Below are 57,671 nucleotides of genomic sequence, written 5' to 3'. Positions count from 1 at the left end.
CGGGAAAAAGAATGAAGCTGTCTATTGCTCCAGTAAATTCGCAGTCAGGGGCTTCACCGAAAGCCTTCAGAAAGAGTATGAAGGAACTGGTACCCGATTCGTCGCCGCCTATATGGGCGGTATGAATACGCCATTCTGGGATGATAGCGAGCATGTGGCAGATCCATCAAGACTTCGGTCAGCTGCAGAGGTGGCCCAAATCATTGTGAACAACCTTGACCAACCAGAGATTGTGATAGAATCTAAAAAATCATGACAAGTGTCATGATTTTTTAGTCTTCATTTTCTTTTTCCATGATGAATTCATCAATTAAATCCATGGGAAATCCTTTACGATACAAGGCCATCTTCAGCTTCTGACGGTATTCACGCTCCGGGAGTTTACTATATTTATTATGGAGCTTTTCACCTTGAACCCTTAGTGCATCCATTTCAGCATCGGCTTCTTTCTCTACTTCTGTTTCATCCAATGCAGCACGGATGATGGGAAAAGAATATCCTTTGCGTTTGAGCATCTGCTCAATTTTCTGCTTTAAAATCCTTGAAGAGTCCTTCTTATTTTTCAAAGCATATTTTTCACTCAGCTTGATCGCCTTTTCCAGCTGTTCATCGAATGAAACCTCTTCAATGGCTTTTGTGATTAAATCTGGCGCAATCCCTTTCTCCTTCAACTCTAGTTTGATGACATCTGCACCTTTATCCGTCGTATTCAGTTTGGTCTGGACAAATGCCTTGGCAAATTCCTCATCATTCAGGAACTTTAACTCATATAATTTATGGATTGCTTCTTTGATGACAGAATCCGATATTTCTTTCTTTTTCAGGTGTTCACGGACCTCTGATTCTGACCGCATGCGGTGTGAAAGATAGTTGATTGCCGTATTATAGGCTTTCCGGATGTCGTCCTGGAACAGCATTTCCGTGACAGCGAAGTCATCCAGCTCCATCCCTTTTTTCAGATTATATTTGATTAACACATCCTCATCGACGCTGAAGGCATACTCTTCTCCCCTTCCGCTGTCGGTAAAAATGCTGTATCTGTCTTTATTGTGTTTTTGGACGGAAATCTTTGCAATGACTGGCATCTTATTTCACCTCTATAGAAACTTTAACACATTCAAAGAAGGTTTATCATGTTAAAAGCAGTACTATATAGTCAAGAGTATAGTTAGGAGGATGACCATGAAAATAGCCATCACAGGCGGAACAGGACTTGTCGGCAAAGCATTATCCAATGAGCTGGTCCGCAATGGACATGAAGTGTTTATTTTAACCCGGAAAGTCAAAGAGCAGAGCATCGAAGGTAAACGGTTTGTTCAGTGGCTAAATCCCGGAGACCAGCCTGAAAGTCAGCTTGAGGGCATTGATGCGATCGTCAACCTGGCAGGTGCGACTATCAATGGCCGATGGACGGAAGAATACAAACAGAAAATTATAGACAGCCGCACTAGAGCAACCACTGAAGTGAAAAGGATCATTAAGGCATTGAAAAATAAACCTGATGTATTAATCAATGCTAGTGCTGTTGGATATTACGGGACCTCTCTGGCAGGAGAATTCAATGAACAGTCTGGTCCAGGCAATGACTTCCTGGCTGATACAGTCCAGCGCTGGGAATCTGCTGCCAACGAGGTGAAAGAATTTGGCACTCGTGTCGTACTGTGCAGATTCGGCTTGATTCTTGATAAAAATGAAGGTGCCCTGCCGAGGATGGTCCTGCCATATAAATTCTTTGGCGGAGGAAAAGTCGGTACTGGTCACCAATGGCTCTCCTGGATTCATATTACCGATGTCATACGCGGAATCATACTTTCAATAGAGTCTTCAAAATTACAGGGTCCTGTTAATTTCGTTGCTCCCTGTCCAGTGACAATGGATCAGTTTGGAAAGACTTTATCCAAAGTGATGAAACGGCCACATTGGCTGCCTGTGCCTGCTTTTGCACTTAAAATTGCACTCGGGGAAATGAGCATGCTTGTGCTGGAAGGGCAAAAAGCCATACCAGAAAAGCTGCTTAACGCAGACTTCTCTTTCCAGTATCCCGAGCTCGAAAAAGCTCTAAGAGAAATTTTAAGTAAGTAATGCTGTTTAATCCCTTTCAACAAGGAAATACTTGTAAGGTACATCACATTGAAAGGGTGGATTTTTGATGGATAAGAAGAAAAGAGATAAGACAAAGAGTACGTTATCAAGCATGCAGGAAGTTACATACAGCCGTGAATTCAAGAAAGCAGACCGAGCTGGCGGCTATGCAAATGGAAAGAGATTTTAGGCATTAAGCCTCCTCTTTTGGAAGAACATAAAAGTACGGAAATGATCCATTTCCGTACTTTTTCAATTTGAAAGGGGTTTTTTCGATTGGGAAGATCACATGGACATAAAACACGTGACCGTAACAAAGCATCCCTTCCACAAGTGCCGAAGAACATGAAATCAGATGGGCTCGACGTGGAATTCAATCGCGAATTAGCTGACCACGATGACCTTGAAGCAATGGCACGATCCAAGGCTGCGGATGAGCGTGCAAAAAGCAGGAGAAAATAACCCAACTAAAGGAAAAGGCAGAATCTAATGATTCTGCCTTTTCCTACTAAGGGAAGGGGGATATCTCAAGTCAGTTTGTTTGTGAATATTTTCACTAACTTTTGATACTTATACTTTACTACCAGTTAAATCATTTAACAAGCTGTTTCACTAATTGTTCAAAAAATTATCCACATCAATGTGAATACTGTTGATATTTTTTCAGAAAGCTTTAAAAAACAAGTTTTACAGCATCTACCATATTGCACCCTTATTTTTGTGGATAATGTGGATAAATCTGTGGAGTACTTAATAACACTAACTTTTAACTGTTAATAAGTATGAGGATAAATTAAATCGACAATATATTTACCCGTTATTGGAATAGTTAAAACCCCCTGTGCCATTATGAAATAATTAAACAGTTTCTGACCAATAATAAGAAAAAAGAATCTATGGAGGGACCATCAATGGCCAGAAGAAATAAGATTCTAGTACCTGAAGCCAGGAGAGCACTGGATGATTTAAAAGCTCAGGTAGCTGGTACAATGAAAGCTGAGGATGCAAAATTCGAAACTGCAAGAGAGGTTGGCGTTCCCCTGAACAAGGGCTATAACGGCAATCTTTCTACTCGGGAAGCAGGAAAGGTTGGAGGCCGACTCGGAGGCAGCATGGTAAGAGAGCTTGTAAAAATGGCACAGGAAAACTTACGTAAAAAGTAAGGATTTCAAACATTTGTAAATACCTGTTGACATCTACTGGAAAACAACATATAATGATAAAGCTTCGCCAAAAAGAAGTAACTTGAATCACAACAAATATTATGTAAACAATTAATGGCGTTCTGCTTTTATTTTTTGGTAACAACTTATTCACACTGGATCGGCTTCGGAGCCGTAAGGATGCAAGAGAGGTAGGGCTTGCGTCGTTTAGGTTAAAAATGGTCAAGTGGAATTTTGTACCGCGGCAAAAGTTTATAATGGATGATTTTTTATACATCTTGTGAAGTAGCAAGTTACTAAAAAGCGAACCGGATCCGGTTCGCTTTTTCTAATTCTGGAATAATTTTTCTGTTTCTGTTTTACATAGCATCTTCCATTTTTGCAGGTTCAGTAATATTAGGTGTCTTCTTTTTATATGCCTGCAGCATGATTGTCACTTCTGTCCCGACTCCTTTTTCGCTCTTGAATGAAATCGAACCACCCATTGCCTCGATGATTTTTATTGAAACAGAAGTTCCAAGGCCCGTGCCTTTATCTTTTGTTGTATAAAATAATGTACCTAGTCTGGCAATTTGAGCACTATCCATACCTTTTCCATTATCAGAAACAACTATAAAAGACTCATGGACTACTGTAGACTGATTTATGTTAACTTCCCCGCCATCATTGGTGGCCTCAATCGCATTCTTTATAATATTGACCAGGGCCTGTTTAAGCTGGTTTCGGTCCGTTTCGACATAGACTCCCCTCTCCAGCTGGACATTTACCTGGACACCTTCCTTTGCTGCAAATGCCTCTAATAAGAGTGTAACCTCTGATATGATTTCTGCCAGTTCAGCTTCTTCAAGTTTTTCAAATTGAGGCTTGGCAAAATTCAGATAATCATTAATGATGGATTCCGCCCTGCCTAATTCTGTCAGGACGAGACTCAAATAATAATGATTGTTCCCTTTTTCTTGTTTGTGCATCATTTGCAGGAATCCTTTTACTACTGTTAAGGGATTCCTGATTTCGTGCGCAATAGAGGCAGCCAGTTCACCCAGTGTATTCAGTTTTTCAGCTCTAAGAATTTCTTTTCTCATAAGATCCTTCTCAATCAAGGACTCATTCAGAATGGATGCGATCCATACAGCAAACACTTGGATAGCTCCAAAAATCGCCACATTCAGCATGATTTGATTTGTATCTTCAGCTGTAGGTTCATTAATAAAGATATTGGCTACTAAAATTGCCAGCATTGAAAGCGAAGGCCATAAACCCACAAGAACAGCTATCCTGATCCTCTTCTTTGCGTCAAACGTCCAAAACTTCTTCATGAACAAGAAAGGAATAAGCGCTGCCAGAAATCCGCTTGCGTATCCAAGCCAAAGATCCCCGCCCATAAAAGTTCGAGTTGCCAGATAAGTAAACAGAACCATACTCCCCGCTATCGGCCCGCCATATAGAAAAGCCAGCACTAAAGGGACATATCGAAGATCCCAGTATAAACCGCCTTCCTTATATGCAAACACTAGGGAAAGAATCACCGCAACACTTTGAAGTACTCCACACAAATAAGGAGATTTCTCCACGCTTTTATTATCAAAAAGCACACTATGAATGAAGATTGGCAGCAAGATTATAAGAACATTTAAAAGAAGTTTTTCAGCAAGCATTTCATCTTCTCCAATCGAAGTGGACTGTGTATATAAAGACGGACGGATGCTGTCAAGCAAATTGCAGGCTTCTATTTAGGAATACGACAAAGTTTTCGTGAATCCTCTATTGCCCGGGAAATTTGTCATATTTTATAAACAACACACCTTTAACCGTTCACTTTTTGAAGAACAAAAAAAGGAAGCTCAATGGCTCCCTAATAATTCATCAACGTCCTCTTTTCCAGTTGACTTGTATAAAGGTCATGGTAAAAGCCTTCTTGCGCCAACAGTTCATCATGATTACCTTTTTCAATGATTTGCCCGCTTTCTATGACAATGATTTGGTCTGCATTTTTAATTGTATTCAAGCGATGGGCAATGATAAAGCTTGTTCTTCCCTTCAATAAATGCTGAAGGGCCTCCTGTATTTTGAGTTCAGTAATGGTATCAATACTGCTTGTCGCTTCATCCAGTATCAAGATGGATGGATCAGCAAGGATGGCTCTAGCGATGGATAACAACTGTTTCTGCCCCTGGCTGATACCGGCATCATCCTGGCTCAACACAGTGTCATATCCTTCAGGCAATCTCTGTATGAAGGAATGGGCATTCGCTGCTTTGGCCGCCTTCTCCACTTCCTCATCTGTTGCATCCAATCTTCCATAGCGGATATTCTCCCTTATGGTTCCCTGGAACAGGAATGAATCCTGAAGGACGAACCCCATTTGTTTACGCAGGCTTTCACGGGTGATTTTTTTACTGTCGTTCCCATCTATTAAAATCATCCCTTGATTTGGTTCATAAAATCGGGAGATCAAGTTTATGATGGTCGACTTTCCGGCTCCGGTAGGACCAACAAGCGCGATAGTTTGCCCAGGTTTTGCGATGAAATTCAATTCAGATACAGTGTCTCCGCCCTTTTCATATGAGAAAGATACATCTTTGAACTCAACCTTCCCAGTAATATTCGGAATTGATTCGGCTCCTTTTTCATCGACAGCCTCTTCCTCCGTATCTATGATATCAAATACACGATCGGCTCCTGCTACAGCTGACAGCAAGGTATTGAACTGATTCGACAAATCATTCAGCGGCCTTGTGAACTGACGGGAGTACTCGGTAAAGATGACGATTGTTCCTATCGTCACATATCCTTTCAGCGCGAAGAATCCGCCCACAGCTGCCACTATTGTGAAGCTGAGATTATTGAGCATATTCATCAATTTTGGGATGAAGCCGGTAAAGGTCTGAGCCCAGTAACCTGATTCCTTTAACTGCTGATTCTTTATCCGGAACTCTTCTATTACCTTAGGTTCTTGGGAGAAGGATTTAATGATTTTTTGGCCTGAGATTGTTTCTTCAATATAACCATTCATTTCTCCAAGCCGGCGCTGCTGTTCTTTATACAACTTCCCTGTCCGGCTGGTAATCCACTTCATTCCCATGAACATCAGCGGTACGATGATCATCGTGACAAGCGTAAGCAATGGACTCAGCCAGATCATGACCGCTAGCGTTCCAACAAGGGTTAACACGCTCGAAAAAATCTGGATGACGGAGGAATTCAAAGTCGCGCTGACATTTTCGATATCATTGGTTACCCTGCTCATCAACTCGCCATGTTGGCGCTTGTTGAAGAAATCAATTGAGAGTTTATGAAAATGGTTGAAAAGCTGTCTCCTCATTGTATAGACCGTCTTTTGCGCAATTCCGATCATCCAGTAGCTTTGGAACCACAATGATAAGGAATGCATTACGTAAACGGATGCAAGACCGATTAACAGCCAGATGAAACCATCGGTCGAATTTGTCGCAAAATACTCATCAATGCCCCATCCAATCAGGAATGGGCCCAGCAATCCAAGTGCTGAACTGGCCACCACCATTAGTAGGACAAGGATCATCAGACTTCGCTGGTCTGCAAGGTACGACCAGATTCTTCTGATTGTCGGTCCAATTCCTCTAACAACACTTCTTTTTTCGTCCGATCTGTTTTCTTTTTGTTTTTTTAACATCCTGCCTTCACCTCCCCGAACTGGGAATTGTAAATTGCCTGATAAAGAGAGGATTGCTCGAGCAAGGATTCATGATTTCCGTAACCTATAATGGATCCATTCTCGAGCAGCAGGATTTTATCTGCTTCCTTTGCAGTGCTGATTTTTTGGGTAATGATGACGGTCGTACACTTATATAGACTGATTGCATCGAGCAGCTTTGCTTCCGTTTTCAAATCCAGCGCACTGGTGCTGTCATCAAGCAGCAGGATTTTAGGGTTTTTGATCAAAGCACGGGCGATGGATAACCGCTGCTTCTGGCCACCCGAAAGGTTGACACCTTTTTGCCCCAGGAGCGTATCATATTGATTCGGCAGTTTCAGGACGGTTTCATGGATTTGGGCATCTGCTGCTGCCTTCACCAATTCCTCCTCTGTGGCATCCTGTTTGCCCCAGGCCAGGTTCTCTTTGATTGAACCGGTAAACAGCATGGCCTCCTGTGGTACATAGCCGATGCCCTCTCTGAGACTTTTCAGTTTCAACTCCTTTATGTTCCGGCCGTCGATTCGTATATCCCCGCTCGTGACATCATACAATCGCGGGATTAGCTGGAACATCGCCGTTTTCCCTGCACCGGTCGCTCCCAGTACCGCTACTGTTTCCCCCTGTTCAATCTTGAAGGATAGATCCTGAAGAATGGGAATGTTGGTGTCCGGGAACTGGAATGACACATGATCAAACTCAATTACACCTTTAGAGATTTCATAAGCATCGTAGCTTTTGATGGTATCTTCAAGATCAATCTCCTCATTCAGGACATCGGTTACACGCTCAGAAGATGCCCTGGCACGAGAGAATACCATGATGATCCACGAAAACATTGAAAAGGCAGCGGTGATCCTGGCAGCATAGTTCACAATCGCTACTACTTCACCAACTGACACTCTGCCAGACTGGACATCGATCTTACCAAACCAAAGAACAGCAATGACACTCAAGTTCATGAAAAGCAGCAGAACGGGAATCGTCACCTCGGTAACCCTTAAAGCAAATACTGTTCGTTCCTGTAATTTATTGTTCGCTTTCTCAAACCTGGTTCCTTCATATTTCCCTCTGGCAAAAGCCTTGATCAGTCTCATGCCCACAAGGTTTTCTCTCATAACCCCATTCACTCTATCAAGACGCTTCTGGACGCTTTTAAATAAACCTGCAGCCTTTGTCATGATCCAAATAAGGAAGATCAAAAGAGGCGGGATGATGACCACAAACGGCAGTGCCAATTTTGCATGTACCAACATCGCCATGATGATTCCCCCAATGACCAGCAAAGGAGCTCGCATCGCAATCCTTAGACTCATAAAAAAAGTATTCTGCAGCTGGGTCACATCATTTGTAATCCTTGTGATCAAAGAAGATGATGGGAAATGACTGAAGTTCGTGAAGGAAAAAGCCTGAACCTTGGCAAAAAGTTTTTCGCGAAGATCAAACCCGAAGCTCTGGCCTGCATGGGCAGCTATGAACGAATTCGTTATCCCTGATGCAAAGGCAAGGAAAGAGATTCCGAGCATGACTCCGCCCCATTTGATGACTGTATCGAGATCCCTCGCCACGATCCCTTCATCAATGATTTTGGCAATCAAAAGCGGCTGGACAAGTTCAACAGCCAATTCGACAAGCATTAAGCTAAGCGCAATCGCAATCGGGATGCGATATGGTTTAACAAATGAAAATATACTCATGAAGATGAGACCCCCTGTTGACCATTACGTTATTTCGTCTTCCGAATTTATATCTACTATCATACCCCTTTTGGTGAATTTTTTGAATTGAAAGTTTATAAAAGCGTGAGCACCTTGATCAGGCGACAAATGCTAGAGCTAGCCAGCTCCAGAAGTGAAAGATAAATTTCAACATAAAAAAACGATCCATTTTCAGGACCGTCTGTTGTTCCTCCCCATCAGGTTGGCTCGGATACTTATGGCTTTCTTTTAAAGAGAACGTAAGAATAAATATATGGAGCAACGACTGTCAGAGCGACTACACTGAATAATATCGCTTGCTTCAAATGAACAGGCGCAAAGGTGGCCAATATCATGGCAAGCCCGCCAAAGAAAAAGATTTTCGATGCAGCCCGGTGCGTCTTCTTCCAAACTTCATCACTGCTAAGCGTCCATGGTGTTCGGATTCCTATGAAAAAGTTTGATCGGACCTGGGGCATGTAGTTCCCGAGGATCATAAAGATAATCCCGACAACCAATGGACCAATGCTGCCTATGGGGACATCATACCCCATAGCATTCGCCAGCATCAGGATATTGATTACAAACAGGACACCAAGTATGGCATTTAAGATAATATGGTAGCTTTTCGTAAAATACTTATAGTTTGTTTTCCTCGGATCTACTTTTGGCAAGAAAGCCATCGATATATAAAGGATTACCATGATTCCAAGTGTCGAGAACATCGCATTTAGTTTGGAAGCAAAACCATTGGCCTCTCCATTTACATTCCAGTGAATCGGAATTTGTTCAGGCAGCTTTGGCCAAACAATGATCCAAGCTACGACCAGCAATCCAATCATGGTCAAAGGCAATAAATGCTTTTTCATCTCACTTTTCCCCTTCCCTGTCTTTATTAGTTTCGGTAAAGCTGAATGCCCAGCTGATGAGCTCTTGAAAGACTGTTGTATGAAGAGAATAGATAATGAATTGCCCCTTTTTCTCATCCTGGATCAAACCTGCAGTCTTCAGCAGTTTTAAATGCTGTGAAATACTGGGTTTTGTCATATTGAAATGGTCAGCGATTTCACCAGCTGTCATATCCCGTTCCTTCAATAGGTCAAGGATCTTTCTTCTGGTGGGGTCTGAAAGAGCTTTGAAGGCATCATTCAAGCTAAAGACCTCCCTTAATTTTTGGTGTTCATAAGACATTTAAGTATTTAACTAAATACTAAATCATATTCCTGCATTTTGCAATATTTTTACAATTAAAAACCGGCTGCACTTTTGCAGCCGGCTGATTTATGGGTGAAAAAGGTTACTTACTATATTCGCTTTGGCTTCTCATCATTTAGGTGCTAATCGTACCCTTATGCAGGAGTTTCGCTTCCTCATAAGGTCCTCTTTATGGCCTAATCGTGCCCTTATGCAGGTGTTTTGCTTCTCATAAGGGTATCTTTAAAACGAATCACGTCCACCAGCAGCACTTTCCCTTATTTATTCCTTACGAATTCTGTACAAGATGGTCTTTCAACTGATCCCTTAATGCGCGCTTCAGAAATTTTCCGACGGATGTTTTCGGGATTTCATCCATAAATACAACATCGTCTGGGAGCCACCATTTTGCGAACTGCGGTGTGATGAAGTCCAGCAGTTCCTGCTTGTCGACCTGCCCCTTATATTGTTCTTTCAGGACGACACAGGCAATCGGGCGTTCCTGCCACTGCTCATGCGGGACGGCGACGACACTTGCTTCAAAAACTGCTTCGTGGGCCATCAGTGCGTTTTCAAGATCGACGGACGAGATCCATTCCCCGCCGCTCTTGATTAAATCCTTTGTCCGGTCAACAAGCTTGATGACCCCTTCTTCATCAACTGTTGCCACATCTCCAGTGTATAGCCAGCCATCGCGGAAAGCGTCGTCAGACCTCTCATCCTTATAGTATTCGTCCGCAATCCATGGGCCGCGAAGCAGGAGTTCTCCCATCTCCTCGCCATCCCACTTCACTTCACCGTCGCCGCCAATTACTTTCATTTCCAGGCCTGGCACAAGGAGACCCTGTTTGGAGCGGATATCTAAAATTTCGTCTTCGTCCAATCCGACCTGGTAGCTCTTCAGGCGGGAAACCGTTGCCAGCGGAGTGGTTTCAGTCATCCCGTATGCGTGCAGGAATGGAATTTTATATTTCGTTTCGAACGCCTTGATCATGCCACGCGGCGCAGCTGATCCCCCGCAGACAATCGATCTTAGCGAAGAGGTATCATAGCTTCCTTTTTCAAGCTCATTCAGCAAGCCTAGCCAAATCGTCGGCACTCCCGCGGTGAAGGTGACTTTTTCCTGTTCAATCAGATCTGCAAGCAGTTTAGGAGTGAATAATGGTCCTGGGAGCACCTGTGTCGAGCCGAACCATGTTGCTGCGAATGGGAGACCCCAGGCATTGGCATGGAACATCGGCACGACCGGCAGGACGACATCAGTTTCAGATAATGCAGCAGTGTCTGCTAACCCGAACGCGAAGCTGTGGAGGACGATGCCTCGATGGGAATAAACCACCCCTTTAGGATTGCCAGTTGTAGCCGATGTGTAGCACATCCCTGCAGGTTCATTTTCATCGATATCTTTCACGAATTCGAAGTCCGGACTGCCATCGCGAAGAAGCTCCTCATAGGAATAGACTGGCTCCAGTGTCGTTTCAGGCAGTTCATCTTTGTCGGTCATGATGATGTAGGCCTCTACCGTTTTAAATTGATCCTTGCTCCGCTCAATCAGCGGCACCAGGTCTTCATCAACCAGCAATACCTTATCTTCTGCGTGATTGATAATATACGAGACATGTTCAGGTGACAGGCGGATATTGATGGTATGGAGAACCGCCCCCATCCCTGGGGCAGCAAAATAGACCTCAAGATGGCGATGGTGATTCCAGGCGAATGTGCCAACTCTGTCTCCTTTTTCCACTCCAAGCTTTTCAAGCGCGCTGGCCAGTCTGCGGGTCCGTTCGCCAACCTCCTTGTAAGTGAATCGGTGAATACCTGATAGCGTCCGTGATACCACCTGTTTTTTCGGGAAAAACTTTTCTGCTCTTTCCAATAGCGATCCTACTGTCAATGGAACATTCATCATACCGACATTTCCCCTTCCACTCTTAAAAATATAGATTTTGTGAACCTACTAATTACTGCTTTTTAGACTAAGCCACTCTTGCAAGATCTCTTCTGTCTGTTCTCCTTTTTTTGGAGGAGCTGCTTGCGGTTGCGACGGCAAATCTGCATGCATTTTAATATGGCCTTCTGGCATTACAAATTTCTTTTCCCTCCAATATGGATATTGAGCAAGCTCTCCGGCCTCAAGTACAGGCGTTAGGCAGCAATCGACCTTCATTCCAAAATCCGCCCATTCTAATAGCGGTTTGCTTTTAAACAAATCAACAAGCTCAAGATAAACAGGATTCGTGTTATCCGGTCTGGAATAATGCGCGGACAGCCATTCCTCCCTATCGACAGCCTGACAAAAATTGTTCCAGAACTTTGGCTCCAGCGCCCCGAGGCTGACATAGCGGGCATCCTTTGTTTCGTAAAGCCCATAGCCAATGACCGTACCGTTCAGTACAGAAACACCTTTTTGATAGCCTGTTTCCTTTTCAATCAGGACATGGTTTGTCATCAATGATGCCATACTGTCAGCAATGGAAATGCAATGATAGCTGCCCTTTCCCGTTTTTCCCCTGGCCACAAGTGCTGCAAGGATACGCTCACTGGCCGCCATTCCGCCAATATAATCAGAAAAAGTATGGGATGGATGTACCGGCCTTCCTGTACGATCTTTCATCTGGGCCAGGGCACCGCTCAAGCTCATATAATTCAGGTCATGACTTCCAAGTTTGCTCATTTCCCCATTCTTTCCGTATCCAGTGACCGAACAATAGACAATACCGGGGTTTATTTTTTTCACAGCGTCATATCCGAGTCCCAGCTTATCCATCACTCCTGGCCTGAAGCTCTCAACCACCACATCCGCCCTGGCCAGCAAATCTAGCGCCAGCATCTTTCCTTCTGGCTGCTTCAAGTTGATGACAAGGCTCTTTTTGCCGCGATTATGTGCGTTGAATACATAGCCGTTTCCTGTATTCCTTGCCGGGTCTCCCTCTGGCGCTTCAACCTTTACCACCTCGGCCCCAAGCTCGGCAAGCCTGAGAGTCGCGAAAGGGCCCGGGATATAATTGGTGAAATCAACTATTTTTATTCCGTCTAACATGATAAAAAAACCCTTTCCATTAAGTCGGCTGCCCTTTTGAGAACAATTCTTCCATTTGCTTGCGCAGCATGAACTTCTGGATTTTCCCACTTGCGTTCCTAGGGAGTGCTTCTACAAATACGTACTTGCGAGGTCGCTTGTAATTCGCCAGGCTGTCACTGTTCTTGCACCATTCATCCAAATCCTCTTCGGTAATTTGGCTATCTTTTTTCACGACAAATGCCGTAACGGTTTCACCCCATCGGTCATCAGGCTGGCCGACAATTGCGACATCCAGGACACCTTCATGGGCATGGAGAACATCCTCGACCTCACGAGGATAGATGTTTTCACCGCCGCTGATAATCATGTCATCTACCCTGTCTTTCACCCATAAATAACCCTCTTCATCGAGGTAGCCAATATCGCCTGAATGGTACCAGCCTTTATACATTGCTTTTTCAGAAGCCTCTTCACGATTGAAGTAGCCGGTCATCATGCATGGGCCCTGGACGATGATTTCCCCGCTTTCGCCTGGAGGCAGGATATCGTTGGGGTCGGAAGGGCCATCCTCGTTCGGGCGGACAATCCTGATTTCATGGTTAAGGCACGCCTGGCCTGCTGCACCTGCTTTTGTCAGCTGGTCATATTCTGAAAGGAAGGTAATCGCGGGACCCATCTCCGTCATTCCATATGCCTGGACTAGCTTGATGCCCAGCTGGTCATGGCAGGCATGTACGAGTGAAGGCGCCATCGGGGCAGCTCCGTACAATCCCAGTTTCATGCTCTCGATATTATAGTCTGATAGTTTCTCCTGCAAAAGCATATTCCACATCGTTGGTGCGGCGAAGAACTTCGTGATTTTTTCCGAATCAATCAGTTCCAGTACTTTCTTTGGTGCGAATTGGTGAAGGATGACATTGCTGCCGCCCGCATGAATTCTCGGCAGGAATGCACAGTGGAGCTCGGCACAATGGAACATCGGCGCCGTTACCAGCCCTTTATCACTTGCATCCAGCCTGGTGGATCCAACGACGATCAGGCTTTGCTCAACCATATTGCGATGCTTGTGCATAACGCCTTTGGGCCTGCCTGTCGTCCCGCTTGTGTACATGATCGCGTAAAGGTCGTTTTCGTCAACTTCGATTTCAACAGGCCTGGTATCTGCTGCTTCCACTTTTTCATGGTAGCTCTGTGCGTATTCAGGAGCATCTTCATCGATGTACCAAAAAGAGATATGTGGGAACCTGTTTTCAATGGATGCAATCACTGGCTCGACCGCATTTTCAAAAAGAACAACCTTAGGAGCGGCGTCTCCGAGAATGAACGCAACTTCCTCTCCCATCAGCCTGAAATTGATAGGATTGAAGACTGCGCCGATTTTCGCACAGGCAAAAAATGCTGTACCCAATTCCTCGGTATTGAACGTGAAAGTAGAAACCCGGTCGCCCTTCTTCACTCCTTCAGCAAGAAGCGCATTGGCGAACCTGTTCACTTCATCGTTCCATTCACTATAAGTAAAGCGGACATTTTTGCGAACATCATAGAGGGCTTCCTTGTTCGGGAACTTCATTACCGTCAGGTCGAAAATTTTGCCGATCGTCGTGCTCATTTGCATTCCTCCTAATAAAATGTCGGTTTTATGCTTTACTGCGTCACTGATAAAAGTCGCCCCATTGGTGACCTGTTTCTTTTGCTTTGCCAATTTTCGGCCGCCAACAGGACGGATTGGTGACCAATTTTTCGGACTACTACAATTTTCGGGCGCGAATAACACTCATTGGTGACTTATTTTTCTAACTTCTACAATTTTCGGGCACCAATAGGACTCCTTGGTGACTTATTTTCTACCTTCTACAATTTTCGGGCACCAATGAGTGTTAGAAACCTTTTAGTCTAACCGCTCTATAATGGTCGCGTTCGCCATGCCATGTCCTTCACACATTGTCTGCAAGCCGTACCGTCCGCCGGTCCGCTCGAGTTCGTGCATCATCGAAATCATCAGACGTGCGCCGCTCGCTCCAAGAGGATGGCCAAGCGCGATTGCGCCGCCATTCGGATTTAGCTTCGCAGGATCGGCTCCCGTTTCCTTCAGCCATGCCATCGGTACAGGTGCGAATGCTTCGTTCACCTCGAAAACATCGATATCCTCCAGCTTCAAGCCTGCTTTTTTGAGGACTTTTTCCGTTGCTGGGATTGGCCCTGTCAGCATCAAAGTCGGATCGGATCCCACTACAACCCGGGTGTGAACCTTGAAGCGCGGTTTCAAGCCTAATTCCTCCGCTTTTTCACGGCTCATCAAAAGCAGGACTCCGGCACCGTCACTGATTTGGCTCGCGTTGCCGGCATGGATGACTCCATCCTCTTTGAAGACCGTTTTCAATCCGGCCAGTACCTCAGGTGTCGTCCCTTCACGAGGGCCCGAATCATCGGTCATCAAGGTCGTTTCACCATTTTCAAGAGTGACCTCCAGCGGCATGATTTCTTTTTTGAAATAACCTTCTGCCTGGGCCTTCAGGGCGCGGCGATGGCTTTCAGCAGAAAACTCATCAAGTTCACTTCGGGTAAAACCGTATTTCTCCGCAATTCGTTCTGCTGATAGACCCTGATGGATCATTTCATACTGCTCCCTTAATTTAGGGCTGAATGGGTTGGCATCCTGATAATTGGAACCCATTGGAACACGGGTCATATTTTCAACTCCGCCGGCAATGACTACATCCATGTCCCCCGCAAGGATTGCCTGGGCGGCAAAATGGACTGCCTGCTGGCTGGATCCGCATTGACGATCAATCGTTGTTCCTGGTACTTCAATCGGGAAACCGGCAGTTAAAGCGGCTACCCTGGCAATATCGCCGGCTTGTTCTCCTGACTGTGTCACACAGCCCAAGATGACATCTTCTACAAGCCCAGCATCGATTCCAGCCCGGTTCACCACTTCTTTAAGTACTTGGGCAGCCAGCTCATCCGGCCTGATATCCTTTAATAACCCTTTTCTTCTGCCGACAGGTGTCCTGACAGCTTCGACGATCACAACTTCACGCATGCTTCATCTTCCTTTCTGTATAACGTCTTCTGTTTAAACTCTGCCAAACTATAAGCCAAGGTTTTTAGCAACGATGGTCTTCATGATTTCATTCGTTCCTGCATAAATGCTGGCAACCGGGATGTCACGGAATCTTCTCGCAATCTCGTATTCTTCCATATACCCATAGCCGCCATGGAGCTGCATGCATTCGGCGGCGATCTTTTTCGCGCTATCTGTCAGCTTCCACTTGGCCATCGATACCTTTGTCACAACATCCTTGCCTTCGATATGCTCGGCAATCAGCTGGTCAAGAAAGGCTCTGCTCATTTGGATTTCTGTTGCCATCTCGACAATCTTGAATTGTGTATTCTGGAACTTGCTTACGGGCTTGCCGAATGCTTCACGGCTTTTAACATAATCGATTGTCTGCTTTAGCATGACTTCGGAAGCTGTCTGTGCTGCAATCGCAACAAGCAGGCGTTCCTGCTGAAGCTTTTCCATTAGATAAAGGAATCCCTTCCCTTCTTCTCCAAGTAGGTTTTCCTTCGGTACCCGGCAGTCCTCAAAAATAAGCTCTGCGGTATCCTGGCAGTGCAGCCCGACCTTATTCAGCTTCCTTCCACGTGAAAACCCGGGTGTATCTCGCTCAACGACAAGCAAGCTCACACCTTTATGCTTCGGATGCGCCTTCGGATCGGTTTTACAGGCAACAACAATCAAATCGGACTGAATGCCATTTGTGATGAAGGTTTTTTGCCCATTTAAAACATAGTGGTCTCCATCAAGGATGGCGGTGGTCTGGATGTTCGCCAGGTCCGAACCTGTCCCCGGCTCTGTCATTGCTATAGCCGTGATAATTTCACCCGTCGTACATTTAGGCAGCCAGCGCTTTTTCTGCTCATCTGTTCCATAAGAAGTGATATATGGAACTACGATGTCATTATGCAGCCCTACGCCAACCAGGCCGGAGCCTACCCGCTCGAGCTCTTCATTGATGACAACGGCGAATCCCCAGTCAACCTCACTGCCGCCGTATTCCTCATCGATATCCGGACAAAGATAGCCTTGCTCACCCATCTTCTCCCAGAAGGAGCGCGGAATCATCCGCTCTTCCTCCCACTGGTCATAGAAAGGATAGGCCTCCTTTTCTAAAAACTTCCTTAGTGACCTGCGAAAAATCTCATGATCATCCGTTAAATAAGGGTGTTTCATATTTGCATCTCCCCTTTTCTCTCAAACTATTAAAGCTTCACTTCATTCAGTTTCTGGCGAAGCTGGTATTTCAGGATTTTACCGGAAGCGTTCCTTGGCAATGCCTCTTCGATAAAAATCTTTCTCGGCACTTTATAGCCTGCCAGTTTTTGACGGCAGAAAGTCTTAAGCTCCTGCTCGTCAACAGCCGCTCCCTGTTTTGGCACGATGACTGCGCAGACAGCTTCTCCCCAGACTTCGTCAGGCAGTCCGATAATCGCTGCCTCCATTACGGCAGGATGTTCATAAAGGACCTCTTCTACTTCAATGGAGTAAACATTTTCCCCGCCCGAAATGATCATGTCTTTTTTCCGGTCGACGAGTGTGATATATCCTTCTTCATCAATCGTTGCCAGGTCACCTGTATACAGCCACCCGTCTTTAATCGTTTTTGCCGTTTCTTCCGGCTTCTTATAGTATTCCTTCATGATGGACTCGCCTTTGATGACGAACTCGCCGACCGCACCTGGCTTGATATCCTTGCCTTCTTCGTTCACCACTCTGGCTTCAGTCAGGAATGCGGCTTTCCCGCCCTTCCCAAGGTGGTGCTTATGACCTTCAGGCCCAAGCAGGATTCCACCAGGACCAGCCTCCGTCAGGCCGCAAAGATTATAGAACTGGTCTGTCCTGAAAAGTTCCATACTTTTTCGGACAAGTTCCGGCGCCATTGGTGCAGCACCATATCCGCATCTTTTGATTGAAGACAGGTCGTATTCAGAAGCATTCGGCACCTGCAGCATGAAGTTGTACATAGCAGGCACGCCAAAGAAATGGGTTATTTTATGCTGTTGGATTGCCTGGAGAGTGGTAACTGGATGAAAATCCCGATGAATGATATGAGTGGCTCCAAGAACGACACCGGAAATCAGGAACAGATTAAGCTGGGCCGAATGAAACAGCGGAGCGATGTGGAGAATTCGTTCCTCCTGGTTGATGCCCATGCTGATCATCATCGTCAGTCCAACATTGAACACTCGTTTATGGTCAAACAAGGCACCCTTGGGTCTGCCAGTCGTTCCAGACGTATATAAAATTTCCAGGTCATCATCATCGCTGACTTCAATTTGTGGATTGGAGGCATTTTCAGAAAGGACATGATTGAATGAATGATGCCCGACTGCTTTAGGGGTTCCGGTCGTGATGACATGCGCTGCATTTGTCCCTTCACGTGCAGAGGTGATGATATCCTCGAATTCATCATCACAAATAACCAGGACCGTTCCGGACTGTTCAAGTATGTAATGGACCTCGGATGCTGTCAGACGGAAATTCACCGGCACAATCACCGCCCCGATTTTAGCTGCTGCAAAAAAAGCAAACACAAACTGATCAGAATTCTTCATCATCAGAGCGACTCTCTCGCCCTTGCGAATACCCAGACCGAGCAGGCCATGAGCCAATTTGTTCACTTCTTCATTAAACTGCTTGTAGGTATAACTCCTGCCTTCACAATCAATCGCTAGCTTCTCCGGTGTTTTCTTCGCATTCTGCGCTAAATATGAACCAATATCCATTCACAACATCCCCCTTGATTATATTTGAAAACGCATTCAACTTTATTCATGCAATAATTATGCCAATTTTCCGAAAACTAGGAAGGCGGTAAAACCAAGGAGTAAAAAATGTAATCGTCCTGCACAGTGTCCGAAAATAGGACACTGTGTTTGGACACTATGATGTGATTGGCGAACTTGAAAAAACAAGTGATAATTCCACTTCGAATAAAACTTTCTATACGCTCAGCTGATATTTCTTTATTTTTTCATATAAGCCGGAGCGGCTGATGCCCAGCAGTCTTGCTGCTTTGGCTTTGTTTCCATTCGCCTGGGTAAGGGCTTTTTTGATTGCGCCGAGCTCGGCATCTTCCACAAGGCTGATTTGTTCGGTCGATGGACTGGATAGTTGCGAGAGCAAGTAGTCGGGCAGATCCTCAGACTGAATTTTTCCGTGCTCGGCAAAGGTCATAGCGCGCTCAAGGACATTCCGCAATTCCCGGACATTGCCTGGCCAACTGTAGCGCAGCAGCGATTCCTTCGCCTGTGAAGAGATACCTGTGATGCTTGTTCCCAGCATCGAATTCAATTCTTTCATTAAACCTGTGATCAAGTACTCGACATCCTGCACACGTTCCCTCAGTGGCGGGATATTCAAGGAAATGACGTTCAAGCGATAATAGAGGTCCTCCCTGAATTCCCCCTGTTTCACCATTTCTTCAAGGTTCCGGTTTGTGGCTGCGATGATCCGGACATCGACCTTCACCCGCACATTTCCGCCTACCCGATAAAACTCCCGTTCCTGCAGGACTCTCAGCAGCTTTGCCTGGAGGGAGAGTGACATATCACCGATTTCATCGAGGAAAAGCGTCCCGCCATTCGCAAGGTCAAATTTACCGATTTTACCGCGCTGCTTTGCCCCTGTGAAGGCACCTTCTTCATAACCGAAAAACTCCGATTCAAGCAGGTCCTCAGGTATCGCGGCACAATTGACGACGACAAACTTGCCATCGCTCCGGGCGCTGCTGTTATGGATGGCATGCGCGAACAATTCTTTCCCTGTCCCGCTTTCCCCCCTGACCAATACTGTGGATCGGCCTTTTGCTGCTTTGGCAGCACTTTTCTTCAACTTCTCCATATAAGGGTCTTCGCTATAAATATGATCCCAGGTAAATCTGGCCGACTCTGATTTCTGCAGCTGCTGATGGTAAAAGCTTGCCTTGTTCTCCGCTTTCTGAAGTCTCTTGAACAACTCGCTGACCTCGTTCAACTGGCGGAACATCACTTTTCCAATCGCCCCGATCACCTTGCCATCCTTTTTGATTGGAATGCGGTGGACAATGTATCTAATTCCGTTCATTTCGTTAAAATCGCTGACTTCCGCCATTTCAGACCTGAACACATTGCCAAGCTTCAGCTGTGGAAGTACTTGCTCAACTGGCTTATATAAAACTTCTGTTTTTTCTAGGTTGAACAGTTCGAGCAACGGAGGACTGACCATTGTGATCATGTTCCTTTCATCGGTCATCAGGATTCCATCATAAGCATTCTCAAGCGTCGTCTCGATTGTCAGCTTCAGCTTTTTGACTGTCTCGAGCTCTTCCGCCATTTTTTCAAATTCGGAAATATCCTGGAATAACAGGATTTTTCCTTCTTCATGATTGACTGTTTCATACGATGATATATGAAGGATCGACTTGAATTTTTCATAATGATGCGGCGAACTTTCTTCGTGAAGCAGCCCAGGGAAAATCTCGTCAAGTTCCCTGGACATGATGGAATCAAATGTCCGTCCGCTGATTTTGGCAAAAGCGTCATTCGCATACACCACTTGCATCCTTTCATCAGTCATGAGCACCCCAATATTGGAATGCTTCAGGATTGTTTCCAGCTGATCCTTGAGTGTATTCGCTGATTTTAATAGAGCGAGCACCATATCGGTCTTGGTCAGTAAGCCGATGACCTTATCCCGTTCATCAAGCACAACCCCAGTCCCAACCTGGCTTGTCTTCACAATTTGTTCGATTTCCCTGTAAGGAGTATCTATTCGTAGCGACCTTACTTGCTTCTTTATGTATGGCCGGATTGGTGCATCAAGCGGACTGCCATCGAGTATCATTTGGTAAAGCCCGCTCCGAGTAAAAACCCCGTGCAAATTCCGCTCTGCATCTGTCACGGGCAGCAGGTTCCATTTTTCCTTTTTAAAAAATCCAAGAGCGTCTCTTAATGTAGTTTTTTCTGTGACCAGGCAGTGGACAGGCGTCACAATATCCCTGAATTCTATCATTGACTTTCCTCCTTCACGGAGAGATTTCTGAATATTATAACTTCAATTATATAGGAGTGATTCAGAAAGGTACACTTATTGAATGTAAAAAACCTGCTCCAAATAGGAACAGGTTACAAAATTAGCGTGGGATTGTAAGCTTCTGGCCAATATACAAATATTTTGCCGGATCAAGATTATTAGCCTTTACGACCGCATCGATTGTCGTGGCATATTTCACACTGATTTTCCACAGCGTGTCTCCACTTACCACTGTATGGACAACAGGCTGGACAGCCGGTGGTTCCGGCGTCGGAGTTGAAGAGGGAATCGTAAGCTTTTGACCGATATACAAATATTTTGCCGGGTCAAGATTATTTGCTTTTATGATTGCATCAATGGTTGTGCCATATTTTTGGGCAATTTTCCAGAGAGTATCTCCTGATTGCACCGTGTGGATCACTGGCTGCGGAGCTGGTTCTGGCGAAACCGTAGCCGGTACTTTTAGCATTTGGCCAATATACAGATACTTATTTGGATCAAGATTGTTCAGAGTCACAATCTCTGAAATGGTTGTGTTAAACTTGGCTGCAATTTTCCATAGAGTGTCACCGCTCACCACAGTGTACTCAGCAGTGTTGGGAACTGTCGGAGGAACAGTTTCAACAACAAGTTCTACATCACTTACATTGATTGTTCCAGATACACCTTCCTTGACCAGCACCTCGTACCGGCCGTTTTCAACTGTTTCAGAAATCAATGGGAATGTATCACCCTTAACAGCCGTATACCCCTGTCCTGCCGGGTACACAGAAAGCTGAGCCTTCTCAGCGACTACTCTGACACGCTTTTCAGGCTGAAGTGCTTTTACCTCATAGCCGCCTTCAAATCTCACATTGTCTATAAAAGAGATATAACCTGCGCTTGCTCCTTCAATCAACATGACTTTTATATAATAGTTTCCATTAACGGCTTTCCCGCCGTAAAAGTCGGTACCATCCCATGTAAATGTTTGAGTTCCCGCCTGGAAAGACTGCTCGGTGATGACATTTTTCATATGCGCGCCTGCGGCATTCGCAATATAAATAGATAGTTTTGCCGGCTCAGCCAATGTGAATTGCCCTGAGACCGTGTCGTTGATCCCATCACCATCGGGGCTGATTACGTCAGAAATGAAGACACCGTCCGTAACCACTTGTTTTACTCTCCAGAGCGGAATATTATAGTCACCATCCTTAATGGTAACCGTTCCTGCTTTCTGTGAAGACTGTTTCGTCGCTGGGTAGTTATATGCCGTTTCAATGAAATTAAAATTCACATCATATGTTCCATCCGCAACAACTCGTCCCGCATTATCTCTTCCATTCCAGGTGACAGAATGGGTGCCTGGCAAAAGCTTCATCTTACTGCCTCCATAAATCTCGGCACCATTTTGCCAGATGCTTAACTGGACCTCGGCTGGACGATTCAAATTGAAAGGGATCTGAACTGTTTCTGTTCCGCCATATTTTGGGGCGAAGACGGAAGGATTGATGGAAACCTGGTCGATCAAAGGCTTTGGATTCGTCTCATTGACAACCGTCAGTTTGCCAAGCGGATAACCTTGCATCTGGTTGTAACCTTGATCAGACAAATAAGCCTTCAATTGGTATTCCCCAGCTGGCAATGGAACTTTCTTCGTATCGTCCCATGGTACCCAGTCTACTTTGTGGACTGTTTTAAAATCGGTAGAAGAAAGGTTGATTTTCGTCTGGATACCGTTGCCTACTGCTAAAATATGACCACGCGTCGGTTCGCTGGTCTTCAGCTCAAAAGTAACATATCCTGGCACACTGTTCCCTTGGTATGCAACCGTTCCAGTAGACTGGCTGAAGGAAGTGACCTCCGCCATCGCAGAAGCGAATTGTGGGAAGGTAACAGCCGACGCAAGGAGTATAAGCATGAAAATTTTAAAAAATTTCGTTGTCACTCTAGTTGTCCCCTGCTCTCTGTTAAAATGTTATATTGCAAAAATATCATATTCGTTTTCTAGACTTTCCACAACGCGAAAATATTTCCACAATGGGATGTGCTCACGCCTTTGCCAGACCTAGACCAAAACGTGCGGCTACAATTCATTATGGCCGACATTTCGTTAAGTGAAAATAAGCTTTCGTCCATTAAAAAAACCCTCTCCTGTCAAAGGATGAGGGCTGCACAAAATTATTTTGGCTGCATGCGGATGGCTCCGTCCAAACGGATTGTTTCGCCATTCAGCATTGGGTTTGTCAGGATGCTTTCAGCAAGCTGGGCATACTCTTCAGGATAGCCAAGCCGCTGCGGGAAAGGCACCATTTTCCCAAGAGAGTCCCTTGCTTCCTCAGGCAGTGAATCGAACATCGGCGTATGGAACAATCCCGGCGCAATAGTCATCACCCTGATGCCGTATGAAGCAAGCTCCCTTGCAATTGGCAGCGTCATGCCAACAACTCCCCCTTTTGAAGCACTGTAGGCCGCCTGCCCAATCTGGCCGTCAAACGCGGCAACGGAAGCCGTATTGATGATGACCCCTCTCTCACCAAGTTCATTCGCTTCGTTTTTGGACATCTGCTCGGAAGCAAGCCTGATGACATTGAATGTGCCAATTAAGTTGATGGAAATCACTTTTGAAAACATGTCCAGCGAATGGACACCTTTGCGCGATAGCAGCTTTCCTGCAACCCCGATTCCGGCACAGTTTACAACCGTGTTGATAGAGCCGAATGATTCAAATGCTTTGTTGATCGCATTCGAGACTTCTTCCTCACTCGTTACATCTGTTTTGATGAAAAGCGTCTGTTCCCCAAGTTCTTTGACGAGAGCTTCGCCGCGTTCCACAGATAAATCAAGGATGGCAGCCTTCCCGCCCTGCTCAACAATTCGTCTTACAGTCGCTTCCCCTAAACCAGATGCTCCACCTGTTACAATCGCTTTTGCTTCGTTCATTTTCATTTATCTTGACCTCCACTTTAATAAAGTTGTTAGTTTTATATAAAGCAAGAATCGTGCCAAGGTCTGATATGCAATAAAATATAGAGTTTATTGGATATAAGTGTCCAAAATCAGTACGTTTTTTATAAGATATTGGACACTTTGGACTTTGAGCCTGGATTGTGAACTTCCAGCCAGCTTTATCTAGAGGTAATTATATGGTGTATTCCCTGCCCGAATTGTTTTTTACTCTTAAAATCAGTTTTAATCCCCGTCGGAACTCATATAATCTCCGTTGATTCAGTTTTAATCACCATTGGAACAAATTTAATCCCCGTTGATTCGGTTTTAATCCCCGTTTGGTTTTGATATCAGTTTTAATACAAGTTAGATTGTGTTTAAAACCACAAAAAAAGCAGAGCCGGAGCCCTGCTTAAACAATCATATTAAGCTGCATTTCGTTTCATCCTGTTTCTCAGCAACAATTCCTCAAGCGCTCCTGACCCAAATATGACTCCGGATACGATGAATATCAGTCCCAGCAGATGAGCGGATGTGATATGCTCGCCAAGGAAGATGGCTGCGAATAAGATGGACAGGAATGTGTTCAAGTTCAGGAATATGGATGCTTCCGCCGGTCCTGCCTTGCCGATCGCGTAGTTGTAGAGCATATGCCCCACTGCGGTGGCAAAAATCGCTGATGCGAAGAAGATGATCCATACTCCCGCTGAAGCATTTCCGAGGCTTGCCAATCCACCTGGCTCCTTCCATAGACCAATCAAGAACAACATAAACGAACCAATGACAAGCATATACCCGGTCAACAGTCGAGGGTCCAATGTTTTTGCTGCTTTGGATATGATGATGAAGCTGATGGCTTGTGAAAGAATGGAGAGAAACACATAGAAATCCCCAACCGACATGCCAGATAAACCTGAGCTTCCTGCCAGCACAGTCAATGAAACGCCTATGCCTCCGAAAATAAAGCCCAGTGTACGTACGAATGTCAGCTTCCTTCCCAGGAATAAGATAGCCATCGACGCCGTCAGCAAGGGGCCAAGACCGAGAATCAACCCACCGTTAACCGCCGAAGTTACCTTTAAACCAAGACCAAGAAACATATGGTGCCCAGTTACATTCAAGATACTGCCACCGATAATATAGGTCCACTCTTTCCTGGATGGCAGGCGGACTTTTTTTAAGAAAAAGAGAATGATAAAGACCGAGACTCCTGCGGTGAATACACGCAGTGAGGTGATGGTGATCGGCGGGAAGTTCCCCACTATTACCTTTAGCGCCGTGACATTCAGTCCCCATAAGAACATGACACCGGTAAGAATCAAATAAATTCTAAGATTGTTCATGATGTATCCTTCTTTCATTTAAACGGTTAAAGCATAATTCCCATTCTACTCCTTTTTTATAAAAGAGCAAGAGAAAGGAATACCAATTATTTACCACCCAGAATAATAAGTACCAAAAAGAAGGGAAATTTGAATCAGTCTTTCCATTACTATTTGTATAGCTTGATAGGTTAAAAGAACGGTTTCTATTAAAATTCTGCAAAAACCGACAAAAACAGGTTTAAAATCGTGAATGCTATCCCTGAGAGAATCTTGATTTGAAAGGAGGTGAAAGGATGCACTTCCGACACTTACTCATAACTGGCTTTATTGCTGGTGCCGCAATGCTGGTCCCAGATATGGCTTTCGCTGAAAAAGGGGAAAATCCCGGTAAGGGTCCACAGACTGTAGCGGCTGAACAGGCTAACGTTGCAGACAAAGCAAATAATGTGAGGACTTCTGAAAAATCACCTGCACAACCTGCGATTCAAAACCGGCCCGCGCAGAAACAAGGAGTTCAGAATCCCGCCCAAGCCAAGCCTGAAGAAACACCTGCCGATGCAGTGAAAGTAAATGGAAATGCCTCATTATCCAAAAAGGGTCAGAAGGCTGCACAGCCCAAAAAGACTAAGGCAGAGACTACGAACAAGCCAAATCAGGTAAACCATAAACAAAAGCACAGCAATAACCAAAATAAAAAAGGTAAGTTGAAATCCATACATAATAAAGATCAATACGCAAAAGAAACAGAGCGAAGATCTCCTGTTCTGGAGGAAAAGGTTGAGCCACCTAAGGAGTCTAATGAGACACCGTCCATTATCAAAAAGGCAGCAAAGACGGTAAGCATGAAAATGCCTCCTGCAAAAAAGGATGAAAATGATTCATCCCAAAATGAGAGGTATCCTAAAGGAGACAATCTTCCTAATCCTCCTTCACGCACGAAGGCTTCTGGGGGGCCTTCCGGCGACAGGACAAGTTATGGAAACGCGAACAATTTTTTTAGCGATAAATGGTTTTATTGGGATGTAACATTTCAATTAAATCTCCTGCAGCACTTCACATCGCGGGTCGCTGTTTTTCAAAGCCAGTGGGTCAATGCCCCACCTTCCCCACCACCGCTAAAAGCTCCTGCTTTTTTACCGTATACCGATGCAATTGTCACGGATCACGTTAATGAAAAGGGAGCGAATGATGAAAATGAAAAATAATATTAATGGAACTAAAGTTGTGAAATCTTTTATGCTAGCTGGAGTATTGTCAATCGGAGTACTTACGGGAGGCCATTTCACTCAAGCTGCAGGACCGGAAAAAGTAAAGGTTGAGCAATCTCACAAAGTGAAACCAGCAAAGGTTCAGGTTGTTGATAAAAAGGCTAATGTTAAAGCAACTCCTGCTAAGCCTGCAGTCAAGGCTCAGCCAAAAGCCGCAACAAAGGTTGAAGCTAAGGAAAATGCATCAAAGTCACAGGCTGGCATTCATGCAAGCGAAACTGCAAAAAAGCACGCGGCACCGAATGCAGCTGTACACACAACAAATCAGCAAGTGCCTGTCGAAGAGGTGGCAACTGAGGAAGTTCCAACAGAAGAAACAGTTACTCAGGAACCAGTAGTGGAAGAAACTGTAGAAGTTGTAGAACTTGAGCCAATTGTTACTGATGAAACAGATGTTGACTCTGATTCAGAAGAAACTGCAGAAACGGATGCAGCTAAAGAAGAAGAGGAAACTAAGCCTGAGGCTGACACTGAAATGAAAAAGGAAGATGAAGAACCTGCTGAAGAGGACTCTGAAGAGGAATCAAAAGACATCGACCTAGATACAGTGGCAACTGTAAAATCTGAAGAAGACGAAGATAATGACTCCGATTCTGAAGATATCGATCTTGATACTGATGCAACTGTAAAGACTGAAGAAGACGAAGAAGACGAAGAAGAAGAGGCTACTGAAGATAAAGAATCTCCTTCTATCACTAACAAAATGAATTCCAGTGCTTTCAATGCAAGCGATGTTGCTAAAGAGAAAGCGAACGAAAATTCAGCCGTTGCTTTGTCTGTTGAAGTAACTGAAGAGGATGTTACTGTAGAAGACGTTACTGAGGAAGATGTTACTGAGGAAGACGTTACTGAGGATGACGTTACTGAAGAAGACGTTACTGAAGAAGACGTTACTGAAGAAGACGCTACTGAAGAAGACGTTACTGAAGAAGACGTTACTGAAGAAGACGTTACTGAAGAAACTTCTACTGAAGAAGACGTTACTGAAGAAGACGTTACTGAAGAAGACGCTACTGAAGAAGACGTTACTGAAGAAGAAGCAAAAGTATCCCCTTCTGTTGCCAACAAAATGAAGTCTAAGGCTTTCAAAGCTAGCGATGTTGCTAAAGAGAAAGCGAACGAAAATTCAGCAGTTGCTTTGTCTGTTGAAGTGACTGAAGAGGTTGTTACTGAAGAAACTTCTACTGAAGAAGTAACTGAAGAAGCTGCTACTGAGGAAACTTCTACTGAAGAAGTGACTGAAGAAGCTGTTACTGAGGAAACTTCTACTGAAGAAGTGACTGAAGAAGAAGCTGTTACTGAGGAGACTACTACTGAAGAAGTAACTGAAGAAGCTGTTACTGAGGAGACTACTACTGAAGAAGTAACTGAAGAAGCTGCTACTGAAGAAGTGACTGAAGAAGCAAAAGTAAATCCTTCTGTTGAAAAGAAAGCTGAGTCCAAGGCTAGCTTACACGCGAGTGAAATCGCAAAGAAATTTGCTGCTTTGATTTCTGCTGTACTTGCTGTATTTGAAAAGCCTGCTGAAGAGTCTGCTGAAACTGTGACTGAGGAAGTCATCGTTGAGGAAGAAACTAAATAATCGTACCACAGAAGAGGGACGTCCAGTTTTGCTGGACGTCCCTTTTTTCTCTTAGTGAACCAGATTCCCGTTCGTCTGCGGGCTATCCATCAGCCAGTTATTTTCGTCGTTGGCAACGATGAGTTCGTTGATATCATATGTATTGTAATATTGCTCTTTTATGAACGGGTCACTTTCTACCAGATTAATTGCTTCATCAATATCATCACAATTAAGGATGATCATTGCTTGTTCGTTATTTTTGAGCGGTCCAGCTACCATCAATTTTCCTGCCTGGTTTAATTGCCTGAGGTGTTCAATATGTCTAGTCAACAGGCTTGGTTCCAGTTTGCCTGTCCTTTTGTCTTTTAGGAAGACGACAAATGTTTTCATAAATGATACTCCAATCTTATAAGCTTTTACAGTTCATTATATCATTTCCATAATACACCTTCATGTATGTACCCTTGCCTTGTTAGAACTGAACATAAGAGTCTCCTCATGGCAGCATATCTTATTCTGGAGTTGGACATCTGAACCGCAAAAAGGAGGGAAGTAATCGCGCGAACTCGCGCTTTACTTTCCCTCCTCACTGATTGCTTCTTTCAGCATCCTGGCAAACCTTTCTTCTCTTTGGTCAGAAGCTAAGAAACTCTCCTTAGCTATTTCTCTCAAAAGCTTCCTTTTAGCTGTTTCATCCTTGACGGCTGCTTTAATTTCTTTTCGGCTTGCTGCCAGGAACTCCAGGTAGCTTTCGTATTTTTCATCAAAAGTCTGCTCCAGTTGACCGCAAATCTTTTTAGCGAGTACAGGGCTTGCCCCCGATGTCGAGACGGCGATTATCAATTTCCCTCTTTTCATAACGGATGGAACCTGAAAGTCAGATTGCTCGGGATTGTCTGCAAGATTAACCAATTGATGTGGTGAAGCATCCTTCTTAACTGCCAGATTCGTCTCGGTGTCATTGGTGGCGGCAATTACTAGCAATGCTCCTTCAAGATCTTTTTTCGTATATTTCACTGCCTGCCAGGAAATCTCGCCTTCTGCGGCAAGACCCATCAATTCTCTTGTCAATTCAGGACTGACTACCTTCACTTTTGCTCCAGCATCCAGCAACCCCAATACTTTTCGGTGAGCGACCTTGCCTCCGCCAATCACCACTGCGTTACGGCCTGATATCCGAAGGTTCATAGAGTATAGCATGCTTCCACTCTCCATTTATGTTGCGATTTCTATTATATTGAGGTATTCATACCATTATTGGCGATAGGTATTTTTATTGACGATGTTCACAAATTTATTGGCTTCTGCTAACGAAGACGGTGTTTCTAAGTTAACCTTTCTCTTGCGTCATCAACTCTTTGCAGAAGCAGCCCGCCAAGACGGTCATCGAAACCGACTGGTTCGCACAGGACAACCTCTCTCTCCTGACCTTGAAGTAAAATACTATTTATTGTTTCCTCCATTTTGACTGTAAACCCGCCAGTATAAAGCAAGAATGGCAGAACGTACATCTTCTTGTCGACCTCACTTGCCAATAGCTTTTCTCCGTAAAATGGCTGTGTTGTTATATAGCCTGTTTCAACTTTAGAGAGAACTTTCTCCTGAACGCGGAATGCCAGTTTCTCGAATTCGGTTGCAGCCAAAGGATCCCTGCTGCCATGTCCGACAAGCAGCACGGATTCTGACTTGCTGCCCGAGAAGCCTTGATCCTTCAATCGGTCCAGGACGATTTGAATTATCGTTTCATTCACGCCAAGGGGATCTCCATATAAAATCTTTACTTCTGGATACTTAAGACTGACTTTTGCCAATTCCTCAGGTATATCCACATTTGCATGGATTCCCGGAAGCAACAGCACCGGAACGACGGTAATCGATGATGCACCCTTTAATATGCATGATTCAACACTTTCAAGAATGGTTGGCTTTGTATTCTCAAGGAATCCATAAGCTGCAATCGTACTCGGCTCAGTCGAAATCACTTTCTCGATGAATGAAATAAACACTTTGTTGCCATGTTCACTTCTGCTTCCATGGCTGATGAATACTGTGGCTTCCATATCTTTCTCTCCTTTAAAAATCTGTCCATTACACGAATGCCAGTTCAGATTCCTTTCTGCTTAAACAATCGATCACAGCGGTTTTATCTGGTGATTCTAACACCTTATCTGGGACAATTCCATATTCTCTTGCCGCCTCTCCCGTCCGGACTCCCATGCAAACAATTTTTGATGTTTTTATAAGCTGTTGTGGGATGATTTTCTCTAGGATTCCTTCTTCAACCATTGTTTTGACCGCCCTTGTGCTTGGCAAAACCACTGTATTGACAGAAGCTTCTTCTAGAATTCTTTTGAAAATAGGCGTGAATTTCTCATCGACAACCTTTTTTGAGGTTAGGAACATTTCAGCATCAGGATATTGGTGCGTGATATCGCTGTCTCCTACGATTAACAGCTTTCCAACCGGATGCAGCTTCCCTTCCACTTCTGCAAAAAAGCCCTTTTCATTCAATGCCCTGACAGACTTTGTTGAACAACCGTAAAGTTCTGCTTTCACCCTCCTGATATCGATTCCTGCTTCAAAAATGATCTGGAAGAATTCTTTTACACACTCAGGAGATGTAAAAAGAATCTGCTCGTATTCTTGAATTTTTTTGATGACTGCCTTGTCTGCAGGAACGTAAACCTTTTTCCATTTCGGAAATTCAATCACGTCCGCGCCCTGCTCCATCAATTCCTTTGCAAGTTCACTCTCAGCACTTCCTGTTCGGGCAAGTAATATTTGCTTACCAAACAAAGGCTTCCTTTCAAACCAGTTCAACTTCTTACGAAGCGATACGATATCTCCAACCAGTGTGATGGCCGGGTTGGTAAAATTCACTTCCTTCGCTTTTACGGCAATATTGGCCAGAGTTCCTTCAAGAGTCTGCTGCCGGGAGAAGGTTCCCCATTGGATGAGGATGACCGGGGTATCCGGTGACTTTCCATTCTTGATTAAATTTTCACTGATATAAGGAAGATTTGAAATACCCATGTAAAAAGCAATGGTGTCGATTCCGGTGGCAAGCCCCTTCCAGTCCAGTTTTGGCTGTCCATTCTCGGACTTGTCATGGGCAGTTACAACCGCGAAGGATTCACCAAATTCTCGATGTGTAACGGGAATTCCTGCATATAGCGGTGCAGCAATCCCTGATGTAATTCCGGGTACAATTTCAAAAGGAAGTCCATTTTCAGCCAGGGCAGCTGCTTCTTCGCCTACTCGTCCAAACACTCCAGGATCGCCGCCCTTTAAGCGGACAACAATTTTCCCTTCCAACACTTTTTCCACCAATAGGTCGTTGATCATTTCCTGGCGAAGGACGTGCCGGTCAGGGAGCTTGCCGCAGTAGATCAGTTCGCAATCAGAAGGAGCATAATCCAGCAATTTCGGATTGGCAAGCCTGTCATATAAAATGACCTCAGCCTTTTTGATTGCTTCCAATCCCTTTACTGTAATCAACTGTACATCTCCAGGTCCTGCACCGACTAAGAACGCTTTTCCTTTTTCCATTGTATTCCCGCCCTTTCAACGCTGTATATTGAGAGGGAGGTTCCCCCTCTTAAGTCATATCGTAATATGCACTTCATTTCCGAATACTTCAACTTGGTACGTTTTTACTTCGCCTGTATCCGGTGCCTGCACTTTCCCGTCTTCCAGCGAGATCTTTAGGTCGTAGACTGGGCAGTAGATAAAATTCCCGCTGACAAGAGCATCTGCAAGAGTTCCGCCTTTACGGTGAGGGCTGCGGTTTTCAACAGCCTTGACATCTCCGGTGGAAATCCGAAACAAGACGATGGTCTGTCCATTTATAGTGACTGCCTGCCCTGCCCGTTCAGGCAGGGAGTCATAATCAGCTACTTTGATTCTTACTTTCGTTGTTTGCATCTTCATCCATCCTCCCTTATTCAACACTCACGCTGCGGACTTGATAGTATTTTTCTTTTATGGCTCTATCAGAAATTGCTTCATTCCATGGCTCGTTATATCGCTCCAATGTCTTATCCAGTCTTTCGTTCAACTGCTTTCTCATGTTCTCATCGGCCAGCACTTCTTTGACATGATCAAGTCCCATTCTTTCGAGCCATGGTGCCGTCCTTTCAAGGTATGCTGCAGTTTCACGGTAGTACTGGAGGTATGCTCCGGTAATTTCCAATGCCTCTTCTTTCGTCTTGACGGTATCAAGCAAGTCGGCAGCGCGCAGGTCGGTTCCACCGTTACCGCCGATATAGATTTCCCAGCCGCCATCGACACCTACAAAGCCGATGTCCTTGATTCCTGATTCAGCACAGTTCCTTGGGCAAGCAGAAACACCCATCTTCACCTTATGAGGTGTATCGAGTCTCTCAAACTTTTTCTCGAGCTCGATTCCAAGTCCCATTGAATCCTGGGTTCCAAACCGGCAGAACTTTTCACCGACGCAGGTTTTTACGGTACGAAGTGTTTTTCCGTACGCATAGCCTGATGGCATTCCCAGGTCTTCCCACATAGCAGGAAGGTCCTCTTTGTTGACACCAAACAAGCCAATCCTTTGACCGCCAGTCAGCTTTACCAAAGGCACGTCGTACTTCTCGGCAACTTCCGCAATTTTTTTCAAATCAGCTGCTGTCGTCACACCGCCATACATCCTTGGTACAACTGAATATGTCCCATCTTTCTGGATGTTAGCATGCATTTTCTCGTTAACCAGCCTTGAATCACGTTCATCCTTATAGCCGTCATAATGGACCATCCCCAGGTAATAGTTGATCGCCGGACGGCATTTCGAACATCCTTCCTCCTGGGACCATCCGAGTACATTCATGACTTCCCTGACATTGGTCAATCCTTTTTCCCTGATCTCAGCGACTACTTCATCTTTGCTTAAAGTCGTACAGCCGCAAATTCCTGCTTTTTTTGCAGTAGTATCGTATTGGTCGCCAAGCGTATAAGCGAGGATATCGGATATGAGCGATTTGCATCTTCCGCAAGAACGGCCAGCGTTCGTGCAGCCACCAACTTCATCAACAGTAGTCAACTCATTTGTGCGGATGGCTTCGACAATCGTTCCTTTTGTAACACCATTGCAGCCGCAGACAAGTTCGTCATCGGCCATCGCCGCTACATCGCCGGCTTCTCCTCCACCACAGCATCCGCTTGCTTCAAGAATCGAGACACTTGTCATGCCGCTGATGTCTTCTCTTTTGGTCAGCATCCTGAACAGGCGGTTGCTGTCCTTCGTGTCACCATAAAGCACAATCCCGGCAATCCGGTTGTCACGAATGACAATTTTCTTGTAGATCCCATCAAACTCATTGTGGACCTTGATTGATTTCGTTCCTTCGTCATCGCCGATCTCACCTGCTGAAAACAAATCACAGCCTGAAACCTTCAGTTGAGTGCCGCAAATCGTTCCTTCATAAGGGTTAGTCGGAATCCCCGCAAGGTTAGCTGCAAGTACTTTACCCTGTTCATACAGCGGTGCGACAAGGCCATAGACGATTTCTCTATGTTCCGCACATTCGCCAACAGCATAAATATTCTGGACATCTGTCTCCATATAATCATTGACGACAATCCCTCTGTTGACATAAATGCCGCTGTCTTTTGCCAACTGGACGTTAGGGCGAATGCCGACAGCCATGACAACAAGGTCTGCCCGGATTTCGGTACCGTCTGTGAACCTTAGTCCTGTTACCCTTTCGTCTCCTAAAATTTCCGCAGTCTGTTTTTCAAGCAAGAAATTCATGCCTTGGTTTTCCAGTTCTTTTTTCAGCATTCCAGAAGCGGTTCCATCAAGCTGCCTTTCCATCAGATGCGGCATCAAATGGACAACATCGACTTCCATGCCCAAGTTCAGCAAGCCTCTAGCTGCTTCCAGTCCTAACAGCCCGCCGCCTATTACAGCTGCTTTTTTATACTGCCTGGAATCTTTGATCATCATTTCACAATCATGGATATCACGGAACCCGACTACTCCCTTTTTGTCAGACCCAGGTACTGGCAGGATGAACGAGCTGGAGCCTGTAGCGATGATTAACTCGTCATAGTCCACCTTGCGTCCTTGTTCGGAAATGACTTGCTTCTTTTCCTTGTCAATCTCGACAACTTCTTCACCTGCAAAAAGTTGAATATCATTACTCTTATACCAATCCCAGTCATTCATGATGATATCTTCGATTGACTTATCTCCCTGAAGGACTGTGGATAACATAATTCTATTGTAGTTAGGATGAGGTTCATTCCCGAAGATCGTGATTTCGAAGCCATCTGGCTGAAGTTTAAGCAGCTCCTCGATTGTCCTTACTCCTGCCATTCCGTTTCCTATCATGACTAATTTCTTTTTCATCTCGTTTGTCCTCCTATAATTTCTAATGCGGAGTTTTCATTAATGATATTTCCTCTATGTATAAATTGTATTGTGATTTACATCTCTTGGTTGTGAAGTTCGTCACATTTTCAGTCTACTTTGTTCACTGTTTCACAAATCATTCAAATTTAGCAATCCTAGGCTTCCATAAAAAATCAGTTATTCTTTTGCTGAATTAGGGTAATCAATATGTAAATGATCTTACTACATTGGAAAGGAGGCTCATTCTATGATCATTGTTTATTTAAGCATCGCTGTCATCGTCGCTGCCCTCGCTTATCTTGGATATGTTGCATATAAAACATTTAAGGACGCCAAGCCAACGATCGATAGTCTTCAGGAGACAGCCACACGTGTCCAAAATAAAACAAATGCCATCAAAGAAGAAACAGATTCACTTAAGTTTAAACAGCAGAAGCTGATGACTGATTTCGAAAAGAAAAAGAAAGCTGTCAATACTGTTGTTTTTTCAGTAAAACAGACACCTGTAGAATTCAAGAACGCACTTGTCGCAAAACCTGTCGCTGAACTAGAGCAAAAGTATAAAGCGAGACAGTGGAACCGCAAACGTCGCAATCGAACCATGCAGCCACAGTAAAACAGGGCCACAAGCCCTGTTTTTTTATTTTAGCTTCTCCTTGTGACTTTTTACCCATATAGTCATTCCGATTAATTTCCCAACTCGGCAAAAATCAAGGAAAGTCAACGCTTTCTCCACATTAAAAAATTTTTAGGAATTTCGTACGATTGCCGAAATAATATTTAGTGATTATTATGTATAAATATACAAAATATTATTTCGGAGGAATACATAAATGAAGCATAAAAAGATTATTTCTGGTGTAGTGGCTGCAAGTTTGCTGGCATCCGCACCATGGACTCCCGCACTGGCTGAGTCAATCAAATGGAATTATGTAAATGCATACGAAGAAAAGGACGGCAGCTTATTCAACAGCGAAAACTATGATTTTATGAAGTTCTCGGAAATCGGCGACAAGCTTGCGCAAATTGAAAAGCAATCCAATCGTGTGAAGGTCGAAGTAAAAGGCCAATCATCAACAGGCCAGCCCCTTTACGTCGTGACGATTGCCGCCCCTGACTCTAAAGGCAAGTTCGGCAAAATTCAAGCCCTAAGAAAACAAATGTTCAAGAATCCTGGAAAAGCACAAGACTGGATTGAGAACAATCCTGACTTCAAGGTGCCTATCATGATCAATGGCTCCATCCATGGCACGGAGTTTGTCGGTAGTGACGCGGTCATGCAGCTGATCGAACGCTTTGCCCTTGAAAATGATGATACTACCAAAGAGATTCTCGATAATAACATCCTGATTTTCAATGTTGTCCAGAATCCTGATGGCCGGATTGACGCTACCCGCTTCAATGGAGAAGGAATCGACTTGAATCGTGACTTCATCACCCAGTCCCAGCCTGAAACCCAGGAAACTGTCGCATTGATCAAGGAATGGAATCCAATGGTCTTCCTTGATACACATGGCTATGTGAAAAATTATGCACCGAACAAGCAAGGTCTAATTGAACCGTGTACGGTTCCACACAATCCTAACTACGAATATGATTTGTATGAAAAATGGGCGATGGACCAGGCAAAAGCAATGGAAAATGAAATTTTGTCTGATAAGGAAAGCTTCTCAGGCAGCCTCTATCAGGCAATGGAAGGAACTTATATTCCTCAGCGTGATGATGCGGAAGGCTGGGATGATTATCCGCCAATCTTCACTCCAATGTATGCAATGTACCATGGAGCATATGGCCATACACTTGAAGCGCCAACCAATGATGAAGACGGTGTTCGCTGGATGTATGACGCCATCATGGGAGCATTGAAAAACTCAACCGAGAACAAGCAGGAAATGATCAAGGACCAGATTGAGATGTTCAAGCGAGGCATCAATTTTGATCATCCATTCCATGAAGAAGGCTTCTTCCCGACTGCCTATGTGCTGCCTGTTGATCCGGAAGATCCAACCGTGACACATAAGGCTGTCAATCATCTGCAGAAAAACGACATCGAAGTCGTCCAGGCTTCCAAAGCTTTTACTGCCGACGGAAAATCTTACCCTAAAGGCACGTATATCGTAAAAATGGATCAGGCAAAAGCTGGCCTTGCCAATACGATGCTGTGGGATGGCGAGGACATCACCGAAGACGTTGATGCCATGTATGATATTTCAGCATGGAGCCTGCCAGAGCTATGGGGCTTCGAGGCTATTGCGGTTCAAAGCGAGTTTGATGTAACAGCTGCAAAAGTAAATCAGATTCAGGAACTAGGGACAGTCAGCGGCAAAGGTCCATTCCTGATTCCAAACAGTTCCGTGAAAGCCGTAAATCTTGTAAACACACTTCTTCAGCAAGGCGTTACTGTAAAACGGAATTCTGAAGGTGATTTTTACACAGAAGCAGCAGCGAATGTCATTTCTGCAGCAGTAAAAGAATCCGGACTGCACATTGAATCAGCTAAGGTTCCGGCTGATGTGGTTGAAGTGAATGACATGAAAGTCGCTATATTGAAGGATGGCGGCATGAACAAGGCTCAATCTCATTCAGGAACTAAACTGGCGCTGAAAAGACTGGGATTCAAGGTGACGGAAGTGACTCCTGTTGAAGTGGCTGAAAAGGGTCTTGTAGGCTTTGATGTCTTCGTTTTTAGCGGGACGGAAGGGTTGATTGCCAAAAATCAGTCTCGCGCTGGCAATAAAGAGTTCGGTTTCACGACTCCTGAACAATTCGACAGCTTTAAATCGAATGTAGAAGAATTTTTAAATAATGGCGGCAAATATATCGCAGTTGGTGCTGGCGCATCCCTCGCAACAAAGACACTGGGCCTTACGGATGATGAAATTGTCGTCGCAAGTTACAACAGCAACGGCATCGCAAAAGTTGATTACAGCGGTGAAGGTGTGACGGGAGGATATGGCGAGGACGACTTTGGCTTTGTATACCGCCCAGTCTGGTATGAAAACACCGGAAATGATGAAATATCCGCAACATTTGACGACAACACCGATTTCTTTGTAGCCGGTCACTGGAAAAACAATGGTGCCGCACAGGGCAAGGCCGTCATCGTGAAAGAACAGAATAAGGACGTTACATTGATTGGTCTCGAAGCAGGTTTCCGCGACCATACCGATTATCTGTTCCGACTTCTTTCCAACAGCATTTTTGAAAAATAAACTTAAAAGCGCAAGCGCCTTGGTCAGCCCCGACAAGCGCTGGAGGGCCTGACAGTGAAGTCGTTCTTTGGCTTCATTGGCAGGAGCGAAACGTCTCGAGGAGTTAGGAGCCGCAGCTAGACATGCGTCTCGAGGGGCTAGGTGCTGGAGCTGGCCAATTCTCGAAGTGTAAAAGTTAAACTCTTATCCTTAAACAAAAAGCATCGGGTTATCCATTGCCCGATGCTTTTGTTATTTTTGAGAATAGTATTTTTCCAACAGCAGATAATCCTGCGTCTTTTGAACATCGATATGATTAACCAGGGCAAATTCTTCAAGCTCCCGGATGAGCTGTTCGCTGTAAAAGTGAGCAACACCGAAATTGAAGCCTCCTCTCACTTTCACAACTGCATTCTTCGTAGACCAGCCAATGCGGCCAAACTTTATTTTTTTGATATTCTCAGATGTAAGTATTTTTCGGTATATTGTAAACCTAAAAAATTTAATTTTATATTCAAGGTGATTTGAAGTAATCGTTAAATGGATCTTATGTAAAGTAATGACCAGCAAGGCAAGAAGTATTGTAATCCGGATGGTATAGCTTAAACTTGGCAGAATAAGTACGCTCATGATAATAATCGAATGCAAAATATGTTTAGATCCTTTTCCTGAATAAGTCAACTTACCTCCCCCTCTCGTACTCTTCAATTTTACCATATAAAGACAATTTAGAGACCACCTTTTCATGTGATCTGCTTTTTATAGATTTACTCTGTTATCATCCATTTATAGTTTTCATGAAGGTATAACATAAGCGGAGATTTTCCGGCAATTGTACTTAGAGGAAGCTTATGAAGCAGGAATAAGTGGAGATATTCCGGTTAACTGTTATAAATAGAACAAAATCCAGCGTTTTTTTAAAAATAAACGGAAAAACGACCCTTATTTTTGAAGAAATAAGGGTCATTTTCCATTTAAGCGGAACTTTTCCGTTTATCTTTCAAACTCTGTGAGATCGACATTCAGTAAAAAGGAGCCTATAGATAAAGTCCTGCAAGAAAGATTCCCAGAGCCTCTTCATAAATCTCATCGAATTGCGAAAGCGGCAGCGGGTTTATACCGAAGCCAAGTTCGACTGTAAAACCAGGCCTGCGCCAGTCCTGGATGAACCAATCTTTATAGCCGGCATAGCTCTCAATTGTCTTGACCGGCTGGTATCCGCTCACCCGGGCAAATTCATTGACCATTGCCTCCGATTCAGGCGGCTCCAGGTTTTCAAAGCCCCAGTAGATAACCTCTCCCTGGGTATGGAAAGCGAGAACCCTGGCAAAATCGCGTCTTCTTGTCATTTCTGCCATCGCAATTGCTTCCGGCTCGGATAATGGCTTTGGCCCAACATAATCCCTTGGGCCCGGCTGACTTGGGTTGCGTTCTTTTTCAAGCTCCCATTTTGCCGGGAATTGGTCGTTAAGGTCCACCCCTCTGATATTCGCCTTCCAACCGCTGAAATCCAGGCTTCCTCTATTTAATTCTACTACTCTTTCATTCCATGGCTCTGCTTCAGGCGGTCCATTGAGCACAAGATCAACACCGTCAGGATTGACCATCGGCACAATCGATAATGTTGTCTGGCCATAGTAATTCTGCATGGACAGGCCGCGTATGGAGGACTTATTTGTAAGCGCCAAAAGATAGTCGTTCAGAAATGTCATGATGATGGGAGTGGTGATCCATTCATTCGCATGGAAAGATCCATTGTAGTGGACCCGCTTATTGCCATTCCCGATCAGTGTTTCTGGTATGCTTTTACCTAAAACCGAATTTCCGATCGAAGGCACCTTCATGAACGGATAGACATTTTCCAATCGCCTCAAATCACTCATCAGTGCGGCATAATCATAATTCTTCTTCCCCTGGACAATCCGCCAGGAAATTCTTAGCGGGACCTTGACCATTTGTCCGATATACAACCCGTTTGGATTAATATTGCGGTTTGCCAATAGAAGGGCATCCACTTGCAGATTCCTGCTTTGCGCAATTTTCCAAAGGGTATCACCTGCACGGATTCGATAATCAACAGCTGCAAAACCAGGAATCCTTACCGTCTGTCCCACATTCAGTGCATTTGGGTCAATATCACGGTTGGAATCTATGATCAACTGGAGAGGGATGTTGAAAATATTGCTGAAATACCAAAAGGAATCTCCTCTTCTCACATATATATCCATAGCGCGCCTCCTGTTCTTTCAAAGTTGCATCTATACATATATATATGAGTACCTTTTGATTCTATTTCAGAAGATGAAAATTAGCTGGATTTTTTCAAGCCTGTAATAAACGCTGTGACTGCAAGCTTGTAGCTCTCATCCAAGTCCAGCGGCATTCCGAAACCACCTTTATGCTCCAGCGAAGCAAATCCATGCATGAGGCTTCTCAAGCCGCGGACAGCATGGATTGCTTCCTCCTCTGAAAGTTCAAAAGGGCGGATAGCAGATACGACGAGTTCAACGATTTTTTTGCCAGCGTCATGAACCAGCTCATCTGAAGGATCTGGTGCTGATAATGCGAACTCGTACAATCCTGGATTGGTTCTCGCAAAGGCTAAATACGCCCTACTTAATGCCAGTACTGCCTCGCCCCCGTGAGCTTTGCCCTCCGCTTCCTCTGCCAGGCTATTGTACAGTTTCTGTAGTGAAAAAATGGCCATTTCCTTTTTGATTCCCGGCAGGCCGTCAAAGTGGTTATATAATGAAGGCGATTTAATATTGAGCTTCTTGGCCAGCATTGCCAGAGTGATATATTCACTTCCATGCTCATTCGCAAGCTCAGCTGCTGCGATCATGATCGTATTTTTATCAAGCGCCACTTTTGGCCTTGGTGACATGTTTATGCACTCCTTTATTTTGTAAAAGCTTCTTCTGCTTTATGAATGGCTTTTTCTATATATGCTGCAGGATTTCGCAACAGTTCCCCGTGCCCAACCGCAAGAAGTGCTGGTTTTAGCTCCATGATTTTCCGGGCACTCTGAAGTGCTGTGTCCTTATTCCAGGTCGCCATTGCCGGAAAAGGGAACCACGGGATTGTCACCCCTGAAACGGCTGTACCGCCCCTGGTCTGGAATGCATCTCCCGCAATCAGGATGTTTGTTCTCTGGTCAAGGAATGACATCGATCCCGGTGTGTGCCCTGGAGTTGAAATTGCCCGCAAAGAACCGATTTCATCCCCTTCCTTCATAAGAATATCCGGTCTTGTTTTGATGTTTTTTGGTATGCCGCCGCGAATCGGTGTCTGCGGTTCAGTCGAATCAAGAGAGGTATCACCAGCTAAAAGGCGGGAATCGCGAGCAGAAATATAAACTGGAACATCAAGTTTCGCTTTCAGTTCATCAAGCGCACCTATGTGGTCGCCATGTGCATGAGTCAAAACAATTCGCTTGATTTCTTTCCCGATTTTTTCAGCAGCCTGCAAGATTGCTTTCGCACTATTCGGAAGCGCCGCATCAATTAATGTCAGCCCATCCTCCTCCTCGATAAAATAACAATTCACTGGAAAAACCCTTGGCATGAACGTCAGCTGATATAAATACCCCTCTTTGATCACTCTCATTTTTGTGAACCTCCCAATAAAACTAATGTCGTTAGTTTTATTTTAACTAATGACGTTAGTTTTAACAAGCACTAATTGGATAAATTATCAAAAATAGGCCAGTTACTCCGCCAATCTTAGGTTATTGCTGGTATTAGACTGCTTTGATGGCTATTTTTTTGTGTGATGCGCTGTGACCTTACCAGTTTACCGATCCTCATTTCCAGATTGGCGAAGTGTATTTACGGTTGGAATCAATATATTTACGATTGTACATTTTTTATTTACGGTTGTACCAATCTTATTTACGGTTGAACAACATTTATTTACGGTTGTACATTTATTTAAGGTGGCACAACATTATCTCCAGTTGCGGCAGATTTATCTCCAGTTGCACCACTTTTATCTCCAGTTGCACCACTTTTTTCTCCAGTTACATCAGGTTTATCTACAGTTGTAAAACTTTTATCTACAGTTGCCTCCTTTTTATTGTCCAAAAAAAGAAGCACCGACCAAATCGGGCTTCTTTTATCAAACTATAAAACCTTGCTCAAAAATGCTTTCGTCCGCTCATGCTGCGGATTTTCGAAAATCTCATTCGGCTTGTTCTCTTCAACTACAAGTCCTCCGTCCATGAAAATGACGCGGTCACCGACTTCGCGGGCAAAGCCCATTTCATGCGTAACGACGACCATCGTCATTCCTTCGCGTGCCAGTTGTTTAATGACCTCTAACACCTCGCCGACCATTTCTGGATCGAGGGCTGAGGTAGGTTCATCGAAGAGCATGATTTTGGGTTCCATCGCAAGGGCGCGGGCGATGGCCACCCGCTGCTTTTGTCCTCCGGAAAGGGAGTCTGGGTAGGTATCAGCTTTATCTTCGAGACCTACTTTTTTCAGAAGCTCCATTCCTTTCTCCCTTGCCTGCTGTTCGGAAACACCTCGTACCTTCAGCGGCGCCAGCATGATGTTTTCAATCACTGTCTTATGGGGGAACAGATTGAAGTGCTGGAATACCATACCGACCTCTTCGCGCACTTTGTTGATATCCGTCCCTTTATCGGTAATGTCAATATCTTCGATCAGCACATGTCCGTCCGTGATCGTTTCCAGTAAGTTTATGCAGCGGAGGAAGGTTGATTTGCCTGAACCAGACGGACCAATCACAACAACTACTTCCTGTGGCTGAACCTCAACATCTATTCCATTCAACACCTTTTGGCTGCCAAATGATTTTTGCAGATTAGCGATTTTAATCATTCTGTTTTCAGCCTTCTTTCGAGGAGATTTAGTAAAAAGCTAAGCGACAGGGTCAGTAGTAAGTAAATGACTGCCGCGGTGAGGTACGGTTCCCATACTCGGTAGTACTGCCCTGCCATTGCCCGTCCCCAGTACATGATTTCCGGAGTCGCGACGATCGCTGCCAGGGATGATTCCTTGATCAGTACAATGAACTCATTCCCCAGAGGCGGAATCATCCGCTTGAAAGCCTGCGGTAATATGACATACCTCATTGCCTGCACATGGGTCATTCCCAGTGAGCGGGCGGCTTCCATCTGGCCGCGGTCAATCGACTGGATTCCGGCCCTGAAGATTTCAGCTATATAGGCTGCTGCGTTCAGGGACAGCGCGATGATCGTCGCGACAATCCCGTTCGTTTCTCCAATGAGCATCGGAACCACACCAAAATGAATCAGCAGGATCTGCACAAATAACGGGGTTCCCCTAAAGAAAGTGATATACCAGACAAATGGCCAGGTCAGCAGTTTTCGCCGCTGGATCTTGCCGAGACCGATGAACAGCCCGAGGATTGTCCCGATTAAAATTCCGGCCAATGACAGCCCGATTGTCAGCAGCGTCCCTTTTATTAGATAAGGAGTATATTCAACGATAATATCAAAACGAAAATCCATAGCTTGCCCTCCAAAGCCCCCAGGCTCGGGACCATTTTTATAAATTTACAAAAAAATGCGTAACGCTATTTTTCAAGAGTTACGCATCATCATTGAAGATTCATAGGTTATGATTGGTTATTCTGATGCTTCTTGTTCTGCTTTCAGCATTTCAATGTTAGGCTCCTGACCGAACCATTCTTGATAGATTTTTTCATATGTGCCATTCTCGACGATTTTCTTGATTGCTTTATCAAAGTCCGCTTTCAAATCTGTACCTTTTGGGAACAGGATGCCATAGTATTCCGCCTCGAAGCTGTTACTGTCTTCAATGACCTTTAGTTTTTCTTTCGGATTGTTTTTAGCGTACACTTCGACGACGCCATTATCAGCAACGACTGCATCTGCTCCGCCAGAAAGCATTTCCATGATGGCCAAATTGTTGTTGTCGAACTTTTTGATGTCCTTATTGTTCTTGCCGAGAAGCTTATCCATTGCTTCCTGCCCCGTTGTTCCGTTCTGGACAGCCACTACCTTGCCTTTTAGGTCAGCCGCAGTTTTGATATCGCTGTCTTCGCGGACAAGGATTTTATTGGTGGATAAGAAATACGGCAGCGAAAAATCATAAGTCTGCTTGCGCTCATCATTGATGGAAATCGAGGAGACGGCCATGTCAGCCCTCTTACTCTTGATTTCCACAAAAATCGGATCCCAGCCGACATTCTCAAACTTTAGTTCATACCCTGCTTCTTTCGCGGCTGCCTTAAGGAAATCGATATCGAAACCAACAATTTTGTCGCCTTCCATGTACTCAAATGGTGCATACGCTGCGTCCGTGACGACTCTTAATTCCTTCTTTTCAGCGTCCGATTCCCCTCCGCTTGAGCTTGTACCGCAAGCCGAGATTACAAGCGCCATGATTGCCATCATCACAATGGCAAGAAATCTTTTTTTCATTTCTGATAGCCCCCTCTTTTAAAAACGTACAAAACTTTACTAATTTATATGTAATCAGGAGGGCTTGTATTACTTTTTAAGTGATAAGAAAAACTTATATTTATAGATTCATACCTTGTCATTTCCTTATCTTTCCTTATAGATTAGAATTTTTAATAGGGAGGGATTGAATATGACATTCAAATTTAAAGCGATCGATCATATACAGCTAGCAGCACCTAAGGGTTCGGAAGAACAGGCACGGAAATTTTTTGGAGAAATATTGGGCTTTGAAGAGATTGAAAAGCCAGCTGAGTTGAAAAAGCGTGGCGGAGCATGGTTTCAATTCGGGAATTGCCAAATCCATATTGGCATTGAGGAACCTTTTGTACCCGCACGGAAAGCCCATCCGGCATTTGAAATGGAGAATATTGAAGGATTGAAACAGCATTTGACTTCTACAGGAATTGATTACATTAAAGATGACAAGTTGCCAGGCGCAAATCGCATATATGTCAACGACCCATTTGGGAATAGAATTGAATTGCTCGAATGGCTGAAATAATACCTGCTTGCTGTATTGGTTTTCAATACAGCAAAAATTTGGTATAATATTTAGAAAAGCGAAATATTCGCACTGAGAAAGAAGTGTTGATGGAATGACCCAGCAGCAAAAGGCGAAACGCAACTTGAGGATCATGTGGTTCGCGAATTTCTTTATCGCCGGCAGCATGACAATGGTGATGCCCTTTCTCTCTTTATACATTGAGACGTTCGGTGATTTTTCAGAAAGGTATGTCCAAAATTGGTCGGGCTTGACCTTCGGGATTACATTCGTTACTGCATTTCTATTCTCTCCGGCAATCGGAAGGCTTGGAGACCGGTTCGGCCGGAAAATGATCCTGATTTTCATGGCTTTCGGCATGGGCTTTTCAGTTTTCCTGTTAGGATTAGCCAATTCTGTATGGGAATTATTTTTACTTAGGATGTTCATGGGGTTATTCTCAGGTTTCATCCCTGTGTCGCAGGCTCTGATATCCACGCAGACGTCAAAGGAACAGGCCGGCAAGGTATTAGGAACTCTCCAGACAGGCAGTATAACCGGCGCCCTTCTAGGACCGATGATCGGCGGGGTACTTGCCGATTCCCTAGGCTACGCGGTAACCTTCCAATCCACCTCGGCCTTCATCGTCCTGTCAGGATTGTTAGTGTTCATGGTGATGGAATACAGGGTTGATATCAAAAACGGATCAAAAACAAATTACAGCCGCAAAGAAGTTCTTCAGCATATCTTCAAAAACCCAATCATGGTGAATGTCCTGCTCATGTCCATGCTTGTCCAGATTGCCCATTTCAGTATCCAGCCAATATTGTCTCTATATGTTGGTGAGCTGCACGGGCCTGAAAATCTCGCTTTCTTTTCTGGAATCGCCTTTTCGGCAGCAGGGCTCGGCAACTTGTTGATGGCACGGAAATGGGGGCAAATTGCCGACCGGGTTGGCTACATTAAAATACTTGTCTTGCTCCTGTTTTTATCAGCGATCATCTATCTGCCAGGCGGTTTTGTGGGGAACATCTGGCAGCTGGTGCTGATCCGGTTCCTGCTCGGAATCACCATCGGAGGAATCATACCAGTCAGGGTTGCCTATATCAGGCAAGAAGCACCGGTGGCCATGCAGGGAGAGGTACTCGGCTACAACACAAGTCTCCGTTTCTTCGGGAACATTGTCGGTCCAATACTAGGCGGTTTTCTTGCCGGATACTTCGGCTTCAGCTCAGTATTCGTATTGACAAGCGTGCTGCTGCTCGTAAGCGGCATTGTCCTATTTGCGTCGATGCAGCGCAATCCGAAGTTCGTCAGGGATACATTTTAAACATGCCAAAAAAGACTGAATCTTAGCGGATTCAGTCTTTTTTCATTTGCTTTTAATATATTCCTCCCTCTTCGCACGTCGTTTGCATTCAGTTGCAAGATTTACTGATTTTTAATTGCAGTCTGGGGAATCATTTACATTAGAAGATATTATATATGAAGAAAATCGGGTGATTTCATTTGGAAGTACAAGCCTTACAAGAAGTCGAAAAACTGGCTTTAAAGAAGCACAAAATTTTCAAACAGAGCAGGACACGCTATTTGGCAAGAGCTGCCTTGGCTTCGATGTTCATCGGCTTTGGGGTGATTGTTGCGTTCAAGACGGGAAATCCATTTTATGTGGAACACTCGCCCTTTGCCTACCCTATAGCGGCCATTACATTCGGTGCAGCCATTATCCTGATTGCCTATGGTGGAGGTGATTTGTTTACAGGCAACACCTTTTATTATACGTTTACGGCACTGAGAAAAAGAATGGCCTGGGTGCAGGTGGCCAGGATGTGGATTTACAGCTATATCGGGAATATCATTGGCGCAGTTGCGTTCGCTTTTTTGATTTACACAACAGGATTATTTAATGATCATTCGGTAAATGGTTTCTTGTTGAGTGTCGCTGAAAAAAAGACACTTGCACCAACTTCAGAGCTATTTTTCAGGGGAATTCTCTGTAACTGGCTCGTCTGCCTGGCATTCTTCCTGCCGATGTCAATGAAGGGCGACGGAGCAAAAATGTTCGCAATGGTGTTCTTCGTCTACTGCTTCTTCATATCGGGCTATGAACACAGCATCGCCAATATGTGCACCTTTGCGATCAGCATGGTCCTCGATGACCCACAGTCCGTTACCTTTGCAGGTGTGATCCACAATTTGATTCCCGTGACGATTGGCAATCTCATTGGCGGCGGGATTATGATGGGCTGGATGTATTATTATGCGAACAAACCATTTTTTGAGGAATGATAAAAGGCTCAGTTTGTACCTGAGCCTTCCCTTTTGAATTTGATCGCAATTTGAGCTGCCAGCATGGTGGATCCTAGAAAGATGGAGGCAAGCAGTGTTTGATTACTCAACAACTCTTTTGAATACACTGCTACATTCATTGAAAACCAAAACAGACTGCTTACGGCAGCGGCCGCGAAGAACAACCCCCATATGAACTGCTTGACCTCCCTGTACCAACGGCTCCCCTGGAGATGCTTTATGTAAAAATAAAACATGATATATAAGACCAAAAAACAAACGAATAACTGTATGGAAAATTCATAGAATCTTCTACCTTATCTACCACAGCGATGTTCGCTAGAAATAGCAGTTGGAAGATAAGAAAATAAAAAACGGCAATTAATAATAAAACCCATTCTGATATGTATATAAAGATCTTTCCGTAAATTACCGATCCCTCCTCTTTTTTAATGAAAACTAATGAAAAAGCTCAGAACTTAGGCAAGCCTTTCATTAGGCTATTCTTTCATTTTTTGAAATGTGCTTACTGCAGGTACAGTTTATTTAAACAGCTCGGTAGTATAAAGACTAAAACCAATGTATACACCTGCTCATTCCATAAGTTCTTTTAGTCTTTTATTCGCCTCTTCATTTACCTTAATTGGTTCTTCCGAAACTGCAGCCGGAATGACATATTCTTTTAGCAGAGCGTCAAAGTCATTGCCTGAAGCAGTCTGTACAGCTACGATATTGAGGTCGGGAATGACTCCAATGAACTGTCCATGCGCTCCCATCGCCTCATATACTTTGTGGCCATCCATTTCAGTCAGCCAGAAATAGTATCCATAGTTTTCGCCCCCGGGAATCTCTGTAGCTGCCTGCGGAGAAATAGATTCTTCGACCCATTCCATCGGAACAATTTGGTTGCCGTCCCATTGGCCTTTATTTAAATATAAAAGACCAAACTTAGCCATATCCCTCGGGGTCATAAAGATACCAGCACCGCCCATTGATATCCCCTTTTTATCAGGGCTCCATCGGACACTATTCATGCCTATTGGTTCAAAGAGCTTTTCAAAAGCATATTCTGATGTTGTTTTGCCCAGCCTTTGTTGGAGGATGGCTGAAAGTGTGTGCGGATCACCACTCGAGTAATTAAATTTGCCTACCTGCTCTTCGTTGATCTGCTGATCCAGATAATACTTCACTTGATCCTCGCTGTTATCCCAATTTGTCCAAACGCCTTTGTTTTCCGTCCACTCCGGCCAATCGAATCCAGTGGTCATCGTCAGTAAATTCTTGATGGTCAAGTGTTTCTTAGCCTGTGACATATTTTCAATTGGTACATCATGAAAAAAGTTCAAAACCCGGTCTTCCAATTTAATTACTTTTTCTTCAGCTGCAATACCAGCAACAGCCCCGAGAATGCTCTTGGTAACTGAGTATACATTATGGCTGCTGTTTTCTGAATATGTCCCACCATATTTTTCCCCTACGATGTAGCCGTTTCTTACCACTATGAAACTATGGACTTTATCATTGCCTTCAAGCTGTTCATAAAGTTCCACAAGCTTGGAGCTATCCATTCCCTGCGCCTCTGGCAAGGACGTTCGCCATTGCTTTGTCGGCCAATAAGCCTCCGTCTCTTGAAGAATAACTTCTTTCTTGCTCTCTGTTACTGCACCCTCTTGATTAGAACAGCCACTGCCCAGTAAACTGACCCCCAAAACCACTGACATTAAAAGTCTCTTCATCGTGATATCCTTTCCTCATCGAATTGACTGTTTTACCATAAGTTCTTTATATTCTTGCTAAAGCTTCCATATTCCTCCACCTTGGAACGATAAAAAAGCCGGATTTAGATTGGCTCTAAATCCGGCTTGCTTGTTTTATTTCCAAATAGAGCAATTTGATCGACTAATGTTTCTGCTTATAATAGGTAATCCCCAGCGCAAATGCCAGCACGGTTCCCTTCACGATATCCATTGCGTAATACGGTACAGACATCATCACAAGCCCGTTTTGCAAAATTCCGATCAGTACCGCTCCTACAAATGTGCCGAACGCATTCGGCTTGCCTGCACCCAGAACGGAAAAACCAATGAATGCAGCGGCTACCGAATCCATTAAATAAGGGGATCCTGCATTGATTTCAGCAGTCATGACACGTGAGGCCAAAACAATCCCGCCAATTGCTGCGAATAGCGCAGACAGCAGGTAGGCAGCCGTTTTATAGCGGTTGACCGGAATACCCGAAAGCCTGGCCGCCTCTTTATTCCCGCCAATCACATACATATAGCGTCCGTGCTTTGTGTACGTCAGGAATATATGGACAATAATGACGGCGATCGCCATGATCAGGATGATCCACGGAACCTGCCCTATTTTAGCGAATAACGGGCTAATGGTTCCTGTTGAAAAACTGCCATCAGGAAGAATCATATTCTCCGAAACTGTTGCGCCCTTCGTATAAGTCAACGCTGTTCCCTGGATGATGAACATCATTGCCAGCGTCATCAGCATATCTGGAATCTTAAGCTTGACGATCATCAACGAATTGATTGCCCCTACAATCAAGGCGGCTGCGATCGCTGACAATACCGCAATTAAAGTGTTCTGCGAAAACCAGACAAACATCGAGATGACGATAGCGTTGGATAGTGATGCTACTGAGCCGACAGATAAATCAAAACCATCCACAGTCAGCGAGATGGTGATCCCGACCGCGATGATCGTCACGATTGAAATCGAGCGCAGGATATTGATGACATTATCTCCGTTGATAAAAGAAGGATTTGCTGCCGCGAAGATTGCGACCAGGACAAAGATGGTCAATATCGTCCCATATTTATATAGGAACTGGAACAGTTCGAATGTCTTTTTGGGTGTTGGCTCTTGCTGCAATGGGAGTTTCGCTTCCATCCTACCTTCCTCCTGTTGAATAAAATAAAAGTTCTTCTTCTGTTGTTTCGTTGGTTACCAGCTCCTTGACAGGTTCACCGTCATAGAGCACGTAAACCCGATTCGTGATGCCGACGATTTCGGACAGCTCGGATGATGCATAAATGACGCCCTTCCCTTGAGCTGCAAGCTGGGCAATCAGCTCAAAAATATCCCGTTTCGCACCTACATCGACCCCCTTGGTTGGCTCATCAAAGATATACACGTCTGCATCTGCAATCAGCCACCTGCCAATCGCCACCTTCTGCTGATTCCCGCCCGAGAGGTTTTCGACCCTCGCATTTTCTGAGGAAGTCTTGATTCCGAGAGCCTTTATGTATTCCTGTGCAGTTTTTTTCTCAGCCCGACGGTCGATAAAACTGAAATATTTTGAGAATCTCTTAAGATTGACAGCTGTAAGATTCGCGGTAACTGATTCTGCGACAAGCACACCTTCCTTGCGCCGCTCTTCTGGCACAAGGGCCAGGCCGCTTTTTACAGCTGCATGAGGACTTGTCAGTTTCAGGTTTTCTCCTTTTAACTTTACGGTTCCACTCTTTATTGGCACTGCGCCAAACAACGCTTTGCATAGTTCAGTCTTTCCAGCTCCTACAAGGCCGGCCAATCCGACAATCTCTCCTGTCCTTACATGGAGAGAAGTGTTTTTTACCTTATCTCCATCTGTTAGTCCTTCAACTTCCAGAAGGGTTTCACCAGACTTGCTGACCCTTTCCGGGAATTGGTCTTCCAGCTTACGGCCGAGCATGTATTCAATTACCAGCTGAGTGTCGACTTCAGGAATAGTCTTTTTAGCGACCAGTTCGCCATTTCGCATAATTGTCAGCTCATCACACAGTTCAAAAATCTCTGGCAAGCGATGGGAGATGAAGATGATGCCCACATTCCTCTTTGCCAGGTCCCTTGTAATTCTGAACAGTTCAGTCGTTTCGATATGGCTGAGAGGAGCGGTTGGTTCATCAAGGATTAAAAATGAACATTCACTTGAAATTGCCCGGGCAATCAGAACAAGCTGTTTTTCGGCGAGGGTCAGATCCCCGGCCAGCTTTTTTACGGGAATCTGTAGGTGCATGTCTGATAAAATGGCCTCTGCCTGATTGAAAAGCTGTTTCCAATTCACCCAATGCTTGTTTTTCATTCCCTGCACTGTGTGATTAAGCATGATATTTTCTGCTACAGTCAGCGACGGGATGATTGCTGTATCAACCTCCTGGTATACCGTCTGGATTCCGAGTTTCTGCGCATCTGCCGGCTTGCGGATTTCCACCTTCCTGCCATCAAGCTGGATTTCACCGGTGAAATGGTCGTGTGCTCCAGAAAGCACCTTCATTAATGTGGATTTGCCAGCGCCATTCGCACCGATCAACGCATGGATCCTGCCCGTTTCTGTGCTGAAATCCACCTTATTCAGCGCAAGCACTCCCGGAAACTCAATACTGATGTTTTTCATTTGAAGTTCCATCCCGATGTCTCCTCTCTATCATTCTGCAAAGCAGACACTCTCTTAAGTTTGAGAGTGCCTGTTTTGATTGAGTGTAAACTGGAAAAAATCGCACAGAATTTCCAATTCGCTATAAAAGTGAAATTCTCGCTATATAAATTGAAAAGTCGCTATAAAACCAATAAAGTCGCTATATTATTGAAAAAGTCGCTATATAATCGAGAAAGTCGCTATATAATATTTTTTTCAGCTATAAAAACTTCTCAACCAACCATTTCCATATTTATTTCTTATAATGATCCTTCAATTTCTCCATCCAGTCTTCCAAAAATGCATCGGATTTGCCCCAGCCTTCGATGATTTCAGCTAAATTTGCCATGTTCACCGGTTCTTTTGACTGCTGCAGCTCTTCCTGTGAAATCAGTGATGCTTCAAGGTCATAGCTTGCTGGAGTTTCTTCACCGGCAAGCTTTTTCGCAAGCAATCTCATATTCACTTCCCCAATCAGCTTCGGGTCAACAGCGGCCGTGTATTTCCATGAGCTTCCATCTCCCTGGATTTCCTGCAGGTCAGCATTGGAAACATCAATTCCGTAAATCTTGATTTCATCGCGGCCTGCTTCCTTGATGGCACGTGCTGCACCGATCGCAAATGCGTCCCAAGTTGCGAAAATCGCGTCAATTTCTCCTTTTGGATGCTTATTCAACATCGCTGCAACAGCGTTCTGCGTCTGTACGCTAGTATCGGCTGCAGCCACTCCGAATCTCTCAACCTCTTTGATTCCTGGATTCGCCTTTAAGGTTTCCTGGTAAACTTTATTTCTTCTTACCATCGGCGGGAAGCCATCTACCCATAGATAAACGATATTTGCTTCGCCATTTTGGTCTTTCACAAGCTGGTCTAGCGCCTGAGTGGCGAGGGCTTCATCGTCCTGGGAAGTAAGAGTGACACCTTCTACCTGAGCAAGGTCTGGATTCGAATCAAAAGTTACAACACTTTTGCCCTCATCCACTAACTTTTTCACATCATCTACTGTTGCCGCATCGTCACCATGCGAGATGATGAATCCATCATAATCCTGCTGCAGCCCTTGGTTAATCGCGTCATGGAATTTTGCTGTATCTCCATTCGCAGTAAAAACGTCTACCTTAAAGCCAAGAGCTTCTCCTTCTGCTTTCGCTCCGGCTAAAAATTGTGCAGTATGGTCGTCTCCGCCAATCTTGCGGATAACTTTAATTTTGACTTCCTCACCTTTGGCAAATCGCTCCGGAACTCCCTCAACAGGACCGGAGGCCGTCTTCGTCTCTCCTCCGCCACAGCCTGTCAGCAGCAATGCGGAAGCAACTGCACCTAAAAATACTTTTTTCATTCCTTTTTTCATCTGAATTTCCCCCTTTGATTGATCTGCCTGACTAACACAAATAAAAAAACCTCTCCAGAAAAGAGAGGTTTCAAACGCAGTAAAAATGCAAAGGTCGGATTCCTCTCTTATCTTTCAAAACAAAAAAATTGTTTTGCAGGATTTAGCACCAATTCCACTTGGAACGGTTGCTGGGCGTCATAGGGCCAGTCCCTCTGCCACTCTTGATAAGAGAATTTCTTTATTGAGTTAATGTTGCAAATCGATAAATTTTACTTTAAACTCCTATACTCATATTGTCAATATTATTTCGAAAATTTAATTTTATTCTTTTTTCACACCAAGCAAAAAGGAAGACTCCGCTTAGGAATCTTCCTTTTCAATTAACCCCTTCCTGCTGCGGTCATCCATTCAAACTGGCGAAGCTTCACTTCGTACAGTGTCAAAGGGTCGCGGTACAGTTCTGGGTTGATTCTCATTTTTTCAAGTTCCGTCTTGCCATACTCGATTTCGGAATTGGCATCTTCCACTGCTTTTTCTAGAACGTTGAATGGATTTTTGAAGAACAGGTTCACATCTCGTTCAATCGATTTTTCAAAAATCTCGAATTGCTGCAGGAATCTTTTCGCAGTGGTTACGCCGATCTCATAATAATCTTCTGTCTCCAGATAGGTTTTGTATCGGTTATAAAGCATCGCATTGTTTTGCGGCAGCACGCCTAGCAGCTTGCCTGCGCTCTTCAGGAAGAATTGCTGTGGTGTCGAGCGGTTCATGATGTTGATTTTTTCATAGTGAACGCCGTTCGTCATCCGGCTTGCATCGCGGCGCCAATCATCAAGTACCCTGAAATCGCAGTCCAGGCTGATCCGTTCATCTCCATACATCGAGTTGAAACCGTCAGCCATTTCATTCAGGTAGTTTTGGCTATGATCGAATTCGTCCTTCGAATGCTGAATCCAGCTCTGCAAATCCTCATGGAATTTCGGCAACAGTGTTTCATCAAGATATTCTCTTATCTTCTTGTTCATCGCTTCATCCATTTCAGTATGGATTTTTCCGAAATCGCTATCCTCTGTTACCAATTCAGAACAACTCCGCAGGATTCCCGGAATTTTTTCAATGATTTCCGTACGGGTTTCGTCCTTGATTTTACGGTACGACTTCTGAATGGATTTCGATTTCTCTTCCTCGATGTCACCCAGCTGATTGATCGCACCATTCAGCTTGCTTACCATCTCTTCGTTCCAGCTGATTGTTTCCATATGGTCATTTTCAATTTCAATCCGTTTATCAAGCAAATATGTGATCGCCCTTCTCACAAAGAATTGCAGTTTTGCTATGCGCTCCTGCTCGAAGTCTACTGTGCTTCTGTTTGCTTGGATAAAATCAGAGAAATCTCTCAACTGCTTGCCTATGTCATAAGTAGCTGAGAAAGCGAACATCTTTGCTTCAGGATAGTATTGGCTGATTTCCGCTGATGTTTGGTCAAATACTTCTATTGCCTCTTGCTGACTGTAGACAGCATCTATTTTATTCAACAGGAAGTGAATAGGCAGCTGCGGGAAGTACTCGGAAATTTTCGTGAGGATTTCCCTTTCTTTTTCCGTAAAAGGGTCATTTGCGTTAAGCACGAATAATAGGCTGTCAGCAAACCTCAAGTAATTGTACAGCGGATGATTGTCATAGTTATTACGATTGATTCCTGGAGAATCAATTAGCGCCAACTGATGGTCGTGCAGGAATTGGAACTGAGCTCTGAAGTCAATGATCGTTTCCTTTTTATGGTTCTGGCGGCGAACTCCGGCGGATTCCTTAAAGTCCTCGAGATCCGTGATTTGGCGGACTGCCGTATCATTAATTTCCTGGATTTCCGGATTCTCATCGTTCATGAACCTGATGACAGCACCAGTGGGAGAGGTAATCAGCTCGTCGCCAACAATCGAATTGACGAAGGATGACTTTCCATTTCCAGATAAACCGGCAATCAGCAGATTATGGACATTGGTTTCCTGGAGCTCACGGACCATCCATTTTATCCTGTTGCCTACTTCGATTTCATGGTTCTCAGCCCACTTAATGATGGTCTCAAATAACTGCATGCTATCTTCGTATCCATTATCGTATTGGCGAGAATTCAGGACAAGGTTCTCCGCGTCGTGAATCGCCGACGTGGTAATGGTTCCTGGAAAAACCTCATTCCAAGCAATGATTGATGATGCTGAAACAAGGCTGTTAACTGGACTCGTAATTTTCAGCCAGTTCGTCAGCAACTCAGGAATCAGCGGTGAGATTTCCTTAATCAACCGATCTCCATTAATCAATTCGAAGTAAGTGTCCTGATAGACCGCTGAAAGATGGGTCCAGCCATCTCTTCTATTGCCGTCCATCCCACTGAACAACTGGTTGAACTCCCTCAGCCATTTCATATAGGAGCTTTGATCCCGATAACTTTCCCACAGGGATACAGACAGCTGTTCAAACCGGCTGCGGTCCACCTGGAACAGCACCGATAACGCCTCGTTAAAATAAGACGGTGAGAACTGTCTGGTATGCCCCTGTTCTACATACTGATTCAAGACGTCAAACCACTTTGGCGAACCGGTTCGGACTCCTTCATTGACTGCCAGTTCAACGGCATTTTCCCAGTCGTGATGCTCTTCAAAGAAAGCACGGGCAATCCCTGTAACGCCCGGATAATCCGGATCCAGCTGCACAGATTTCTTGATGACAGCAACCGCTTTGTCAAGCTTCCCCTGTTCTATGTAAAGCGTCAAAAGCTGCAGCCCGCTTTCAATCCTGAGAATATTGCTTTCTGTATCAATCGAAAGGTACAGTTCCTCTGCAGATGTGTGCAGACCAATCTCAAGGAACGCATCACCCATGTTCTTTTTCGCCCATGGCTCCAGTTCATTCGTGATATTTTCCCATTTAAAAATAGCCGCTTCGTAATCTCTGTTATGAAAATAGACCTCTCCCTGAGCAAAACGGATGTATGATAAATCCGGCATATCATTCTTCTGCTCTTCAAGGTAAAGCTCCCCGAGGACACGAATAGGATGTGCCTGATTTCCTTGCTCCATATAAGTTTCAAAGTACGACTTTTTGATTAATTGCTCTTCAATTGTCATGACCTTCCTCCGACCTCTTTATAATATCAATCCAAAAAAAGAGCCTTCAGACTCCTTCAGGCATAAAAAATTGTTCTAACTAACTATACTTTTTCCCTATGCCGGCTTACGCTCAAACCTTATCATTGTATTCTATCAAACAATTTTTCATGCAAGATTTCAGCCAGCTTTCAGTTTTGCTACAAGCACTGCTAAATTTGTAACTTTTTTAATAAACGATCCAATTTTTTGCCAGTTATTGTCGAAAATGCCTCTGCCTATATCTTTCGTACTAAAATCAGGTTTTATGGGGAAGTAATGAAGTTTGTCACACCGCAGATAGGGCAAAATCATTATAATGAAGGTAACATTACGACCGAAAAAGGAGATTGTTATGCTTACTCTGAAACTCATGGGCACTCCCCTGGAACATTTGAAATCACAACATATTAAAAACAAATCTGTCATGATGAACAACAAAACACTTGCTTCCATCAAGGAAAACGGAAACGTGGTTGAATTCCACATTGACCCTTATCTTGGCCTTGAGGAGTTTCAATTTTTAAGGAATTTAATCATGGAGCTTAGCTATGGAAACGAATCAGCGATCGATGAAAGAGACTGCCAGCTAGGCTATTTGGAGAATGGTGAGGCAGCGTTTTTGATCAAGAATTGGGAAGAGTGGAAGTTATTCCTGATGAAAGCCAAGCTCAGGACTCTTGAAGGCCAGAATGTCCAGGCTTTGAATCCAGAAGGCGACGAACTGGGTTCCGGCCTGCTTGCGGAATATGAAATCGCTGTAGACCCTTTCCGCATCACCAGCTGCACCTTGATCACCCTGTTCGGCGAAAGGAAATTCGAAGGGGAAAATATCAAGATTGTACCGACTAATCAATTTAGCTAATACTCTAATAGAAAAGCAGCGGAGTTCAAAAACTCCGCTGCTTCTTTATTTACCGTTTTTTAATTCATCAAGCAACTGTTTTGTCCGTTTCGCATTTCCTTCTGCGAAGTTTTCGAGGCGGTCCTTTAGTTCGGGATCGTCATGGATTCGTTCAGCCGTGATTAGGTAAGTACGCATTAAATCTTCTTCAATTTCAAGGGAATTTTCAAGTACTTCCTCAATTGATACTTTTTTTCTGTCTTGATGAAAAAAAGAATGGGATACCATGTGCATTCCTCCCTTTTGAACTCAATGCCATTCCAACTGCTATGTACTCAGTTGTATACAAAGAGTCCTCCTTTTTATCATCGCCCTCAGCCTACTTTTTATACTCTGCCTTCCTCCAGATGAAAAAGGCTGTTGTTGCCAGGATCGTCGAAATCAGCGCAACGATAACTGCGCCATATACGCGCTCATCTTCATGTCCATAATACCCCTCGATGGCATTGGATAAAGAGAAAACGTTGATGGCAAGGAACAGGAAAATCGAGAAGAATGCTGCTCTTTTTTTATCCATGCCTTACTTCCCTCCCTACTGCAAAAACCTTTCCGTCCTTGATTTCTAGCAGGATTTTAGGAAGCTCGCGCTGCGGCGGTCCTGCCATCGGCTGTCCGCTGTCTACATTGAAATAACCTTTGTGACAAGGGCACAGCAAGACATTTTCCTTATGCTCGTAAAAAACCGGGCATTGAAGATGTGTGCATTTATTGTTGTAGGCTACGAATTTGTCCTCCGGTGTCCTGACCAAAATAGCTGGCTCATTCTTCGTCGGGTAGTTGAAGTTCCTGGATTCGCCGATTGCCAGGTCATCGATATCGGTGATTTCCACTCGTTTCACTTCGCCATTTTCATCGCGCAGGAACGTGAAGATTCCGAATGGAGTCGTTGCAAGTCCGATTGCGACGGTTGCGCCGAATGAAGCCTTCAGGAATGCCCTTCTATTCAAATGAACATCATCTTTCCTGTTCAGGTTATCGATCAGCTTGATCATATCCTTATCATCTTCATGATGTGTCTGTTTTTTTTCATCACTCATAGCCAAATCCTCCTGTTCCTAGAGCTGAAACTTAGCATGTATTTTTT

General features: G+C 44.5%; 52 protein-coding genes and 1 riboswitch (2 of these 53 running past the window's edge). Of the genes, 13 read left to right on the top strand and 39 right to left on the bottom strand.

All coding sequences use genetic code 11. The annotated features are described in order from the left end of the window. Nucleotides 1-256, top strand: partial view of an SDR family NAD(P)-dependent oxidoreductase gene (locus LGO15_RS05525; protein ID WP_226087041.1) — the 3' portion only. The gene continues 422 nt to the left of window position 1, outside the view; 256 of the gene's 678 nt are visible here — the last part of the coding sequence; the start codon falls outside the window, past its left edge; it ends in the stop codon at nucleotides 254-256. 16 nt (nucleotides 257-272) lie between these two features. Here the strand turns inward: LGO15_RS05525 and recX are convergent, their stop codons facing one another. Beyond that, a complete protein-coding gene (gene recX, locus LGO15_RS05520; RefSeq protein ID WP_226087040.1) occupies nucleotides 273-1,085 on the bottom strand; it encodes a recombination regulator RecX in 813 nt (270 codons plus the stop codon). Nucleotides 1,086-1,182: 97 nt separating this feature from the next. On the opposite strand from recX, the gene LGO15_RS05515 reads away from it, so the two are divergent. From LGO15_RS05515 to LGO15_RS05500, 4 genes are all read left to right on the top strand, one after another. Next, nucleotides 1,183-2,082 carry a TIGR01777 family oxidoreductase gene (locus LGO15_RS05515; RefSeq protein WP_226087039.1) on the top strand — a complete coding sequence of 300 codons (900 nt, stop codon included), beginning with the start codon at nucleotides 1,183-1,185 and terminating at the stop codon, nucleotides 2,080-2,082. 67 nt (nucleotides 2,083-2,149) lie between these two features. After that, entirely contained in the window at nucleotides 2,150-2,272 is a 123-nt protein-coding gene (locus LGO15_RS05510; RefSeq protein WP_209438014.1) for a YfhE family protein, read from the top strand. Nucleotides 2,273-2,358: 86 nt separating this feature from the next. Continuing rightward, complete coding sequence (locus tag LGO15_RS05505; RefSeq protein WP_167833410.1) at nucleotides 2,359-2,544, top strand: YfhD family protein; 186 nt, start codon at nucleotides 2,359-2,361, stop codon at nucleotides 2,542-2,544. Nucleotides 2,545-2,993: 449 nt separating this feature from the next. Next, on the top strand, nucleotides 2,994-3,245 hold the full coding sequence (locus LGO15_RS05500) for an alpha/beta-type small acid-soluble spore protein (RefSeq protein WP_167833409.1): 252 nt from the start codon (nucleotides 2,994-2,996) through the stop codon (nucleotides 3,243-3,245). A gap of 359 nt (nucleotides 3,246-3,604) precedes the next feature. On the opposite strand, the gene LGO15_RS05495 is transcribed toward LGO15_RS05500, so the two are convergent. The 15 genes from LGO15_RS05495 to LGO15_RS05425 form a co-directional block, all read right to left on the bottom strand. Beyond that, a complete protein-coding gene (locus LGO15_RS05495; RefSeq protein ID WP_226087038.1) occupies nucleotides 3,605-4,960 on the bottom strand; it encodes an ATP-binding protein in 1,356 nt (451 codons plus the stop codon). A gap of 137 nt (nucleotides 4,961-5,097) precedes the next feature. After that, nucleotides 5,098-6,897, bottom strand: a complete 1,800-nt coding sequence (locus LGO15_RS05490; RefSeq protein WP_226087037.1) for an ABC transporter ATP-binding protein — start codon at nucleotides 6,895-6,897, stop codon at nucleotides 5,098-5,100. Further along, the gene (locus tag LGO15_RS05485; RefSeq protein WP_226087036.1) at nucleotides 6,891-8,615 is read right to left on the bottom strand and encodes an ABC transporter ATP-binding protein; all 1,725 of its coding nucleotides are present in this window, start codon (nucleotides 8,613-8,615) and stop codon (nucleotides 6,891-6,893) included. The genes LGO15_RS05490 and LGO15_RS05485 overlap by 7 nt, the downstream gene beginning before the upstream one ends. Before the next feature lie 236 nt (nucleotides 8,616-8,851). Then, nucleotides 8,852-9,484: an SdpI family protein gene (locus LGO15_RS05480; RefSeq protein WP_226087035.1), complete on the bottom strand. Its 633-nt coding sequence runs from the start codon at nucleotides 9,482-9,484 to the stop codon at nucleotides 8,852-8,854. 1 nt (nucleotide 9,485) lies between these two features. After that, the gene (locus LGO15_RS05475; protein ID WP_167833404.1) at nucleotides 9,486-9,767 is read right to left on the bottom strand and encodes an autorepressor SdpR family transcription factor; all 282 of its coding nucleotides are present in this window, start codon (nucleotides 9,765-9,767) and stop codon (nucleotides 9,486-9,488) included. Between the two features lie 331 nt (nucleotides 9,768-10,098). Then, nucleotides 10,099-11,718, bottom strand: a complete 1,620-nt coding sequence (locus LGO15_RS05470) for a long-chain fatty acid--CoA ligase (protein ID WP_167833403.1) — start codon at nucleotides 11,716-11,718, stop codon at nucleotides 10,099-10,101. A gap of 48 nt (nucleotides 11,719-11,766) precedes the next feature. Beyond that, a complete protein-coding gene (locus LGO15_RS05465) occupies nucleotides 11,767-12,849 on the bottom strand; it encodes a CaiB/BaiF CoA transferase family protein (RefSeq protein WP_226087034.1) in 1,083 nt (360 codons plus the stop codon). Nucleotides 12,850-12,868: 19 nt separating this feature from the next. Then, on the bottom strand, nucleotides 12,869-14,440 hold the full coding sequence (locus LGO15_RS05460; protein WP_226087826.1) for a fatty acid--CoA ligase: 1,572 nt from the start codon (nucleotides 14,438-14,440) through the stop codon (nucleotides 12,869-12,871). A gap of 279 nt (nucleotides 14,441-14,719) precedes the next feature. Further along, nucleotides 14,720-15,874 carry a thiolase family protein gene (locus LGO15_RS05455; protein WP_226087033.1) on the bottom strand — a complete coding sequence of 385 codons (1,155 nt, stop codon included), beginning with the start codon at nucleotides 15,872-15,874 and terminating at the stop codon, nucleotides 14,720-14,722. A 48-nt stretch (nucleotides 15,875-15,922) separates the two neighbouring features. Continuing rightward, nucleotides 15,923-17,068 (bottom strand): acyl-CoA dehydrogenase family protein, encoded by a 1,146-nt coding sequence (locus tag LGO15_RS05450; RefSeq protein ID WP_226087032.1) that lies wholly within the window; start codon nucleotides 17,066-17,068, stop codon nucleotides 15,923-15,925. A 29-nt stretch (nucleotides 17,069-17,097) separates the two neighbouring features. After that, nucleotides 17,098-18,621, bottom strand: a complete 1,524-nt coding sequence (locus LGO15_RS05445) for an acyl-CoA synthetase (RefSeq protein WP_226087031.1) — start codon at nucleotides 18,619-18,621, stop codon at nucleotides 17,098-17,100. Between the two features lie 217 nt (nucleotides 18,622-18,838). Further along, nucleotides 18,839-20,887, bottom strand: coding sequence for a sigma-54-dependent Fis family transcriptional regulator (locus LGO15_RS05440; RefSeq protein WP_226087030.1), 2,049 nt, complete (start codon nucleotides 20,885-20,887; stop codon nucleotides 18,839-18,841). A gap of 121 nt (nucleotides 20,888-21,008) precedes the next feature. Continuing rightward, complete coding sequence (locus LGO15_RS05435) at nucleotides 21,009-22,835, bottom strand: LysM peptidoglycan-binding domain-containing protein (RefSeq protein WP_226087029.1); 1,827 nt, start codon at nucleotides 22,833-22,835, stop codon at nucleotides 21,009-21,011. Between the two features lie 233 nt (nucleotides 22,836-23,068). After that, nucleotides 23,069-23,836 carry a 3-hydroxyacyl-CoA dehydrogenase gene (locus LGO15_RS05430; protein WP_167833395.1) on the bottom strand — a complete coding sequence of 256 codons (768 nt, stop codon included), beginning with the start codon at nucleotides 23,834-23,836 and terminating at the stop codon, nucleotides 23,069-23,071. 425 nt (nucleotides 23,837-24,261) lie between these two features. After that, on the bottom strand, nucleotides 24,262-25,179 hold the full coding sequence (locus LGO15_RS05425) for a DMT family transporter (RefSeq protein WP_167833394.1): 918 nt from the start codon (nucleotides 25,177-25,179) through the stop codon (nucleotides 24,262-24,264). Nucleotides 25,180-25,454: 275 nt separating this feature from the next. Here LGO15_RS05425 and LGO15_RS05420 point away from each other — a divergent pair, with 275 nt between their 5' ends. Next, nucleotides 25,455-26,366, top strand: coding sequence for a hypothetical protein (locus LGO15_RS05420; RefSeq protein ID WP_226087028.1), 912 nt, complete (start codon nucleotides 25,455-25,457; stop codon nucleotides 26,364-26,366). After that, on the top strand, nucleotides 26,356-28,011 hold the full coding sequence (locus tag LGO15_RS05415) for a DNA polymerase V family protein (protein WP_226087027.1): 1,656 nt from the start codon (nucleotides 26,356-26,358) through the stop codon (nucleotides 28,009-28,011). Before LGO15_RS05420 ends, LGO15_RS05415 begins: the two co-directional genes overlap by 11 nt. Before the next feature lie 51 nt (nucleotides 28,012-28,062). Here LGO15_RS05415 and LGO15_RS05410 read toward each other — a convergent pair whose 3' ends face one another. The 6 genes from LGO15_RS05410 to nirB form a co-directional block, all read right to left on the bottom strand. Next, complete coding sequence (locus LGO15_RS05410) at nucleotides 28,063-28,383, bottom strand: YciI family protein (RefSeq protein WP_167833391.1); 321 nt, start codon at nucleotides 28,381-28,383, stop codon at nucleotides 28,063-28,065. 183 nt (nucleotides 28,384-28,566) lie between these two features. Next, on the bottom strand, nucleotides 28,567-29,193 hold the full coding sequence (locus LGO15_RS05405; RefSeq protein WP_167833390.1) for an NAD(P)-binding protein: 627 nt from the start codon (nucleotides 29,191-29,193) through the stop codon (nucleotides 28,567-28,569). A gap of 125 nt (nucleotides 29,194-29,318) precedes the next feature. Next, nucleotides 29,319-30,053 carry a sirohydrochlorin chelatase gene (locus LGO15_RS05400; RefSeq protein ID WP_226087026.1) on the bottom strand — a complete coding sequence of 245 codons (735 nt, stop codon included), beginning with the start codon at nucleotides 30,051-30,053 and terminating at the stop codon, nucleotides 29,319-29,321. A gap of 28 nt (nucleotides 30,054-30,081) precedes the next feature. Beyond that, on the bottom strand, nucleotides 30,082-31,542 hold the full coding sequence (gene cobA / locus LGO15_RS05395; protein ID WP_167833388.1) for a uroporphyrinogen-III C-methyltransferase: 1,461 nt from the start codon (nucleotides 31,540-31,542) through the stop codon (nucleotides 30,082-30,084). Nucleotides 31,543-31,596: 54 nt separating this feature from the next. Next, nucleotides 31,597-31,917, bottom strand: a complete 321-nt coding sequence (locus LGO15_RS05390) for a nitrite reductase (NAD(P)H) small subunit (RefSeq protein WP_226087825.1) — start codon at nucleotides 31,915-31,917, stop codon at nucleotides 31,597-31,599. 16 nt (nucleotides 31,918-31,933) lie between these two features. Beyond that, the gene (nirB, locus tag LGO15_RS05385; RefSeq protein ID WP_226087025.1) at nucleotides 31,934-34,357 is read right to left on the bottom strand and encodes a nitrite reductase large subunit NirB; all 2,424 of its coding nucleotides are present in this window, start codon (nucleotides 34,355-34,357) and stop codon (nucleotides 31,934-31,936) included. Between the two features lie 250 nt (nucleotides 34,358-34,607). On the opposite strand from nirB, the gene LGO15_RS05380 reads away from it, so the two are divergent. Then, complete coding sequence (locus tag LGO15_RS05380; protein ID WP_226087024.1) at nucleotides 34,608-34,976, top strand: DUF948 domain-containing protein; 369 nt, start codon at nucleotides 34,608-34,610, stop codon at nucleotides 34,974-34,976. Nucleotides 34,977-35,193: 217 nt separating this feature from the next. Next, nucleotides 35,194-37,572 (top strand): M14 family zinc carboxypeptidase, encoded by a 2,379-nt coding sequence (locus LGO15_RS05375; RefSeq protein ID WP_226087023.1) that lies wholly within the window; start codon nucleotides 35,194-35,196, stop codon nucleotides 37,570-37,572. A gap of 231 nt (nucleotides 37,573-37,803) precedes the next feature. Here the strand turns inward: LGO15_RS05375 and LGO15_RS05370 are convergent, their stop codons facing one another. The 8 genes from LGO15_RS05370 to LGO15_RS05335 form a co-directional block, all read right to left on the bottom strand. After that, entirely contained in the window at nucleotides 37,804-38,232 is a 429-nt protein-coding gene (locus LGO15_RS05370; RefSeq protein WP_226087022.1) for a hypothetical protein, read from the bottom strand. Nucleotides 38,233-38,588: 356 nt separating this feature from the next. Next, the gene (locus LGO15_RS05365) at nucleotides 38,589-39,779 is read right to left on the bottom strand and encodes a M14 family metallopeptidase (RefSeq protein WP_226087021.1); all 1,191 of its coding nucleotides are present in this window, start codon (nucleotides 39,777-39,779) and stop codon (nucleotides 38,589-38,591) included. An 80-nt stretch (nucleotides 39,780-39,859) separates the two neighbouring features. Next, on the bottom strand, nucleotides 39,860-40,435 hold the full coding sequence (locus LGO15_RS05360; protein ID WP_226087020.1) for a TetR/AcrR family transcriptional regulator: 576 nt from the start codon (nucleotides 40,433-40,435) through the stop codon (nucleotides 39,860-39,862). Nucleotides 40,436-40,449: 14 nt separating this feature from the next. Then, nucleotides 40,450-41,157 (bottom strand): MBL fold metallo-hydrolase, encoded by a 708-nt coding sequence (locus tag LGO15_RS05355; RefSeq protein ID WP_226087019.1) that lies wholly within the window; start codon nucleotides 41,155-41,157, stop codon nucleotides 40,450-40,452. A 323-nt stretch (nucleotides 41,158-41,480) separates the two neighbouring features. Further along, the gene (locus LGO15_RS05350) at nucleotides 41,481-41,633 is read right to left on the bottom strand and encodes a hypothetical protein (protein ID WP_226087018.1); all 153 of its coding nucleotides are present in this window, start codon (nucleotides 41,631-41,633) and stop codon (nucleotides 41,481-41,483) included. Nucleotides 41,634-41,672: 39 nt separating this feature from the next. Continuing rightward, nucleotides 41,673-42,395, bottom strand: coding sequence for an amino acid ABC transporter ATP-binding protein (locus tag LGO15_RS05345; RefSeq protein WP_167833381.1), 723 nt, complete (start codon nucleotides 42,393-42,395; stop codon nucleotides 41,673-41,675). Then, on the bottom strand, nucleotides 42,392-43,048 hold the full coding sequence (locus LGO15_RS05340; protein WP_167833380.1) for an amino acid ABC transporter permease: 657 nt from the start codon (nucleotides 43,046-43,048) through the stop codon (nucleotides 42,392-42,394). Before LGO15_RS05340 ends, LGO15_RS05345 begins: the two co-directional genes overlap by 4 nt. Before the next feature lie 117 nt (nucleotides 43,049-43,165). Continuing rightward, nucleotides 43,166-43,984 carry a basic amino acid ABC transporter substrate-binding protein gene (locus LGO15_RS05335; RefSeq protein ID WP_226087017.1) on the bottom strand — a complete coding sequence of 273 codons (819 nt, stop codon included), beginning with the start codon at nucleotides 43,982-43,984 and terminating at the stop codon, nucleotides 43,166-43,168. A gap of 172 nt (nucleotides 43,985-44,156) precedes the next feature. Here LGO15_RS05335 and LGO15_RS05330 point away from each other — a divergent pair, with 172 nt between their 5' ends. From LGO15_RS05330 to LGO15_RS05320, 3 genes are all read left to right on the top strand, one after another. Continuing rightward, the gene (locus tag LGO15_RS05330; protein WP_226087016.1) at nucleotides 44,157-44,528 is read left to right on the top strand and encodes a VOC family protein; all 372 of its coding nucleotides are present in this window, start codon (nucleotides 44,157-44,159) and stop codon (nucleotides 44,526-44,528) included. Nucleotides 44,529-44,622: 94 nt separating this feature from the next. Next, nucleotides 44,623-45,837: an MFS transporter gene (locus tag LGO15_RS05325; RefSeq protein ID WP_226087015.1), complete on the top strand. Its 1,215-nt coding sequence runs from the start codon at nucleotides 44,623-44,625 to the stop codon at nucleotides 45,835-45,837. A 179-nt stretch (nucleotides 45,838-46,016) separates the two neighbouring features. Beyond that, complete coding sequence (locus tag LGO15_RS05320; RefSeq protein WP_226087014.1) at nucleotides 46,017-46,796, top strand: formate/nitrite transporter family protein; 780 nt, start codon at nucleotides 46,017-46,019, stop codon at nucleotides 46,794-46,796. Nucleotides 46,797-47,389: 593 nt separating this feature from the next. Here the strand turns inward: LGO15_RS05320 and LGO15_RS05315 are convergent. The 5 genes from LGO15_RS05315 to LGO15_RS05295 all read right to left on the bottom strand — a co-directional run bounded on the left by LGO15_RS05315 (nucleotide 47,390) and on the right by LGO15_RS05295 (nucleotide 55,665). Then, the gene (locus tag LGO15_RS05315; RefSeq protein ID WP_226087013.1) at nucleotides 47,390-48,532 is read right to left on the bottom strand and encodes a serine hydrolase domain-containing protein; all 1,143 of its coding nucleotides are present in this window, start codon (nucleotides 48,530-48,532) and stop codon (nucleotides 47,390-47,392) included. Between the two features lie 163 nt (nucleotides 48,533-48,695). Beyond that, nucleotides 48,696-49,700: an ABC transporter permease gene (locus tag LGO15_RS05310; RefSeq protein ID WP_226087012.1), complete on the bottom strand. Its 1,005-nt coding sequence runs from the start codon at nucleotides 49,698-49,700 to the stop codon at nucleotides 48,696-48,698. 1 nt (nucleotide 49,701) lies between these two features. Further along, nucleotides 49,702-51,198 carry a sugar ABC transporter ATP-binding protein gene (locus LGO15_RS05305; protein WP_226087011.1) on the bottom strand — a complete coding sequence of 499 codons (1,497 nt, stop codon included), beginning with the start codon at nucleotides 51,196-51,198 and terminating at the stop codon, nucleotides 49,702-49,704. 262 nt (nucleotides 51,199-51,460) lie between these two features. After that, complete coding sequence (locus LGO15_RS05300) at nucleotides 51,461-52,558, bottom strand: sugar ABC transporter substrate-binding protein (RefSeq protein WP_226087010.1); 1,098 nt, start codon at nucleotides 52,556-52,558, stop codon at nucleotides 51,461-51,463. 104 nt (nucleotides 52,559-52,662) lie between these two features. Continuing rightward, nucleotides 52,663-52,771, bottom strand: a riboswitch (SAM riboswitch). Nucleotides 52,772-52,920: 149 nt separating this feature from the next. After that, nucleotides 52,921-55,665 carry a dynamin family protein gene (locus LGO15_RS05295; RefSeq protein ID WP_226087009.1) on the bottom strand — a complete coding sequence of 915 codons (2,745 nt, stop codon included), beginning with the start codon at nucleotides 55,663-55,665 and terminating at the stop codon, nucleotides 52,921-52,923. A 373-nt stretch (nucleotides 55,666-56,038) separates the two neighbouring features. On the opposite strand from LGO15_RS05295, the gene LGO15_RS05290 reads away from it, so the two are divergent. Continuing rightward, nucleotides 56,039-56,548, top strand: coding sequence for a hypothetical protein (locus tag LGO15_RS05290; RefSeq protein ID WP_226087008.1), 510 nt, complete (start codon nucleotides 56,039-56,041; stop codon nucleotides 56,546-56,548). A 45-nt stretch (nucleotides 56,549-56,593) separates the two neighbouring features. On the opposite strand, the gene LGO15_RS05285 is transcribed toward LGO15_RS05290, so the two are convergent. The 4 genes from LGO15_RS05285 to LGO15_RS05270 all read right to left on the bottom strand — a co-directional run. After that, entirely contained in the window at nucleotides 56,594-56,815 is a 222-nt protein-coding gene (locus LGO15_RS05285; RefSeq protein WP_226087007.1) for a hypothetical protein, read from the bottom strand. 91 nt (nucleotides 56,816-56,906) lie between these two features. Further along, nucleotides 56,907-57,104 (bottom strand): hypothetical protein, encoded by a 198-nt coding sequence (locus LGO15_RS05280; RefSeq protein ID WP_226087006.1) that lies wholly within the window; start codon nucleotides 57,102-57,104, stop codon nucleotides 56,907-56,909. Beyond that, on the bottom strand, nucleotides 57,097-57,624 hold the full coding sequence (locus tag LGO15_RS05275) for a QcrA and Rieske domain-containing protein (protein WP_167833367.1): 528 nt from the start codon (nucleotides 57,622-57,624) through the stop codon (nucleotides 57,097-57,099). The genes LGO15_RS05280 and LGO15_RS05275 overlap by 8 nt, the downstream gene beginning before the upstream one ends. An 18-nt stretch (nucleotides 57,625-57,642) precedes the next feature. After that, nucleotides 57,643-57,671, bottom strand: partial view of an Mrp/NBP35 family ATP-binding protein gene (locus LGO15_RS05270; protein WP_167833366.1) — the 3' portion only. Its footprint extends 712 nt past the window's final position; only the last 29 of its 741 coding nucleotides appear in the window; the start codon falls outside the window, past its right edge; its stop codon occupies nucleotides 57,643-57,645.

Origin of the sequence: Mesobacillus sp. S13 (genome assembly GCF_020422885.1) — a bacterium.
In the GTDB taxonomy this organism is placed as follows: domain Bacteria; phylum Bacillota; class Bacilli; order Bacillales; family Cytobacillaceae; genus Mesobacillus; species Mesobacillus selenatarsenatis_A.
This window is presented reverse-complemented; position numbering and strand designations above follow the sequence as displayed.

Excerpts from the sequence above, each read along its gene's own strand:
- LGO15_RS05485 (WP_226087036.1), bottom strand. The coding sequence starts at position 8,615 with ATGAGTATATTTTCATTTGTTAAACCATATCGCATCCCGATTGCGATT.
- LGO15_RS05510 (WP_209438014.1), top strand. The coding sequence starts at position 2,150 with ATGGATAAGAAGAAAAGAGATAAGACAAAGAGTACGTTATCAAGCATG.
- LGO15_RS05375 (WP_226087023.1), top strand. The coding sequence starts at position 35,194 with ATGAAGCATAAAAAGATTATTTCTGGTGTAGTGGCTGCAAGTTTGCTG.
- LGO15_RS05425 (WP_167833394.1), bottom strand. The coding sequence starts at position 25,179 with ATGAACAATCTTAGAATTTATTTGATTCTTACCGGTGTCATGTTCTTA.
- LGO15_RS05330 (WP_226087016.1), top strand. The coding sequence starts at position 44,157 with ATGACATTCAAATTTAAAGCGATCGATCATATACAGCTAGCAGCACCT.
- nirB (WP_226087025.1), bottom strand. The coding sequence starts at position 34,357 with ATGAAAAAGAAATTAGTCATGATAGGAAACGGAATGGCAGGAGTAAGG.
- LGO15_RS05410 (WP_167833391.1), bottom strand. The coding sequence starts at position 28,383 with ATGAAAACATTTGTCGTCTTCCTAAAAGACAAAAGGACAGGCAAACTG.
- LGO15_RS05400 (WP_226087026.1), bottom strand. The coding sequence starts at position 30,053 with ATGGAAGCCACAGTATTCATCAGCCATGGAAGCAGAAGTGAACATGGC.
- LGO15_RS05295 (WP_226087009.1), bottom strand. The coding sequence starts at position 55,665 with ATGACAATTGAAGAGCAATTAATCAAAAAGTCGTACTTTGAAACTTAT.
- LGO15_RS05415 (WP_226087027.1), top strand. The coding sequence starts at position 26,356 with ATGAAAAATAATATTAATGGAACTAAAGTTGTGAAATCTTTTATGCTA.
- LGO15_RS05390 (WP_226087825.1), bottom strand. The coding sequence starts at position 31,917 with ATGCAAACAACGAAAGTAAGAATCAAAGTAGCTGATTATGACTCCCTG.
- LGO15_RS05430 (WP_167833395.1), bottom strand. The coding sequence starts at position 23,836 with ATGAAAATGAACGAAGCAAAAGCGATTGTAACAGGTGGAGCATCTGGT.
- LGO15_RS05465 (WP_226087034.1), bottom strand. The coding sequence starts at position 12,849 with ATGTTAGACGGAATAAAAATAGTTGATTTCACCAATTATATCCCGGGC.
- LGO15_RS05380 (WP_226087024.1), top strand. The coding sequence starts at position 34,608 with ATGATCATTGTTTATTTAAGCATCGCTGTCATCGTCGCTGCCCTCGCT.
- LGO15_RS05455 (WP_226087033.1), bottom strand. The coding sequence starts at position 15,874 with ATGCGTGAAGTTGTGATCGTCGAAGCTGTCAGGACACCTGTCGGCAGA.
- LGO15_RS05310 (WP_226087012.1), bottom strand. The coding sequence starts at position 49,700 with ATGGAAGCGAAACTCCCATTGCAGCAAGAGCCAACACCCAAAAAGACA.
- recX (WP_226087040.1), bottom strand. The coding sequence starts at position 1,085 with ATGCCAGTCATTGCAAAGATTTCCGTCCAAAAACACAATAAAGACAGA.
- LGO15_RS05335 (WP_226087017.1), bottom strand. The coding sequence starts at position 43,984 with ATGAAAAAAAGATTTCTTGCCATTGTGATGATGGCAATCATGGCGCTT.
- LGO15_RS05470 (WP_167833403.1), bottom strand. The coding sequence starts at position 11,718 with ATGATGAATGTTCCATTGACAGTAGGATCGCTATTGGAAAGAGCAGAA.
- LGO15_RS05460 (WP_226087826.1), bottom strand. The coding sequence starts at position 14,440 with ATGAGCACGACGATCGGCAAAATTTTCGACCTGACGGTAATGAAGTTC.
- LGO15_RS05450 (WP_226087032.1), bottom strand. The coding sequence starts at position 17,068 with ATGAAACACCCTTATTTAACGGATGATCATGAGATTTTTCGCAGGTCA.
- LGO15_RS05340 (WP_167833380.1), bottom strand. The coding sequence starts at position 43,048 with ATGGATTTTCGTTTTGATATTATCGTTGAATATACTCCTTATCTAATA.
- LGO15_RS05405 (WP_167833390.1), bottom strand. The coding sequence starts at position 29,193 with ATGCTATACTCTATGAACCTTCGGATATCAGGCCGTAACGCAGTGGTG.
- LGO15_RS05280 (WP_226087006.1), bottom strand. The coding sequence starts at position 57,104 with ATGGATAAAAAAAGAGCAGCATTCTTCTCGATTTTCCTGTTCCTTGCC.
- LGO15_RS05290 (WP_226087008.1), top strand. The coding sequence starts at position 56,039 with ATGCTTACTCTGAAACTCATGGGCACTCCCCTGGAACATTTGAAATCA.
- LGO15_RS05420 (WP_226087028.1), top strand. The coding sequence starts at position 25,455 with ATGCACTTCCGACACTTACTCATAACTGGCTTTATTGCTGGTGCCGCA.
- LGO15_RS05500 (WP_167833409.1), top strand. The coding sequence starts at position 2,994 with ATGGCCAGAAGAAATAAGATTCTAGTACCTGAAGCCAGGAGAGCACTG.
- LGO15_RS05305 (WP_226087011.1), bottom strand. The coding sequence starts at position 51,198 with ATGGAACTTCAAATGAAAAACATCAGTATTGAGTTTCCGGGAGTGCTT.
- LGO15_RS05515 (WP_226087039.1), top strand. The coding sequence starts at position 1,183 with ATGAAAATAGCCATCACAGGCGGAACAGGACTTGTCGGCAAAGCATTA.
- LGO15_RS05315 (WP_226087013.1), bottom strand. The coding sequence starts at position 48,532 with ATGAAGAGACTTTTAATGTCAGTGGTTTTGGGGGTCAGTTTACTGGGC.
- cobA (WP_167833388.1), bottom strand. The coding sequence starts at position 31,542 with ATGGAAAAAGGAAAAGCGTTCTTAGTCGGTGCAGGACCTGGAGATGTA.
- LGO15_RS05355 (WP_226087019.1), bottom strand. The coding sequence starts at position 41,157 with ATGAGAGTGATCAAAGAGGGGTATTTATATCAGCTGACGTTCATGCCA.
- LGO15_RS05445 (WP_226087031.1), bottom strand. The coding sequence starts at position 18,621 with ATGGATATTGGTTCATATTTAGCGCAGAATGCGAAGAAAACACCGGAG.
- LGO15_RS05365 (WP_226087021.1), bottom strand. The coding sequence starts at position 39,779 with ATGGATATATATGTGAGAAGAGGAGATTCCTTTTGGTATTTCAGCAAT.
- LGO15_RS05345 (WP_167833381.1), bottom strand. The coding sequence starts at position 42,395 with ATGATTAAAATCGCTAATCTGCAAAAATCATTTGGCAGCCAAAAGGTG.
- LGO15_RS05440 (WP_226087030.1), bottom strand. The coding sequence starts at position 20,887 with ATGATAGAATTCAGGGATATTGTGACGCCTGTCCACTGCCTGGTCACA.
- LGO15_RS05300 (WP_226087010.1), bottom strand. The coding sequence starts at position 52,558 with ATGAAAAAAGGAATGAAAAAAGTATTTTTAGGTGCAGTTGCTTCCGCA.
- LGO15_RS05285 (WP_226087007.1), bottom strand. The coding sequence starts at position 56,815 with ATGGTATCCCATTCTTTTTTTCATCAAGACAGAAAAAAAGTATCAATT.
- LGO15_RS05325 (WP_226087015.1), top strand. The coding sequence starts at position 44,623 with ATGACCCAGCAGCAAAAGGCGAAACGCAACTTGAGGATCATGTGGTTC.
- LGO15_RS05480 (WP_226087035.1), bottom strand. The coding sequence starts at position 9,484 with ATGAAAAAGCATTTATTGCCTTTGACCATGATTGGATTGCTGGTCGTA.
- LGO15_RS05275 (WP_167833367.1), bottom strand. The coding sequence starts at position 57,624 with ATGAGTGATGAAAAAAAACAGACACATCATGAAGATGATAAGGATATG.
- LGO15_RS05490 (WP_226087037.1), bottom strand. The coding sequence starts at position 6,897 with ATGTTAAAAAAACAAAAAGAAAACAGATCGGACGAAAAAAGAAGTGTT.
- LGO15_RS05360 (WP_226087020.1), bottom strand. The coding sequence starts at position 40,435 with ATGTCACCAAGGCCAAAAGTGGCGCTTGATAAAAATACGATCATGATC.